Annotated in this window: 58 protein-coding genes and 1 pseudogene (1 of these 59 cut by a window edge); 31 read left to right on the top strand and 28 right to left on the bottom strand. The window is 69.5% G+C overall.

The annotated features are described in order from the left end of the window. Window positions 1-591: the 5' portion of a response regulator gene (locus tag SSP08S_RS41275; RefSeq protein WP_026179279.1), read on the bottom strand. Its footprint begins 72 nt before the window's first position; the window shows 591 of its 663 coding nt (coding positions 1-591); it begins with the start codon at window positions 589-591; the stop codon falls past the left edge of the window. Window positions 592-913: 322 nt separating this feature from the next. Here SSP08S_RS41275 and pdhA point away from each other — a divergent pair, with 322 nt between their 5' ends. Genes pdhA through SSP08S_RS41260 form a run of 3 tightly spaced genes read left to right on the top strand, consistent with a single transcriptional unit; the run spans window position 914 to window position 4,465 of the window. Then, complete coding sequence (gene pdhA / locus SSP08S_RS41270) at window positions 914-2,071, top strand: pyruvate dehydrogenase (acetyl-transferring) E1 component subunit alpha (protein WP_019073513.1); 1,158 nt, start codon at window positions 914-916, stop codon at window positions 2,069-2,071. Window position 2,072: 1 nt separating this feature from the next. Then, window positions 2,073-3,065, top strand: a complete 993-nt coding sequence (locus tag SSP08S_RS41265; protein ID WP_019073512.1) for an alpha-ketoacid dehydrogenase subunit beta — start codon at window positions 2,073-2,075, stop codon at window positions 3,063-3,065. Window positions 3,066-3,076: 11 nt separating this feature from the next. Then, window positions 3,077-4,465, top strand: a complete 1,389-nt coding sequence (locus SSP08S_RS41260) for a dihydrolipoamide acetyltransferase family protein (RefSeq protein WP_019073511.1) — start codon at window positions 3,077-3,079, stop codon at window positions 4,463-4,465. Between the two features lie 51 nt (window positions 4,466-4,516). Here the strand turns inward: SSP08S_RS41260 and SSP08S_RS58465 are convergent, their stop codons facing one another. From SSP08S_RS58465 to SSP08S_RS41220, 8 genes are all read right to left on the bottom strand, one after another. Beyond that, window positions 4,517-4,957, bottom strand: coding sequence for a hypothetical protein (locus SSP08S_RS58465; RefSeq protein WP_158697286.1), 441 nt, complete (start codon window positions 4,955-4,957; stop codon window positions 4,517-4,519). A gap of 46 nt (window positions 4,958-5,003) precedes the next feature. Continuing rightward, window positions 5,004-5,711 (bottom strand): contact-dependent growth inhibition system immunity protein, encoded by a 708-nt coding sequence (locus SSP08S_RS41250; protein WP_026179278.1) that lies wholly within the window; start codon window positions 5,709-5,711, stop codon window positions 5,004-5,006. 27 nt (window positions 5,712-5,738) lie between these two features. Continuing rightward, window positions 5,739-6,056, bottom strand: a complete 318-nt coding sequence (locus tag SSP08S_RS41245) for an RNase A-like domain-containing protein (protein ID WP_019073508.1) — start codon at window positions 6,054-6,056, stop codon at window positions 5,739-5,741. A gap of 5 nt (window positions 6,057-6,061) precedes the next feature. Further along, on the bottom strand, window positions 6,062-6,589 hold the full coding sequence (locus SSP08S_RS60050) for a Fic family protein (protein ID WP_078532695.1): 528 nt from the start codon (window positions 6,587-6,589) through the stop codon (window positions 6,062-6,064). Window positions 6,590-6,758: 169 nt separating this feature from the next. Continuing rightward, window positions 6,759-7,385, bottom strand: a complete 627-nt coding sequence (locus SSP08S_RS62125) for a hypothetical protein (RefSeq protein ID WP_158697285.1) — start codon at window positions 7,383-7,385, stop codon at window positions 6,759-6,761. Between the two features lie 54 nt (window positions 7,386-7,439). Next, window positions 7,440-9,329, bottom strand: coding sequence for an RNase A-like domain-containing protein (locus tag SSP08S_RS41230; protein WP_158697284.1), 1,890 nt, complete (start codon window positions 9,327-9,329; stop codon window positions 7,440-7,442). Further along, window positions 9,329-9,646, bottom strand: a complete 318-nt coding sequence (locus tag SSP08S_RS41225) for a WXG100 family type VII secretion target (RefSeq protein ID WP_019073506.1) — start codon at window positions 9,644-9,646, stop codon at window positions 9,329-9,331. Before SSP08S_RS41225 ends, SSP08S_RS41230 begins: the two co-directional genes overlap by 1 nt. A 64-nt stretch (window positions 9,647-9,710) precedes the next feature. Beyond that, a complete protein-coding gene (locus tag SSP08S_RS41220; protein ID WP_019073505.1) occupies window positions 9,711-10,142 on the bottom strand; it encodes a WXG100 family type VII secretion target in 432 nt (143 codons plus the stop codon). A gap of 90 nt (window positions 10,143-10,232) precedes the next feature. On the opposite strand from SSP08S_RS41220, the gene SSP08S_RS56890 reads away from it, so the two are divergent. Next, entirely contained in the window at window positions 10,233-10,577 is a 345-nt protein-coding gene (locus tag SSP08S_RS56890) for a hypothetical protein (protein ID WP_245608061.1), read from the top strand. A gap of 63 nt (window positions 10,578-10,640) precedes the next feature. On the opposite strand, the gene SSP08S_RS41210 is transcribed toward SSP08S_RS56890, so the two are convergent. Then, entirely contained in the window at window positions 10,641-11,549 is a 909-nt protein-coding gene (locus SSP08S_RS41210) for a D-alanyl-D-alanine carboxypeptidase family protein (protein ID WP_026179275.1), read from the bottom strand. Between the two features lie 269 nt (window positions 11,550-11,818). On the opposite strand from SSP08S_RS41210, the gene SSP08S_RS41205 reads away from it, so the two are divergent. Both SSP08S_RS41205 and SSP08S_RS41200 read left to right on the top strand, forming a co-directional pair. Then, complete coding sequence (locus SSP08S_RS41205) at window positions 11,819-12,514, top strand: GntR family transcriptional regulator (protein WP_019073502.1); 696 nt, start codon at window positions 11,819-11,821, stop codon at window positions 12,512-12,514. Beyond that, complete coding sequence (locus tag SSP08S_RS41200; RefSeq protein ID WP_026179274.1) at window positions 12,511-13,824, top strand: MFS transporter; 1,314 nt, start codon at window positions 12,511-12,513, stop codon at window positions 13,822-13,824. Before SSP08S_RS41205 ends, SSP08S_RS41200 begins: the two co-directional genes overlap by 4 nt. A gap of 62 nt (window positions 13,825-13,886) precedes the next feature. Here the strand turns inward: SSP08S_RS41200 and SSP08S_RS41195 are convergent, their stop codons facing one another. Continuing rightward, window positions 13,887-14,711 carry a maleylpyruvate isomerase family mycothiol-dependent enzyme gene (locus SSP08S_RS41195; protein ID WP_019073500.1) on the bottom strand — a complete coding sequence of 275 codons (825 nt, stop codon included), beginning with the start codon at window positions 14,709-14,711 and terminating at the stop codon, window positions 13,887-13,889. Window positions 14,712-14,890: 179 nt separating this feature from the next. Between SSP08S_RS41195 and SSP08S_RS41190 the strand changes: the two genes are divergently transcribed. Further along, window positions 14,891-15,691 (top strand): carbon-nitrogen family hydrolase, encoded by an 801-nt coding sequence (locus tag SSP08S_RS41190; RefSeq protein WP_026179273.1) that lies wholly within the window; start codon window positions 14,891-14,893, stop codon window positions 15,689-15,691. Beyond that, a complete protein-coding gene (locus SSP08S_RS41185; protein ID WP_019073498.1) occupies window positions 15,688-16,278 on the top strand; it encodes a hypothetical protein in 591 nt (196 codons plus the stop codon). Before SSP08S_RS41190 ends, SSP08S_RS41185 begins: the two co-directional genes overlap by 4 nt. Here SSP08S_RS41185 and SSP08S_RS41180 read toward each other — a convergent pair. Both SSP08S_RS41180 and SSP08S_RS41175 read right to left on the bottom strand, forming a co-directional pair. Further along, the gene (locus SSP08S_RS41180; protein ID WP_019073497.1) at window positions 16,275-16,766 is read right to left on the bottom strand and encodes an LURP-one-related/scramblase family protein; all 492 of its coding nucleotides are present in this window, start codon (window positions 16,764-16,766) and stop codon (window positions 16,275-16,277) included. The two genes, SSP08S_RS41185 and SSP08S_RS41180, sit on opposite strands and share 4 nt — an antisense overlap. Then, complete coding sequence (locus SSP08S_RS41175; RefSeq protein WP_019073496.1) at window positions 16,763-17,770, bottom strand: helix-turn-helix domain-containing protein; 1,008 nt, start codon at window positions 17,768-17,770, stop codon at window positions 16,763-16,765. Before SSP08S_RS41175 ends, SSP08S_RS41180 begins: the two co-directional genes overlap by 4 nt. A gap of 52 nt (window positions 17,771-17,822) precedes the next feature. On the opposite strand from SSP08S_RS41175, the gene SSP08S_RS41170 reads away from it, so the two are divergent. Both SSP08S_RS41170 and SSP08S_RS41165 read left to right on the top strand, forming a co-directional pair. After that, window positions 17,823-18,209 carry a cupin domain-containing protein gene (locus SSP08S_RS41170; RefSeq protein ID WP_019073495.1) on the top strand — a complete coding sequence of 129 codons (387 nt, stop codon included), beginning with the start codon at window positions 17,823-17,825 and terminating at the stop codon, window positions 18,207-18,209. A 90-nt stretch (window positions 18,210-18,299) separates the two neighbouring features. Then, the gene (locus tag SSP08S_RS41165; RefSeq protein ID WP_019073494.1) at window positions 18,300-19,088 is read left to right on the top strand and encodes a class I SAM-dependent methyltransferase; all 789 of its coding nucleotides are present in this window, start codon (window positions 18,300-18,302) and stop codon (window positions 19,086-19,088) included. On the opposite strand, the gene SSP08S_RS41160 is transcribed toward SSP08S_RS41165, so the two are convergent. Further along, on the bottom strand, window positions 19,078-19,269 hold the full coding sequence (locus SSP08S_RS41160) for a DUF397 domain-containing protein (protein ID WP_019073493.1): 192 nt from the start codon (window positions 19,267-19,269) through the stop codon (window positions 19,078-19,080). The genes SSP08S_RS41165 and SSP08S_RS41160 overlap by 11 nt on opposite strands. Before the next feature lie 9 nt (window positions 19,270-19,278). Further along, entirely contained in the window at window positions 19,279-20,124 is an 846-nt protein-coding gene (locus SSP08S_RS41155; protein WP_019073492.1) for a helix-turn-helix domain-containing protein, read from the bottom strand. Window positions 20,125-20,353: 229 nt separating this feature from the next. On the opposite strand from SSP08S_RS41155, the gene SSP08S_RS41150 reads away from it, so the two are divergent. The 6 genes from SSP08S_RS41150 (at window position 20,354) to SSP08S_RS41120 (ending at window position 26,230) form a co-directional block, all read left to right on the top strand. Beyond that, window positions 20,354-20,809 (top strand): ATP-binding protein, encoded by a 456-nt coding sequence (locus tag SSP08S_RS41150; RefSeq protein WP_019073491.1) that lies wholly within the window; start codon window positions 20,354-20,356, stop codon window positions 20,807-20,809. 75 nt (window positions 20,810-20,884) lie between these two features. Further along, complete coding sequence (locus tag SSP08S_RS64335) at window positions 20,885-21,007, top strand: DUF6879 family protein (RefSeq protein ID WP_019073490.1); 123 nt, start codon at window positions 20,885-20,887, stop codon at window positions 21,005-21,007. Between the two features lie 115 nt (window positions 21,008-21,122). Continuing rightward, window positions 21,123-22,361, top strand: a complete 1,239-nt coding sequence (locus SSP08S_RS56880) for an IS701 family transposase (RefSeq protein ID WP_019073489.1) — start codon at window positions 21,123-21,125, stop codon at window positions 22,359-22,361. A gap of 255 nt (window positions 22,362-22,616) precedes the next feature. After that, on the top strand, window positions 22,617-23,384 hold the full coding sequence (locus SSP08S_RS41135) for a hypothetical protein (protein ID WP_019073488.1): 768 nt from the start codon (window positions 22,617-22,619) through the stop codon (window positions 23,382-23,384). A 162-nt stretch (window positions 23,385-23,546) separates the two neighbouring features. Then, window positions 23,547-23,780, top strand: a complete 234-nt coding sequence (locus SSP08S_RS41130; RefSeq protein ID WP_158697283.1) for a hypothetical protein — start codon at window positions 23,547-23,549, stop codon at window positions 23,778-23,780. A 611-nt stretch (window positions 23,781-24,391) separates the two neighbouring features. Further along, on the top strand, window positions 24,392-26,230 hold the full coding sequence (locus tag SSP08S_RS41120) for an NHL domain-containing thioredoxin family protein (RefSeq protein WP_019073485.1): 1,839 nt from the start codon (window positions 24,392-24,394) through the stop codon (window positions 26,228-26,230). 126 nt (window positions 26,231-26,356) lie between these two features. On the opposite strand, the gene SSP08S_RS62695 is transcribed toward SSP08S_RS41120, so the two are convergent. From SSP08S_RS62695 to SSP08S_RS41095, 5 genes are all read right to left on the bottom strand, one after another. After that, on the bottom strand, window positions 26,357-26,521 hold the full coding sequence (locus SSP08S_RS62695) for a hypothetical protein (RefSeq protein ID WP_019055237.1): 165 nt from the start codon (window positions 26,519-26,521) through the stop codon (window positions 26,357-26,359). Window positions 26,522-26,572: 51 nt separating this feature from the next. Next, the gene (locus SSP08S_RS41110) at window positions 26,573-27,631 is read right to left on the bottom strand and encodes a glycosyltransferase family 2 protein (RefSeq protein ID WP_019073484.1); all 1,059 of its coding nucleotides are present in this window, start codon (window positions 27,629-27,631) and stop codon (window positions 26,573-26,575) included. A 174-nt stretch (window positions 27,632-27,805) separates the two neighbouring features. Then, the gene (locus SSP08S_RS41105; protein WP_019073483.1) at window positions 27,806-28,036 is read right to left on the bottom strand and encodes a DUF6458 family protein; all 231 of its coding nucleotides are present in this window, start codon (window positions 28,034-28,036) and stop codon (window positions 27,806-27,808) included. Between the two features lie 85 nt (window positions 28,037-28,121). After that, entirely contained in the window at window positions 28,122-29,417 is a 1,296-nt protein-coding gene (locus tag SSP08S_RS41100) for a M18 family aminopeptidase (protein ID WP_019073482.1), read from the bottom strand. A 119-nt stretch (window positions 29,418-29,536) separates the two neighbouring features. After that, window positions 29,537-31,363, bottom strand: coding sequence for an acyl-CoA dehydrogenase (locus SSP08S_RS41095; RefSeq protein ID WP_019073481.1), 1,827 nt, complete (start codon window positions 31,361-31,363; stop codon window positions 29,537-29,539). 125 nt (window positions 31,364-31,488) lie between these two features. On the opposite strand from SSP08S_RS41095, the gene SSP08S_RS41090 reads away from it, so the two are divergent. From SSP08S_RS41090 to SSP08S_RS41055, 8 genes are all read left to right on the top strand, one after another. After that, entirely contained in the window at window positions 31,489-31,962 is a 474-nt protein-coding gene (locus SSP08S_RS41090) for an SseB family protein (RefSeq protein ID WP_019073480.1), read from the top strand. Between the two features lie 142 nt (window positions 31,963-32,104). Further along, the gene (locus SSP08S_RS41085; protein WP_019073479.1) at window positions 32,105-32,917 is read left to right on the top strand and encodes an SDR family NAD(P)-dependent oxidoreductase; all 813 of its coding nucleotides are present in this window, start codon (window positions 32,105-32,107) and stop codon (window positions 32,915-32,917) included. A 422-nt stretch (window positions 32,918-33,339) separates the two neighbouring features. Next, complete coding sequence (locus SSP08S_RS41080) at window positions 33,340-34,620, top strand: aminotransferase class I/II-fold pyridoxal phosphate-dependent enzyme (protein WP_019073478.1); 1,281 nt, start codon at window positions 33,340-33,342, stop codon at window positions 34,618-34,620. Further along, the gene (locus SSP08S_RS41075; RefSeq protein WP_019073477.1) at window positions 34,574-35,587 is read left to right on the top strand and encodes a diiron oxygenase; all 1,014 of its coding nucleotides are present in this window, start codon (window positions 34,574-34,576) and stop codon (window positions 35,585-35,587) included. Before SSP08S_RS41080 ends, SSP08S_RS41075 begins: the two co-directional genes overlap by 47 nt. Continuing rightward, a complete protein-coding gene (locus SSP08S_RS41070; RefSeq protein WP_019073476.1) occupies window positions 35,584-36,309 on the top strand; it encodes a tryptophan 2,3-dioxygenase family protein in 726 nt (241 codons plus the stop codon). Before SSP08S_RS41075 ends, SSP08S_RS41070 begins: the two co-directional genes overlap by 4 nt. Window positions 36,310-36,439: 130 nt before the next feature. Then, window positions 36,440-37,411 (top strand): pirin family protein, encoded by a 972-nt coding sequence (locus tag SSP08S_RS41065; RefSeq protein ID WP_043260154.1) that lies wholly within the window; start codon window positions 36,440-36,442, stop codon window positions 37,409-37,411. Between the two features lie 201 nt (window positions 37,412-37,612). Next, window positions 37,613-38,011: a peptidase inhibitor family I36 protein gene (locus SSP08S_RS41060; protein WP_019073474.1), complete on the top strand. Its 399-nt coding sequence runs from the start codon at window positions 37,613-37,615 to the stop codon at window positions 38,009-38,011. A 63-nt stretch (window positions 38,012-38,074) separates the two neighbouring features. Next, on the top strand, window positions 38,075-39,139 hold the full coding sequence (locus SSP08S_RS41055) for an AI-2E family transporter (RefSeq protein WP_019073473.1): 1,065 nt from the start codon (window positions 38,075-38,077) through the stop codon (window positions 39,137-39,139). On the opposite strand, the gene SSP08S_RS41050 is transcribed toward SSP08S_RS41055, so the two are convergent. Further along, window positions 39,091-41,253: an ATP-binding SpoIIE family protein phosphatase gene (locus tag SSP08S_RS41050; protein WP_026179272.1), complete on the bottom strand. Its 2,163-nt coding sequence runs from the start codon at window positions 41,251-41,253 to the stop codon at window positions 39,091-39,093. The genes SSP08S_RS41055 and SSP08S_RS41050 overlap by 49 nt on opposite strands. A gap of 165 nt (window positions 41,254-41,418) precedes the next feature. Here SSP08S_RS41050 and aspS point away from each other — a divergent pair, with 165 nt between their 5' ends. The 3 genes from aspS (at window position 41,419) to SSP08S_RS41035 (ending at window position 44,784) form a co-directional block, all read left to right on the top strand. Continuing rightward, window positions 41,419-43,182, top strand: a complete 1,764-nt coding sequence (aspS, locus tag SSP08S_RS41045; RefSeq protein WP_019073471.1) for an aspartate--tRNA ligase — start codon at window positions 41,419-41,421, stop codon at window positions 43,180-43,182. A gap of 122 nt (window positions 43,183-43,304) precedes the next feature. Next, window positions 43,305-44,249 carry an intradiol ring-cleavage dioxygenase gene (locus tag SSP08S_RS41040; RefSeq protein ID WP_051106079.1) on the top strand — a complete coding sequence of 315 codons (945 nt, stop codon included), beginning with the start codon at window positions 43,305-43,307 and terminating at the stop codon, window positions 44,247-44,249. A 160-nt stretch (window positions 44,250-44,409) separates the two neighbouring features. Continuing rightward, window positions 44,410-44,784, top strand: a complete 375-nt coding sequence (locus SSP08S_RS41035) for a hypothetical protein (protein WP_019073469.1) — start codon at window positions 44,410-44,412, stop codon at window positions 44,782-44,784. A 13-nt stretch (window positions 44,785-44,797) separates the two neighbouring features. Here the strand turns inward: SSP08S_RS41035 and SSP08S_RS62415 are convergent, their stop codons facing one another. Beyond that, complete coding sequence (locus SSP08S_RS62415) at window positions 44,798-44,938, bottom strand: hypothetical protein (protein WP_162473543.1); 141 nt, start codon at window positions 44,936-44,938, stop codon at window positions 44,798-44,800. Window positions 44,939-44,968: 30 nt separating this feature from the next. Here SSP08S_RS62415 and SSP08S_RS63830 point away from each other — a divergent pair. From SSP08S_RS63830 to SSP08S_RS41020, 3 genes and pseudogenes are all read left to right on the top strand, one after another. Further along, window positions 44,969-45,325 (top strand): annotated as a pseudogene (locus SSP08S_RS63830) (Scr1 family TA system antitoxin-like transcriptional regulator); the annotation flags it as partial. 6 nt (window positions 45,326-45,331) lie between these two features. After that, the gene (locus SSP08S_RS63825) at window positions 45,332-45,523 is read left to right on the top strand and encodes a DUF397 domain-containing protein (protein WP_169400774.1); all 192 of its coding nucleotides are present in this window, start codon (window positions 45,332-45,334) and stop codon (window positions 45,521-45,523) included. Between the two features lie 146 nt (window positions 45,524-45,669). Further along, window positions 45,670-47,025, top strand: coding sequence for a pectate lyase family protein (locus SSP08S_RS41020; RefSeq protein ID WP_019073466.1), 1,356 nt, complete (start codon window positions 45,670-45,672; stop codon window positions 47,023-47,025). A gap of 22 nt (window positions 47,026-47,047) precedes the next feature. On the opposite strand, the gene SSP08S_RS41015 is transcribed toward SSP08S_RS41020, so the two are convergent. The 3 genes from SSP08S_RS41015 to SSP08S_RS41005 form a co-directional block, all read right to left on the bottom strand. Further along, window positions 47,048-48,484 carry an FG-GAP-like repeat-containing protein gene (locus SSP08S_RS41015; protein WP_019073465.1) on the bottom strand — a complete coding sequence of 479 codons (1,437 nt, stop codon included), beginning with the start codon at window positions 48,482-48,484 and terminating at the stop codon, window positions 47,048-47,050. A 94-nt stretch (window positions 48,485-48,578) separates the two neighbouring features. Beyond that, on the bottom strand, window positions 48,579-49,055 hold the full coding sequence (locus SSP08S_RS41010) for a hypothetical protein (protein WP_019073464.1): 477 nt from the start codon (window positions 49,053-49,055) through the stop codon (window positions 48,579-48,581). A gap of 46 nt (window positions 49,056-49,101) precedes the next feature. Further along, window positions 49,102-49,752 (bottom strand): TetR/AcrR family transcriptional regulator, encoded by a 651-nt coding sequence (locus tag SSP08S_RS41005; protein ID WP_019073463.1) that lies wholly within the window; start codon window positions 49,750-49,752, stop codon window positions 49,102-49,104. Window positions 49,753-49,877: 125 nt separating this feature from the next. Between SSP08S_RS41005 and SSP08S_RS41000 the strand changes: the two genes are divergently transcribed. Then, window positions 49,878-50,621, top strand: a complete 744-nt coding sequence (locus SSP08S_RS41000; protein ID WP_019073462.1) for an SDR family NAD(P)-dependent oxidoreductase — start codon at window positions 49,878-49,880, stop codon at window positions 50,619-50,621. Here SSP08S_RS41000 and metG (SSP08S_RS40995) read toward each other — a convergent pair. From metG (SSP08S_RS40995) to SSP08S_RS40985, 3 genes are all read right to left on the bottom strand, one after another. Continuing rightward, the gene (gene metG / locus SSP08S_RS40995) at window positions 50,618-52,195 is read right to left on the bottom strand and encodes a methionine--tRNA ligase (protein WP_019073461.1); all 1,578 of its coding nucleotides are present in this window, start codon (window positions 52,193-52,195) and stop codon (window positions 50,618-50,620) included. The genes SSP08S_RS41000 and metG (SSP08S_RS40995) overlap by 4 nt on opposite strands. Window positions 52,196-52,199: 4 nt before the next feature. After that, the gene (gene metG, locus SSP08S_RS40990) at window positions 52,200-53,921 is read right to left on the bottom strand and encodes a methionine--tRNA ligase (RefSeq protein WP_019073460.1); all 1,722 of its coding nucleotides are present in this window, start codon (window positions 53,919-53,921) and stop codon (window positions 52,200-52,202) included. 134 nt (window positions 53,922-54,055) lie between these two features. Then, window positions 54,056-55,015 (bottom strand): VWA domain-containing protein (locus tag SSP08S_RS40985; protein WP_019073459.1); only part of this gene is annotated, 960 nt, incomplete at its 5' end.

Here is a 55,015-nt window from a genome sequence, read left to right as displayed (position 1 = left end):
TTTGGAAAGCAAACTGGACACGTAGTTCTTGATGGTCTTCTCCGCGAGGTGCAGCCGCTCGCCGATCGCCCTGTTGGTGAGCCCCTCCCCGATCAGGTCGAGGATCCTGCGCTCCTGGTCGGTGAGCCCGTCGAACTTGTCGTCCGGCTCGGCGCCGCCGTTGCGCAGCCGCTCCATGACCCGGGCGGTCGCCACCGGGTCCAGCAGCGACTTCCCGGCCGCGACATCCCGTACGGCACTCAGCAGTTCGTTCCCCCGGATGGCCTTCAGGACGTACCCGGAGGCGCCCGCCATGATCGCGTCGAACAGGGCCTCGTCGTCCGCGAACGAGGTCAGCATCAGGCACCGCACCGACTCGTCCCGCGCGCGGATCTCCCGGCACACCTCGACCCCGCTGCCGTCCGGGAGCCGTACGTCGAGAATCGCGACGTCGGGGCGCACGGCCGGGATCCGCGCCAGGGCGTCCGCCGCGGTGCCGGCCTCGCCGACCACCTCGATGTCGTCCTCCACGGAGAGCAACTCGTGGACACCTCTGCGTACCACTTCATGGTCATCGAGGAGAAAAACACTGATTTTTCCGTCTTCGCGCACGCCGCAAGTCTCACACGCGGCCTCTTCCCGTGCCCGAGGTGACCGGGATAACGTGCCGTTGTTCCGGCCCCCTGCAAGGCTGTGACCAGGAGTTGTTCCCGACTTTGCCGATTTACTTGGAAATCCAAGCAAAATCGCAGGTCAGGAGGGGTTTCACAGAATTGTGGAGCACTGGGTAACGTGCCTTTTGCAGGGCGCTCGCCGGGGCACCTGTCACGCCTGCTCCCGACGAACCGCACCCACCCTGTGCGTCCGTGGGGCGCAGGTGAGCCGCACTGGCACCCGGCGAACCCGGGGAGCCGGACCGACGGAGGAGCACACGTTGACCGTGGAGAGCACTGCCACGCGCAAGCCGCGACGCAGCGCCGGAAGCAAGGCCAAGGGCGCCGACCCGGACCTCGTCCAGCTGCTGACGCCCGAGGGCAAGCGAGTCAAGAACGCGAAGACCGCCCCGTACGACAAGTACGTCGCCGGCATCACCCCCGATGAGCTCCGCGGCCTGTACCGCGACATGGTGCTCACCCGCCGCTTCGACGCCGAGGCCACCGCCCTGCAGCGCCAGGGCGAGCTGGGCCTGTGGGCCTCGCTGCTCGGCCAGGAGGCCGCCCAGATCGGCTCCGGGCGGGCCACCCGCGAGGACGACTACGTCTTCCCGACCTACCGCGAGCACGGCGTCGCCTGGTGCCGCGGGGTCGACCCGACCAACCTGCTGGGCATGTTCCGGGGCGTCAACCACGGCGGCTGGGACCCCAACACCAACAACTTCCACCTGTACACGATCGTCATCGGCTCGCAGACCCTGCACGCCACCGGCTACGCGATGGGCGTGACCATGGACGGCGCCGACAGCGCCGTCGTCGCGTACTTCGGGGACGGCGCCTCCAGCCAGGGCGACGTCGCCGAGTCGTTCACCTTCTCCGCGGTCTACAACGCCCCGGTCGTGTTCTTCTGCCAGAACAACCAGTGGGCCATCTCCGAGCCCACCGAGAAGCAGACCCGCGTTCCGCTCTACCAGCGCGCGCAGGGCTACGGCTTCCCGGGCGTCCGCGTCGACGGCAACGACGTGCTGGCCTGCCTCGCGGTCACCAAGTGGGCGCTGGAGCGGGCCCGCAGCGGCGAGGGCCCGACGCTCGTCGAGGCGTACACCTACCGCATGGGCGCCCACACCACCTCCGACGACCCGACGAAGTACCGGGCCGACGAGGAGCGCGAGTCGTGGGAGGCGAAGGACCCGATCCTGCGGCTGCGCCGGTATCTGGAGGCCTCAAACCACGCGGACGAGGGATTTTTCGCGGAACTCGAGACGGAGAGCGAGGCGTTGGGCAGGCGAGTGCGCGAAGCGGTCCGTGCCATGCCGGACCCGGACCGGTTCGCACTCTTCGAGCACGTGTACGCGGACGGGCACGCGCTCGTCGACGAGGAGAGGGCCCAGTTCGCCGCCTACCAGGCGTCGTTCGCGGACGAAGAAGGGGGTAAGTGACATGGCGGAGACCGCGACAACCAAGAACCTGCCGCTCGCCAAGGCGATCAACGAATCGCTGCGCGCCGCCCTGGAGTCCGACCCCAAGGTCCTCATCATGGGCGAGGACGTCGGCAAGCTCGGCGGCGTCTTCCGCGTCACGGACGGCCTCCAGAAGGACTTCGGCGAGAGCCGGGTCGTCGACACCCCACTCGCCGAGTCGGGCATCGTAGGCACCGCCATCGGACTGGCCCTCCGCGGCTACCGCCCGGTCGTGGAGATCCAGTTCGACGGCTTCGTCTTCCCGGCCTACGACCAGATCGTCACCCAGCTCGCCAAGATGCACGCCCGCTCCCTGGGCAAGGTCAAACTCCCGATCGTCGTCCGCATCCCCTACGGCGGCGGGATCGGCGCGGTCGAACACCACTCGGAGTCCCCCGAGGCCCTGTTCGCCCATGTGGCCGGCCTGAAGATCGTCAGCCCGTCGAACGCGTCGGACGCCTACTGGATGATGCAGCAGGCCATCCAGAGCGACGACCCGGTGATCTTCTTCGAACCGAAGCGGCGCTACTGGGACAAGGGCGAGGTCAACACCGAGGCCATCCCCGGCCCCCTGCACAAGGCCCGCGTGGTCCGCGAGGGCACCGCCCTGACCCTCGCCGCCTACGGCCCGATGGTGAAGCTCTGCCAGGAGGTCGCCGACGCGGCCGCCGAGGAGGGCAAGTCGCTGGAGATCCTGGACCTGCGCTCGGTGTCCCCGCTGGACTTCGACGCGATCCAGGCCTCGGTCGAGAAGACCCGCCGCCTGGTCGTGGTCCACGAGGCGCCGGTGTTCTTCGGCTCCGGCGCCGAGATCGCGGCCCGCATCACCGAGCGCTGCTTCTACCACCTGGAGGCGCCGGTCCTCAGGGTCGGCGGCTATCACGCCCCGTACCCGCCGGCCCGCCTGGAGGAGGAGTACCTGCCGAGCCTGGACCGGGTGCTCGACGCCGTCGACCGCGCTCTGGCGTACTGAGGAGAGGGGTCGTGACGACGATGACTGAAGTTGCAGCGTCCGTACGCGAGTTCAAGATGCCGGACGTGGGCGAGGGCCTCACCGAGGCCGAGATCCTCAAGTGGTACGTCCAGCCCGGCGACACCGTCACCGACGGCCAGGTCGTCTGCGAGGTGGAGACGGCGAAGGCGGCGGTGGAACTCCCCATCCCCTACGACGGCGTGGTCCACGAACTCCGCTTCCCCGAGGGGACGACGGTGGCGGTGGGCACGTCCATCATCGCGGTGGCGGTGGCGGGCGGCGGTGCCGCTCCCGAGGAGGCCCCGGCTGCTCCCGTGGCCGCTCCTGTACAGGAGGAGGCGAAGCCCGCGGCCCCGGCCCGCACACCGGTTCTGGTGGGCTACGGCGTCTCCACGTCCGCCACGAAGCGCCGCCCCCGCAAGGGCGCGGAGATCCCGGCCCAGGAGGCGTCGGCGGCCGTACAGGCGGAGTTGAACGGCCACGCGTCGGCGGTACAGTCCCGCCCCCTCGCGAAGCCGCCGGTGCGCAAGCTGGCGAAGGACCTGGGTGTCGACCTGGCGACGGTGACCCCGTCGGGCCCGGACGGCATCATCACCCGCGAGGACGTGCACGCGGCGGTGGCACCTGCACCGGCGCCGGAACCGGTACAGGTGCCCGAGCCGGCCCCCCTTTCGCCGGCTCCCGTGACGTACGACACGACCCGGGAGACCCGTATCCCGGTGAAGGGCGTCCGCAAGGCGACGGCCGCGGCGATGGTCGGCTCGGCGTTCACGGCACCGCATGTCACGGAGTTCGTGACGGTGGACGTGACGCGGACGATGAAGCTGGTCGAGGAACTCAAGCAGGACAAGGAGATGCAGGGCCGACGGGTGAACCCGTTGCTCCTGATCGCCAAGGCGTTGCTGGTCGCCATCAAGCGCAACCCGGACATCAACGCGTCCTGGGACGACGCCGCCCAGGAGATCGTTCTCAAGCACTACGTCAACCTCGGCATCGCGGCGGCGACCCCGCGCGGTCTGATCGTGCCGAACATCAAGGACGCCCACGCGAAGACACTGCCCCAACTGGCCGACTCACTCGGCGAGTTGGTGTCCACGGCACGCGACGGCAAGACGTCCCCCGCAGCGATGCAGGGCGGCACGGTGACCATCACCAACGTCGGCGTCTTCGGTATCGACACCGGCACCCCGATCCTCAACCCCGGCGAGTCGGCGATCCTCGCGATCGGCACGATCAGACTCCAACCGTGGGTCCACAAGGGCAAGGTGAAGCCCCGCCAGGTCACGACCCTCGCGCTGTCCTTCGACCACCGTTTGGTGGACGGGGAGTTGGGGTCGAAGGTGCTGGCGGACGTGGCGGCGATCCTTGAGCAGCCGAAGCGGTTGATCACCTGGGGGTAGGTGGCAGGGGCCGCGCATCTCCATGAGCCGGAGGTGCGCGGCTCGGTGTTCTCAGTCTTCGCCGACCTGGATGAGCACGGCGAAGCGTCGGCCGTCGGTGCCGGCGACCAAGCCGTCGAAGGTACAGGCGGACACGGCGCTCCAACTGTGTTCGTCGCCGTTGGACCACCACAGGGCGTCCGGCCCGAGGAGTTCCACCACCTGGCCCGCGACGGTGTCGGCCTCGGTGCGTTCCATGAACGTGAACTCCCGCCAGACGAGGGACTGCGAGGCGAGACGGCCCATCATGGCCGCGGCGTTCTCCGCGGAAAGAGGCTCCAACGCCTCCTCGACCTGTCCGACGGGTGCCGGACCGCCCGGGTCACTGGCGTGCTGCTGCCAGTCCTTCCGGTGCAACTGCCCCACGAGGATGTGCGTTTCAGCGGCGACGGCGGCCAGGACGCCGCGCGCACCGCCACTGGCCGGACGCAGCCGGCCCGAGCGGACGTACACGCGCTGAGGATGCGCCAGCCGCTTGAGTCGGACCGCCAACTCGTCCCTACTCCGATCCACTGGGCCGCCCTTCGCGCGTCGAGAGCCCGTACTCGGCACGCGGCGCGGTCAGCCGGTCGGCGGCCAGTGCGAGCCAGCCGCTGGGTGAGTACGGCGCCGGTGGGTCGACCTCCATGCCCAACTCGGCGACAGCGAGGGTGTAGTCGGACTCGTCGATGTCCAGGGCGAGCAGTTCGTGCAGCTCGCCGACGAGGTGGGCGACCAACTGCGGGTCGGTCGAGGTCCGGTAGTCGTCGATCGCCGCGTCGTGGTCGTCGAACTCGTCCGGCATGTCCTGGGAGAACCAGCCGCCGAGGAACTGACCGAGTTCCGGGAAGCGGGCGTGCCATTCCCAGTGGGTGGCGGGGGTGGCCGGGGGCGGGACCTCGCCCTCCTCGACGCTGTGCTTGATGTGGTCGGCGAGGCAGTACAGCCACTGTTGGAGGTCGGCTTCGGGCAGGCCGACGTCCGGGACGGCGTAGAACTCGCCGAGGCGCAGGCGGAGTCGGCCGGGAGGGTTGTCGGCGTACTCGCGGAGTTGGCGTTCGGCGACGGTAAGGGTCCAGGGGCGGGTGTGCCAGGTGTGGCGGAGGTAGGCGACCAGCGCGTCGCTCGCCTTGTCCGGGGTGTCGTCCGCCGGCTGCCCGGCGTAGGCGCGGATCACCTGGTCCAACTCGCCGTAGCGGCGGTCGTGTTCGAGGGGGCTCAAGGGCACGGTGGTCAGCCTCTACGGATCGGGTCGCTACAGGTAGACGGGGAACGTGGCGTGGACGGCGAACCCGTGCGGCCGGGACGCGTCCCGCTTCAGGATCACCCGGGCCGCGCGGACGTCCACCGGGTCCCGTCCGGCCAGCATCATCGCCTGGAGGAGGACTCGTCCGACCGGTTCGGGGCGAGAGGGCCAGGACGCCTCGATGGTCAGGCGGGGGCGCGTGGACCGGGCCAGCCAGCGGTGGATGACCTGCTCGTTGGCGGTGACGACCTGTTGGGTGGCCCATTGGGCGGTTTCGCGGTCGGGGTAGGTCGAACTTCTTGTACGTACTGTGGGTGCTTCCTGCACGGGCGTCACCTCGTCGAGGGGCTTGCGGATAGGTACGGACGGTGGGTTCCGCCATCGGATCCTCGCGCATCCGTCGACGTTTCCGTCCGGTCACGGCGCTCGGCGGCTGTGGCCAGGACGTGGATCAGGCGCGCCAACGCTCTCGCGCCCGACGCGTCCTCGGCGTATCGGCGTATCTGGATGGGACCGACCTCGTCGAGCACGACACCCTCGCGTGCCAGGACGAATGCCAGGGCCAGCAAAGCGGCACGGCCATTTCCGTCGTCGAAGGGATGAAAGAAACACACATCGAGATAGGCACGGGCCGCACGGGCCGGGAGCGGGAGGACGGTGTCGATGTCAGTGGCCTGCCGCAGGCATTCGTCGAATTGGGCCGGTGTTTCCGCGCACAGGCCGTACCGCTCCCGTCCGCCCTTGGCGAAGGCAGGCAGGACGCGAAATGCGACATCAGGCTGCCCGAGTACCAGCTTCTGCCACGTGCACAGGACGCCGAAGTCGAGGGGCCTGCCTGCCGTGGCGTCCGCTCGGGCCATCCGCCAAGCAGCCCGTACTCGGGCACCGCGAGCGGGATCGTTCGGCCTGCCGCCTGTCCCGATCACCTCGTCGACGGCGTCGCGGCGTCCATGGATCGGGCCTGTCAGAGTTTTTGACGCCTGTCTCCAGTCGACTTCGGCGCGCACCCGTAGCCAGTTCTGCAGGTCGTCACGCACCGTATCCTCCGACGGCCTCCCGCACGCGGTCCACCGCTTGTTCATCGGGCGCGACCCAGCTCTCGAACTCGGAGTCCACGACCTCGTCCGTCAGCTCCTCCGCCTCGGCCGGAGACAGACCGGTCGATTCCAAGTACCAGGCAAGTGCCTGTTCGAAGACGGACCGCCAGCTCTCACCGGCTCCGGTGCGTTCGACGACGAGTGTGACAAGGGGAGCGACAGCGTGCTCGCGTACTTGGCGGATCTGTTTCTCGTCCGCGTCCGGCCCGGGTGTGAACTGCTCGAAGACTGCGGCAAGTTCCTCCAGCCACGCTCGCCATTGAAGCAAGGCGCTCAGGCACCGCTGCGTCTGCTGCTCCAGTTCGCTCCCGCCCGGGCCGCTTGCCGGGACCTCCCTGACAACGAGTCCGGAGTCGGGCGATGAACCTGTCGCGTTGAACCAGCCGAATGCCCAAGATCCGTAGTGTTCGGCAAGACCACGGGCGATTGAACGGGTCGACCGCGGTACCCGCGCGCGACCGGACTGCGGGTCCGGCGAGGACGCGATCTCGTACACGACGTCTGCTGCCCGAGCGGGGTCGAACAGATGCGTAGCCGGGTCCATGTCCTGCCACGTCATCGAAGCGGGATACCAATCCGTACTGATGGCCACTCCTAGCGTCTGAAATGCGGCTTATTTGTTGGGCATTGACGTCAGGACGACGAACGGAGGATCCAGTTGAGGGTCGTACTTGAGGATGGTTCTCACCTTTTTGACTGGAATGGCCTCTGCCTCCAGCCCCTTGGTCTTGAACCCCTCGTTGTTCACATCGTTCGGCTGCTTGGTGACACTGCGCCCGCTCGTCTCACCGTTTGGTGCCGTGCAATCGATGGGCAGTTTGAGATCGTCGTTCTGAGCTGATGGTGGACGCCCGAGCCATGCTGTGATTTCGGCCGAGTTCTCGTCCACATTGTACTGAGTCAGTCTCTGTGCCTGTGCCGCCGTGGTGAACGTGGACGCCGCCCCGACCTGCGGCTTTCCGTGTGGCCAGGCGGCTGTCGGCGGATCTCCCTGATCGCGTAGACGTTGGGCGAGCTGTGCGTCCGACTTGCCTACGTGTTTGTCGAGAGTGTGGCCGCCGTCGAGCCATTCGTTGCTTGCGAGGTCGATCTTGTAGATGCCGTTCTTGGTGTCCTCCGGATTCGTCCAGGCGTGACTGTGCTTGAACTCGTCGAGCGACCGCGCACCGAAAGCCTCGGCGCGTGCTTCCTCGGCAGCGTATCTGGGGACACTGAGCCTTGCTTCCTCCAGAGCTTCCTTGAGTGTGCTCAATTCGGCACCGTAGGAATGAATTTCCCGGTTGTAGGCGTCAACCGCGTGATTCAGGCGCCCCGTGTCGATGTTGGATATGAACTCCGCGGCCAGCTCGGGGAGTTCGCTGAGCTTTTCCAGGGCGTCCAGGATGCCCTTCACGGCGAAGGTTTTCGTCGCCGCGTCCTTGTAGACGTCGATGATCGTGGACCTGATCTTCGTGACTTCGGCGCTGACTCCGTCACTGGCCGTGGCGATGTCTCGTGCGGAGTCCTGGAGGACGTCCAGCGCGGGCCGCCGGCCATCCTTGTGGTTCCACTTGTGGCCGAGCCGTTCCTGGCCCCAGGCCGTTGTGCCCCATATCGAGGAGCAGAAGTCCCTCATCGCGCTCTGCCACTCGTCGTTCCCCGACGCGGGGTTGGTGATGTAAGCGATTGCGTCGTCGAAGCTGTCCGCGGACTTCTTGGCGTCCGTGCCCGCCTGCCGCCAGGCCTGCGCGATCTTGGGAAGGCTGATGTCGTCGCCGCCCGGCGTGATGTCCGCGACCTTCCCGTGCTGCAGAGCGTGCTTGAGGACCGGGCGCAGTACGTGGTCGCCGACCCAGCTCAGCGCGCCGGAGACCTCGTCGATGATCGCGTTGCCCCAGCCGTCTTCGCCGGCCGCGTTGCCCCAGCCGAGCTCGGCGACGGGGCCGCCCGCCCCGGCCTTCTTGAGAACGGCCGGCGGACTCTTCTTCACCACCGACGGGGTCAGGATGTTGGTGGCGTGTTCCGCCTCCGCGTAGTTGTTGGCGGTCACGGTGAGGCCCACGGCCGCACCGCCGACGCCTTCGGTGGCCCGGTCCCAGACGTCGAGGAACAGGGCGGCGGTCTCGGCGTACGCCTTGGCGAAGGCCTCCGGCCCAGTCCCGCAGCCCACCGCGTGTTCGTATCCGTCGAGCGTGTCGACGAGGCTCTTGGCCCGGTCGGCGAAGTCGTACTGGGCGTTGCGCAGCATGAAGGACGCGTAGTACACGTGCGGCGGCTGGATGTCGAAACCGGTGACCAGGCTGCTGCCCGGAGCGGTGGGCTTCATCGCGGCCAGCTCGTCGGAGCGTTGCTGCCGGGCCGAGACCGTGTCCTGCTGCGAGAGGTCCTTGCCCTGAGGGTCCTGGAGCGAGCCGGGAGAAGGGGCGGGGGTCGCGCCGCCCGAGCCGGACGACGGGGCGGGCAGCGAACCGCTGCCGGTGGTGGCGGGGGGCGTCGTCGACGGTGAGGGAGAGGGCGTCGCCATCAGGCCGCCCCCCAACCCCGCAGCACCGCCCGGTGCGCCGCCGCGTAATTCGCGTGCCCGGTAGTGACGTACGCGTGCAGCCACTTCTGCGCGGCCTGCAGGTCCTGTGCCGAGCGGTCCCACTCGTCGAGCTTTTCGACGAAGACTTCGCGGGCCTCGCCCTTCCAGGACAGGACGACGGGTTCGGCGCGGTCGTAGAGGTCGTCGAGCTTGCCGTTGAGCTGCTTGAGGATGTCCTCCAGCTCGGTGGTGAGGTCGTGGAGCGTGGCGAAGGAGACGGTTATGTGGTCGTCGTCGGCGGAAGCCCCGGTCGACATGATCCCCCTGGATATCGGTCGGCAACTACGGTTGGACAGTGGGCACTTGACGGCTCGGCTCAGTTCAGAAGGAGTCGAGGCTGCTGCGGGGTGGAGTCGGTGTGTCGCCGCCCGGCGCCTCCACGGTGGGCGTGGACAGCTTGGCGACCTCGCCGGCGACGTTCACCTGGATCTTCCGCATCTGCTCCAGCACCTCGATGTCGTTCGCGGAGAAACCGTCCCGGCTCATCCGCACCGCCTGCTCCAGCAGCTTCATCACTTCGCGGATGCGTACGGCGTCCTCGGTCGCCGCGCGGTGGAAGTCGCGGTAGGCCGTCGCCGCGGGGCCGCGCCAGCCGGCTTCGATGCGGTCGACGATCGCGTCCATGCGTCTGACCTGCTTGTCGAGGTGGTCCTGCATGTCGTCGAGGTCACCGGCGAGCCTGGTGAGGTCGGCGGACGTCACCCGCAGGTCGGGGCCGCCGCCCTGGCCCGTACCGGTTCCAGGCACTGCCATGCCGTATCCCCGCCCCCGTCGCGTCGGCCTCACACGTCACTTGCTGTTGCAATAATCCTACGATTCGCCCCCGCCCCCTAGGGTGACTCGATGAGATTCCGCGGTGTGTTGGTCGTGCTGTTCGTGCTGCCGCTGCTGTGGGGAGCCCTGTCGCTGTTGAGAGCCGGCGCGGCCGACGGCGCTCCTGACTGCCCGGGGCTCCAGCTGGACGCGGAGGGCGAGAGCTCTCCGGGGCACATGCGCAAGGGCGACCGCTGCGCGCTCTCCTACGACACTGCCACGGGCCGCTCGACCGGCACGAGCACGTACGACCAGCTGAAGTTCGCCCAGGAAGTGAAGCGCCGGAGCCTGGGGCGCGAGGGCGCGCTGTTCGTCCTGTACGGGGCGGCGGGGGTCGGCATCACGTTCGCCGCGACTCGGAAACGCGGGTCCTAGCCACGACGAAGGGGCCCGCCGCTGGCATGCGGCAGGCCCCCATGAACGTGTCGGCTACGTCAGTCAGATCGTCGCGAAGCCGTAGTTCAGGAGCTTCTTCGCGTCCGCCGCGCGCTGCGTGATCGAGGACGACGCGAGGACCGTGCCGATGACCGTCTTGCCGTTGCGGGTGGCGGCGAAGACGAGGCAGTACTTGGCCTCGGGGCCGGAGCCGGTCTTCACGCCGATGGTGCCGCTGTAGCTGCTGAGCAGGGTGTTCGTGTTGGTCCAGGCAGCCATCGTGCGGGTGCTGCCGGTCTTGGTGACCGTCTTGGCGGTGTACGACTTGGTCTTGACGACCGTCTTGAACGTGGAGTTCTTCATCACGTTGCTGGCGAGCTTCGTCAGGTCGCGCGGCGTCGAGTAGTTGTTGCCGTTGCCGATGCCGTCGAACGAGTCGAACTTCGTGTTCGTCAGGCCGAGCGACTTCGCCGTGGAGTTCATCTTGGCGATGAACGACTTCACGCGCGCGGCCCGGGTGGAGCCCGTGCCGAACTTGTCGGCCAGCGCGTACGCCGCGTCGCAGCCCGACGGCAGCATCAGGCCGTAGAGCAGCTGGCGGACGGTGACCTTGTCGCCGACGATCAGGTGGGCGGAGGAGGCGGTGTTGGCGACGATGTAGTCGCTGTACGCCTTCTGGATGGTGACCTTGGCGTCGAGGTTGAGGTTCGACTGGGAGAGAACGACCTTCGCGGTCATGATCTTCGTCGTGGAGCCCGTCGACCGCTTGGTGTCCGCGGCCTTCGTGTAGAGCGTCTTGCCGGTGGCGTTGTTCATCACATAGCCGCCCGCGGCCACGATCGACGGCTTGGTGACAGCCTGCGCGGGTGCCGCGGTCAGGGCGCCGGTCGCGAGCACGGCGCCTGCGGTCACGGTGACCGCGGCGGCTCTGCGGAAGCGGCTGCCCTTGATGCCGTTAATGGCAGTAATCAACTGAGGTACCCCGAATACGTTGAATGCCCCTGAGGAACGGCCCAGTTGGAGGGGGGAAAGAGAAGGGCCGCACGTGTGTGACACGTAAGTAGCACAGAAGGTTGTGCGGTTGCTGGGGCGGGTTCCCCGAAGGTGTGAAACGCCCCCGGGAACCGGCCGCCGAAACGCACATCCGTAGACGCACCCCTGGCCCTCCTTGGTTCCGGCCGCTTCCGTCCGAATCCTGGACGCCCGTCCTCATGCGTACGTGTTGTATCTATGCTGTCCTCATGTCGTCCCCGTCCCTCGTCGCCACCGGTTCCGCCTCCTCCGCTCCGTCGTCCGCCGTCAAGCAACCCCCCGCCGCCGACCGCGTCTACACCCACGTCAAACAGGGTGTCCTGGACCGGCGTTACGAGGGCGGCACCCTCCTCACCGAGGGCGAGCTCGCCGAGGCCGTCGGAGTGTCACGGACCCCCGTGCGCGAGGCGCTGCTGCGGCTCGAGGTCGAAGGGCTGATCAAGCTCTACCCGAAGAAGGGCGCCCTCGTCCTGCCCGTCTCCTCGCAGGAGATCGCGGACGTGGTGGAGACCCGGATGCTGGTCGAGCAGCACGCGGTCCGCAAGGTCGTACCGGCGTCACCGACCCTCATCGCCCGGCTCGAGGAACTCCTCGCCAAGCAGAAGGAACAGGCCGCCGCGGGCGACCTCGCCGGCGCCGCCGTCACCGACCGCTGCTTCCACGCCGAGATCGTCCGCAGCGGCGGCAACGAGATTCTCTCCCGCCTCTACGACCAACTCCGCGACCGCCAGCTGCGGATGGGCGTCGCCATCATGCACTCGCACCCCGACCGCATCGCCAAGACGCTCACCGAGCACGAGGCGATCCTCGACGCGCTGCGCACCGGGGACGCCGAGGCGGCCGTGGACATCGTCCATCAGCACGTCGACTGGTTCTCCCACCTGGCTCGGGGCGACGTCCGATGAGCAGCAGCAGTTCCAGTTCAGCGTTGTCCCTGCCCGGCGATCCGCCCGGTGGCCGGCGCGCCATGGCCGTGTGGGGCATCGGCGTCTCCGTCTACTTCGTCGCCGTCATCTTCCGTACGTCCCTGGGTGTGGCCGGCCTCGATGCGGCCGAGCGCTTCCACGTCAACGCCTCGGCGCTGTCGACGTTCTCGATCCTCCAACTGCTGGTCTACGCGGGCATGCAGATACCCGTCGGGCTGCTCGTCGACAGCCTCGGCACCAAGAAGGTGCTGACCATCGGGGTGGTGCTCTTCACCGCCGGCCAGCTCGGCTTCGCCTTCTCCCCCTCCTACGGCACCGCCCTCGCCTCCCGCGCGCTGCTCGGCTGCGGCGACGCGATGACGTTCATCAGCGTGCTGCGGCTCGGCACCCGCTGGTTCCCGGCCCGGCGCGGACCGATGGTCGCCCAGCTCGCGGGTCTGGCCGGGATGGCCGGAAACCTCGTCTCCACCCTGGTGATCGCCCGGCTGCTGCACGACATCGGCTGGACGGCGGCCTTCGCGGGCAGCGCGCTCGCCGGGGTCGTAGTCCTCGTTCTGCTGCTGCTGTTCCTGAAGGACCACCCGGAGGGGCACGAGCCGGAGCCGTTCCCGCACCGGGGCGCGGCCTACGTCCGCCGGCAGATCGCCGCCTCCTGGCGCGAACCCGGCACCCGCCTCGGCCTGTGGGTGCACTTCACCACGCAGTTCCCGGCGATGGTGTTCCTGCTCCTGTGGGGCCTGCCGTTCCTGGTCCAGGCGCAGGGCCTGTCCCGCGCCACGGCCGGCGAACTCCTCACCCTCGTCGTGCTGTCCAACATGGTGGTGGGGCTGATCTACGGTCAGATCGTCGCCCGGCACCACGCGGCGCGGCTGCCGCTGGCGCTCGGCACGGTGGGAGCGACGGCCGTCGTATGGGCGGTCACGCTGGTCTACCCCGGCGAGCACGCGCCGATGTGGCTGCTGATCGTGCTGTGCGTCGTGCTCGGTTCCTGCGGGCCCGCCTCGATGCTCGGCTTCGACTTCGCCCGCCCGGCCAACCCGCCGGAGCGTCAGGGCACCGCCTCCGGAATCACCAACATGGGTGGTTTCACGGCCTCGATGACGACGCTGTTCGCGATCGGTGTGCTGCTCGACGCGACCGGCGACAACTACTCGATCGCGTTCTCGGTGGTCTTCGTGCTCCAGGCGCTCGGCGTCAGCCAGATCCTGCGGCTACGGCGCAGGGCGGCCCGTCGCGAGCGCGAGCGGCTGGTGGCGAGCCGGGTGGAGACGGTGCACGTGCCCGCGTGACGCCGGCCCGCTCACGTATCCACCAACTCGGCCTCCACGAACACCCAGTTCACACCGTCTGCTTACTTCGTGACCGTGAAGTTCCGCAGTATCGACGCCGCGAGTTCCGGATCGCCGTCCGCCTTGACGCGGTCCGTCACCGACTCGAGGGGGACCCGTCCGCAGGCGAGGCGGACGTACGTCTCCCAGTCGAGGATCAGGGTCGCGGCGGGGCCGAGCGCGGGGGCCGTCTCCAGGGTGCCGCGGCCCTGGATGTCGACGCGGATCGTACGGAGGAACTCGATCGGGCCGTGCACGTCGAAGACGACCGCCGAACTGCGCGGTGCGCCCGAGTCGTCGGCGACGACGCGGGGGAGCTCGGAGAGCAGCACGTCACGAGCGATGTGCGCGCCCGGCGAGTCGAGGTTCCCGGGGCGGCCGAGGGCGGTGCGCAGATCCTGCTCGTGCACCCACACGTTGAACGCGTGGTTGCGCATGGACTGCTCGAGCGTGACCTCGGTGCTGACATGGCCGCGCACCTTGGCGCCGGGGTCCCGCGACTCGTTCCGCAGCTGCCGGTTGCGCCGGATGATCGTGTACTCCAGCTCCGACGTCATCTCCGGCGCCGTGTGGTGGCGGCGCACGTCGACCTGCATCTCCATGTACCGCTGGTGCTCGTTGGTGACGTGGTAGAGGTCGCGCGGGAGGGTGTGGATGGGGCGCGGGTCGCCGAGCATCTCGTTGTCCAGCCCGATGACGTGCGAGACCACGTCGCGCACCGACCAGCCGGGGCACGGCGTTCGCCGGTTCCACTCTCCCTCCACAAGCGGGTTCACCAGCTCGGATATCGCTTCGATGGAGTGGGTCCAGGCGTCGGCGTAGGGCTGGAGAGTGGGATGCAGACTCACGGAACGGGACCCCTCGGCGGTCGGTACAGGTCGGGTGGCGGGCGGCGTTGCCAGCGGGAGGTGGCTGTCGGCGGGTGTCTTGGAACGCTAAGTTACGCTGCTGTGAGGCACCCCGGCAGTGCTTTCGTGTGACGATCGTAGGCCCGTGTGAACGGCTCGAATGCCAGGACGGTGGTAGTGTGCGCGCCTCTCTCATCCAGATCGCCGTAGAAGAGGGCGAATCGGTCGAAAATCGTCGGGTTCGGGTGGGTGCTCTCGTCCGCGAACAGGCGGGCGCCGATCTGGTCGTCCTGCCGGAGCTGTGGACCACGGGCGCGTTCGCCTACGAGCAGTTCGGCACCGAGGCCGAGCCGCTGGAGGGGCCAACCTACGAGGCGATGGCCAAGGCGGCGAGCGACGCGGGCGTCTGGCTGCACGCGGGCTCGATCCCCGAACGAGACCCCGAAGGCCCCCTCTACAACACGTCCCTCGTCTTCTCCCCCTCCGGTGAACTGGCCGCCGCCTACCGCAAGATCCACCGCTTCGGCTTCGACAAGGGCGAGGCCGTGCTGATGGGCGCGGGCAGCGAACTGGTGACGGTCCGCCTTCCCGAGACGACCCTCGGTCTTGCCACCTGCTACGACCTCCGTTTCCCCGAACTCTTCCGCGGCCTCGTCGACGCCGGCGCCGAGACCCTCGTCCTCCCCGCGGGCTGGCCCGAGCGCCGCCGCTCCCACTGGACGCTCCTGGCGCAGGCCCGCGCCGTGGAGAACCAGTCGTTCGTCCTCGCATGCGGAACGGCCGGTACGCACGCCGGAGTTCCCCAGGCCGGTCACTCGATCGTGGTCGATCCCTGGGGCGAGGTCCTCGCGGAGGCGGGCGCGGGCGAGGAGGTCCTCACGGTGGAATTCGATCCGGCGCGGGTGGCCGTGACGCGGGAACAGTTCCCGGCGCTGAAGGACCGGGTGCTGGGGCTGGAGCGTCCGCGGCGGGCCGGGTGAGCGGCGGGTCTGAGACGGACGGCAGTTCCGAGGCGGGCGGCAGATCCAGGCGGCTTCTGGCCGCTCTCCGGCGCGCCTTCTGGGCCGTCGACCGCAGCTTCGACGGCGCGGACCCGCCGCCCCGCCCGCTGGTGTTCGCCGCGCGGAACGCGGCGGGCTGCGCGACGGTCGCGGCGCTCCTCGTCGCGGCCCCCGTCGGCCTGGCCCTCTCGGTCTTCACCGACCCGGCCTGGGGCCACCTCCTGCAGACCGTCCTCACCGGCACGTGCGCGTGGCTGCTGTTCTGGGCGTTCCTGCGCTTCGAACGCCGCCGTCAGGCGCACTACGAGCGCACCGGCTACGACCTCGCGCCGCGCGACTCCGGGACGCCCGCCGGTCCCCGGGCCGTACTCACCGGCCTGCTCGTCTCGTGGATCCCCATGACGGTGTGCGTCTGGCTCATCGGCAGGCTGGACGACGCCCCTCCCAGCTGGCCGGACAGCGCGGTCCTCGCCGCGCTGTTCGCCGTCTGCATGCGCTTCGCCGATCACCTGAGAGAGCGCCGCCGGACCCGCGCCCGCAAGGCAGCCGACCGCGAAGCGCGTTAGTCCTCCCGCTCCTTCTCCGCGAGGTGGATCACGCACACCGCCACCGCGATCAGCAGCGCCGCGTCCGCGTCCTCCCGGACGATGTCGACGCCGTACGTCTCCCGGATGTGCAGCCAGCGCCGGGAGATCTGCGCGAGCAGCTCACCGTCGTAGTCGACGCCGAACTCGCGGTCCAGGATCTTGCCGCTGACGTCGAGTTCGGTGCCGTCCACCAGGGACACCCGATAGTGGTTGCGCAGCAGGGAGAAGCGCTTCCGCCTGATGGTCGCCAGGGGCTCGCCGTCCCGTTCGATGACCATCGTGTCGCGCAGGGCGAGCATCTTCTTGTGGATGTCGATGAGCACGCGCCCGTGCGTGTCCTTCAACTCGAAGGTGTCCCTGAGGCGCATGGCCTTGCCGTCGACCAGGAACACCTTGTTGCCGTGCTGGTCCTCGATCCAGTAATCCTCACCGAAGCCGAGGATCCGATCGCGTACGAGGAATCTCATGCCGTTACGGCTTCCCCGGACGCGGGTCCGAAACGCCGCCGGTAGGCCGACGGGCTCAATCCGGTCTCCCGGCGGAGCCGCGCCCGCAGGTTCGCCCCGGTCCCGAGACCGCTCCGCGCGGCCACCACGTCGAGCCGCTCCTCCCCGCGCTCGATCAGCCGGCACGCCAGCGCCACCCGCTCCCCGGTCAGCCACGCCAGCGGAGTCGTCCCCAGCTGCGCCCTGAACCGCCGGTGCAGGGTCGCGGGGGAGACGGCCGCGCGGTCGGCCAACCCGGTCACCGTCAACGGCTCCCCCAGCCGCTCCCGCGCCCACGCGAGCAGCGGCCCCAGCGACTCGTCCGGCACGTCCGGCAACGGCCGCTCCACGAACTGCCGCTGCCCGCCGTCCCGATGGGCCGCGAAGACGAGCCTCCTGGAGACGGCGTTCGCGATCTCGGCGCCGTGGTCCCGCCGTACGACATGCAGCCCGAGATCGAGCGCGGCGGCGCTGCCCGCGGCGGTGAGGATGTCGCCGTCGTCCACGAAGAGGACGTCCGGTTCGAGGCGCACGCGCGGGTGCAGGGCGCGGAAGGCGTCCGTCCACATCCAGTGCGTGGTGGCCCGGCGCCCGTCCAGCAGCCCCGCCTCGGCGAGCGCGAAACTGCCCGTGCACAGGCTCATGACCCGCGCCCCGCGCGCGTGGGCACGCCGGATCGCGTCGAGGACGTCATCACCGCGCGGTACGACGTTGTCGGGCCGCCCCGGCACGACGAGGGTGTCCGCCGAGTCCACCGCGTCCAGCCCGTACGCACCGGTGACGGTGAAGAAGCCATGGTTCAGCCGCACCTCACGCGCGGGCGTGCACACCAGGACCTCGTACAGCGGCCCGGGGAGCCCGAGTTCGGGCCGGGGCAGCCCGAACAGCTCGGTGGCGACGCCCACTTCGAAGGGGTTGGTGCCCTCGTCGACGATGACGGCGACGCGATGCGGACGCTTCGGGAGCTGAGAGGATTCTTGCGTCATGTGCGATTCCTAGCACTCGCACGCCGGGTACGACACCCCGCAGGCTGACCTCATGGAACCCATTGCCCTCGCTGCCGCGCTCGCGTCCTTCACGGACCGTTGGAGCCCCCGCATCGTCACCACCGTCAACGACTACGACGTACGCGTCGCCAAGGTCGAGGGCGAACACCTCTGGCACACCCACGACCACACCGACGAGTTCTTCCTGGTCCTCTCCGGCGAACTGCACATCGCGCTCCGCGAGCCGGCGGGGGAGCGCACGGTCGTCCTCCCCAAGGGCTCCGTCTTCACGGTCCCGCGCGGCACGGAACACAAGCCCTACGCCCCGGTCCCCGCCGAGATCCTGCTCCTCGAACCGACGGGCACGTCGACGGTCGGCGACCAGCACGAGGAGATCCCGGCCCACGTGGACGCGACGACGGGTCACGCCCTGAACTGACCCTCCCCCCCCCGCCAATTCCGTTGAGCCCCCACTCCGAGATCGTGTTGGCTGGCGGCACCGGACCGTCAGTACCGCAGGGAGTTGAACGTGCAGGACAGTGGTGTCGACCCCGTTGCCCACAATCGGGCGGCCTGGGACAAGTACGTCCAAGAGGGCAACGAGTGGTCGAGGCCGGTGAGTGCCGAGGCTGTCGAGCGCGCCCGCGCGGGCGACTGGTCGATCGTTCTCGTCGGGCACGAGCCGGTCGACCGCTCCTGGCTGCCGGCGGACCTGACCGGCAGGGACGTGCTGTGCCTGGCCTCCGGCGGCGGCCAGCAGGGTCCGATCCTCGCCGCGGCGGGGGCGCGGGTCACCGTGTTCGACAACTCACCCGGCCAGCTCGGCCAGGACCGGATGGTGGCGGCGCGCGACGGACTCGAACTGCACACAGTCCTGGGCGACATGCGCGACCTCGGCGCCTTCGGCGACGCGACGTTCGACGTCGTGTTCCATCCGGTCTCCAACCTGTTCGTACCGGACCTGGCACCGGTGTGGCGCGAGTGCTTCCGCGTCCTGCGACCGGGCGGAACCCTGCTCGCGGGCTTCCTCAACCCTGATACGTACCTGTTCGACCACGAGGCGCTCGACGAGCGCGGCGAGCTGATCGTCGTGCACAAGCTGCCCTACAGCGATGTCACGCAGTACTCCGCCGAGGAACGCGCCACGAGGTTCGGCGCGGATGCCGCGCTCGAATACAGCCACACCCTCACCGCCCAGATCGGCGGGCAGCTCGCCGCGGGCTTCGTCCTCACCGGCTTCGCGGAAGCACCGCACCAGTCCGACGCGTCCGCCCAGTACCTGTCGCACTACTTCGCGACGCGAGCGGTCAAGCCCTGAACTGACCCTTCAGTGCGGTGAGTAGGGCGTTCAGGGCGGTGGGGGTGGGGGTGAGGAGTGTGGCGGGCTTGTCGCTCTCGCGGAGGTGGAGGGTGGTGGAAGTAGCAGCTATTTCCAGGCAGTTGGTGTCGGCGTCTCCTCCGGAGTACGACGACTTCTGCCAACGGAGGGCTTCAGACACGGGGCTCCTTCACAGTTCCTGGGCGATACGGCGGATGAGGTCGAGGGAAGCTTCCTGCGGGAGGGCTGCCTTGTCGATGATCTCGCTCCGGGTTCGGTAGCGGTTCAGCCGCGCTGTGGCGTCGATGAACTCGGCACCGTGGGGCGTGTCGATCTGCACGGTGTCCAGTTGAGGTACGGCGCCGCCAACGTACTGCATGGGAAATCCCGCCCCTGCGAATCCCTCGGCCGCGAACGGGATGACGCGAAGGGTGACCGACTCCCTCCCGGATACCTGGAGGAGATGTTCGAGCTGGGCCTGGGCGATCTTGGAGCCCCCCACACGCATCCGTAGTGCGGCTTCATGGACGATCACGTCGTACGGGGTCCCCGACGTGATGACCTCTTGGCGGCGCATCCGGAACGTGACACGGGCCTCGCGGTCTTCCTCCGGGAGGTTCGGCTCGACGAACAGCGAGGCTGCGCGTACATGGTCCTCGGTCTGGAGGACTCCCGGGATGTGCACCATCTCGAATACGCGGGCGTACGTCGCGTGATGCTCCAACTCGGCGAGGTCGAACGCCGTAGGCGGCATCATGCCGCGATACTCCTCCCACCAGCCCTTGAACCGGGACACCGCCATCTCCACCAATGCGTCGACGAGTTGGCTGTCGTCGCACTCGTAGAACCCGGCCAGTCCGCGCAGCCGCTGCTCGCTGATTCCGAACCGGCCGGATTCGATGTGGCTGATCTGGGTCTGGTTCACGCCGAGGAAGGCTGCGGCGTCCCGTGACTCGATGCCCGTCGCCTCGCGCAGCTTGCGCAGTTCGGCGCCGAGTCGCCCTTGGCGTGCGGTGGGGTTGGCCCTCGGCGGCATGGCGTTCTCCTCATTTGTCGTACTTTTCCTGAACGGTTGCTGCGTATCAGGCTGAGTCGCTATGGTCGCAACGTACCTCACGGAGGGTGCCTGCACGGTCACCCATCCGCAACTCCCGCACGCCCACCCCCCGTTGGAAGTGCCACCCCGGCCATCGACACCGGGGCGCCGGACAGCAACGAGCCCGGGCTCGCACAAACCCCCCTCACCCCACCGGAGTTGATACCCCATGCCCTCGTACACCCTCATCTGCCCACCCCTCGACACCTCCCCCCACATCGCCCGCGACTTCGTCGCCACCGTCCTCCGCACACTGGAACTGGACCGCACCCTGGTCGACGACGCGATCCTCTGCACCTCGGAACTCGTCACCAACGCCTGCGTCCACGCGAAGGGCGGTGACGGCACGGTGCTGTGGCTGGCCGTGGAAGAGGGGCGGCTGAGGGTCGTGGTGTACGACGGCGACGAGAACCCGCCGGTGATAAGGGAGTTGACCGCCGAACCGGGTGAACGAGGCGGTGGCCGGGGCCTGTACCTGGTGGACGCCCTCACCGAAGGCCGCTGGGGCCATGCCCCGGACATCCCGTATGGCGGCCAGCCGCACCCGGAGGGCAAGGGCGTGTGGTTCGACCTGCCCGCAGAACTGACCGTAGATCCGCCCGTACGACGCCCGGCATCACCCTGACCGGACACCCCCTTGCGTTGGCTCACGCGAGGAGATGGGGCTCGTGCACACCCCGCCCGGACAGTGAGGCCAACGGTGGCAACAGCGGTACGTGAAGCACTCGCCAAGGCGCGGCACTCCGCGATGCACCTTGAGATGCGGGACAACTACATGCGTGACGATCCGGAGTTCATCCGCTGGCAGGAGGGCCATCGGTAAGACCCGGCCGGCCGCGAGTCCTGGTGGCGCTCCTGGCTGGACGTGGTGGCCGTGACGATCGGCCGGGGCGTGTTCGTGACTCACCCGATCGGGGTGCGTTGAACCGGTTGTGGATATGGAGAGCGATACCGAAGTCGGTTCGTGGGATGCCGAGTTGGAGTCGTTGCTGCTGCGAGTGGGCGAGCGGTTCGGCCGCGTCGAGCCGCGGCGGCGGATGCGGGACTACGTGCGTGGCCTGCTGGGCCCGGTGGGCCGGAAGAACAGCTGGCAGATTGCCGAGCATGCAGGCAATGACACCCCGTATGGGCTGCAACGGCTGCTGTCGTGGTGCCAGTGGGACCCGGACGAGATCCGCGACGATCTGCGGGACTACGTGGCCGACCGGCTCGGGCAGCCGGACGGTGTCCTGATCGTGGACGACACCGGCTTCCTCAAGAAGGGCACCGTCTCCGCCGGGGTGCAAAGGCAGTATTCCGGCACCGTCGGCCGCACGGAGAACTGCCAGATCGGAGTGTTCGCGGCCTACGTCTCCGCGAAGGGCCGGGCCCTGGTGGACCGCGAGCTCTACCTGCCCAAGTCCTGGACGGAGAATCCCGACCGGTGCCGCGCCGCCCGGATTCCGGAGAGCCGGTTCTTCGCGACCAAGCCGGAACTTGCCCGTGTCATGGTCCAGCGGGCACTGGACTCCACGCTGCCGATCGCCTGGGTGACTGCCGATGCGGCCTACGGACAGGAGTGGCACTTCCGGCGGATGCTGGAGGAGGCCGGCATGGGCTACGTCCTGGCGGTGCCCAAGTCGCAGCAGATCAAGTCTCCGGCGGGAAGCTGGCGCATCGACCATGTCCTGGCCGGCGCTCCGGCCGAGGCGTGGGAGCGGATGTCCTGCGGTGACGATGCGAAGGGGCCGCGGGTCTACGACTGGGCCGCGGCCAAGCTGCCCACCGTGGATGGCTCGGATCCCGCCCACTGCCGCTGGGTGCTGGCCCGCCGCGGCCTGGCGAGTCCCGAGGGGATCGCGTATTACCTGGCCTTCGCGCCGACGGACGCCACTGTCTGCGAACTGGTTCGGGTGGCCGGCGCCCGGTGGGCCATCGAGGAATGTTTCCAGGCGGCGAGGAACGAGTGCGGCCTGGACCAGTACGAAGTCCGCAGCTACGTCGGCTGGTACCGCCACATCACCCTGGCCATGCTCGCGCATGCCTTCCTTGCGGCGATGACAGCCCAGGCCCTCGAAAAGGGGGCCGCAGAAACGGCCCGAGCAGCCTCGTTCCCCTCACCGTGGCAGAAGTCCGACGGCTCCTGGACCTTGTCCGCCGCTGCCACTACCAACGCCGTCCGTGCCTCGATCGAGTGAGTCACGAACCACCACCTACCTGATGCAGCGTCAGCCGGCTTGCCCCCGAAAGAGCCCCGCGACCAGGGCGTATGGAGAAGTGCGACTGGAGTAAAGCGAATCAGCGGATGATTACGTTCGGGTAAAGATGGCCGCCTTGTTGCATCATTCATTATGAATAGAGGCTTGGATTCTTCATCTGTGGCATGCCCGGCGGGGAGACTTCTGCACTTCCTTTCGACGGTTTGCCACGTGGGGAGATTGCGGGGGAGAGTTATGCAAGCAGGAGAGCTGGCGGCCGAGGCCGTCCGCGTTCTCGTATCACACCTCGCTTCGGCGGCGGATGGCGGAGCGCAGCTCGTTCAAGGCGCGGCAACCAGGTTGTTGTCGAATCTGGTCGAGGAACGTCTTCGCGAGACCGGCCACACCCAGGAGTGGGGCGACTTCACCCATAATCCGGCGAACAATTCCCTGGTCGAGTACCTGTTGCGACAGGAGGCCACTCGGGACGCTGACTTCCGGCTCGCCCTCGGAAACACGGTGCAGGCCGCCAGGTCCGAGGTGGTCAACGGCACCCAGGTTCGGTCCATCAATATCGGCGGAGACGGTGATGCGCAGATCGGAGACCGCCGGGACTCCTTCGGGGAAAACAGCCGGGTGGTCACCGGAAGCGGCTCCTATCACGAGGGAGACGTCACCAACAATCATGATGGCGACATCTACGAGACCCACGAAGGCCGTCCGGTGGGTCGGTACGCGATGATCGCTGTGCTTGTTCTGGGGCTGATGGTTTTCGCCTTCAAGGTGGTTCCGGACATGAATGGAGGAGGGGCAGGCGGCGGCCTTTCCTCATCCTCTACCTGCAAGGAATTCTTGACCGCCGACGAAACAACCGAGCAGCAGGCGATAGTGGAAATCGCGACGGACAAGGGGCTCGGCGGGTTCGGTAGTCCGCTGGCTCTGCCGGCCATCCGGTACGAGTGCAGCTCTCACCCAACCGAGACCCTCGGTGCCGTGATCGAACAGTACAAGGGGAAGTTCTGACCGCACGGAGAGGATCAGGGGCAGCACAGCCAGGGCAGCCGGAATGCCCCAGCCCGGCTGGTACCCCAGTCCCCAAAACCCCGGTGCGGTTGACGGCTGTCCAACCGAAGAACTGACCGAATCCTGGTCTGCAGTCCGGGTCGTCAGCTCACAGCAAGAAACATGAGGAAAGCAATGATTGGTCGCCACATCAACGCCGCCTGCTATGCGATCAGCGGATTCGTAATCCTGTTCCTCGAAGCCTCAAATAGCTGGGATGCCAAAGTGACGCTCGTCGCGCTCGCAGCTATTGCCTACGGGGGATACATCGGGCTGACTACACGGTCCTATTGGGTCAGTCCGTACACCTATGTCATTCCGGTCCTGGCAATCTGCTATGCGATCTTCGCCAACTAGATGGTCAACTCCAAGGGTTTGTCGATCATTTCAAGCGAAGCTACTTTCCGGCGAAATTCTAGAGTTCGTAATAGGATCATGAGCGTGTCTTCTTGAGACGTCTCCCTGGCAGACGACTGCACAGCTCGCCCAGCGTCTGGAGAACCACTCCACGCTTCCGAGGGAACAGCGAGTCCTCCTGTAACTACTCAAGATCCAGGAGGAGGCGGGCGAAGTCGTCGAATCCGTGATCGGAGCCATGGGGCGGAACTCCCGCAAAGCCCACTCTTACACCTGGGAGGACGTCGAGTCCGAGGTCTGCGATGTCATCGTCACGGGCATGGTCGCACTGGCCCGCACGAACCCCGAGGCTCCGTCGTCTTCGCCCGGCACAATCCGGCAAGTCACCGTCGAACTGGGTATCTGGAACGGCCTGAGGACGAGTTGGTCCTCGACGAAGGCCAGGCACTCCACCTCCGGTACACACACTTCCTTGAGGAGTTCGCTCCTGGAGAGGAGAACGACTGCCGCACACACGCCTTCTCGCGACCACGATCAGCGGGGACGTAGGGGCGCTGACGCATCGGGCACGCGCTGTCGTGACTGTCAGTGGCCGGTGGCACTCTTGATTCATGACCGACGCATCCTCGCCCCGCACCCCCCGACGCGCCCGTGTCCGCGCTCCCCAGCTCACCGGCAAGGGCGGCTGGCTGAACACGGGTGGCAAGCAGTACACCCTCGCCGACCTGCGGGGACGCATCGTCATTCTGGACTTCTGGACCTTCTGCTGCATCAACTGCCTGCATGTCCTCGATGAGCTGCGGGAGTTGGAGGAGAAGCACCGGGACACCGTCGTGATCATCGGTGTGCACTCGCCGAAGTTCGTGCACGAGGCCGAGCACCAGGCGGTCGTGGACGCGGTCGAGCGGTACGGCGTCGAGCATCCGGTGCTCGACGACCCGGAGTTGGCGACCTGGAAGCAGTACGCGGTGCGCGCGTGGCCGACGCTGGTCGTCATCGACCCGGAGGGGTACGTCGTAGCGCAGCACGCGGGCGAGGGCCACGCGCACGCCATCGAGCGGCTGGTGGCGGAGCTGGAGACCGAGCACGCGGCGAAGGGGACGCTGCGGCGCGGGGACGGGCCGTATGTGCCGCCGGAGCCCGAGCCCACCGTGCTGCGTTTCCCCGGCAAGGCGATCGCCCTGCCCGGCGGGACCTTCCTGGTCAGTGACACCACCCGGCATCAGCTGGTCGAGCTGGCGGCGGACGGGGAGAGCGTCGTACGTCGGATCGGTTCCGGGGCGCGTGGCTTCGGTGACGGCACGGCCGACTCCGCCGCCTTCAACGAACCGCAGGGGCTCGTCCTCCTCGACGACGGCTCGGTCGTCGTCGCCGACACCGTGAACCACGCGCTACGACGGGTCGACCTCGGCACCGGTGCCGTCACGACCCTCGCCGGCACCGGCCGGCAGTGGATGCAGGGCGAGCCCACCTCCGGCCCCGCCCGCGAGGTCAGCCTCTCCTCCCCCTGGGACGTGGCCTGGTGGCAGGGCAAGCTGTGGATCGCCATGGCCGGCGTGCATCAGCTCTGGGCCTACGACCCGGACACCGAAACCGTCGCCGTCACCGCCGGCACCACCAACGAGGGGCTCGTCGACGGGCCCGGCCCCGAGGCCTGGTTCGCGCAGCCCTCGGGACTCGCCGCGACCGCCGACCGGCTGTGGTTGGCCGACTCCGAGACGTCCGCCCTGCGCTGGGTGGACCTCGACGGGGCGGTGCACACCGCGGTCGGCACCGGTCTCTTCGACTTCGGGCATCGCGACGGAGCGGCCGAACAGGCCCTGCTCCAGCACCCGTTGGGCGTCACCGCGCTCCCGGACGGCTCGGTCGCGATCAGCGACACGTACAACCACGCGCTGCGCCGCTACGACCCCGCGACCGGCGAAGTCACCACGCTGGCCACGGACTTGAGGGAGCCGAGCGACGCCGTCCTGGACGGTGACGAGATCCTGGTCGTCGAGTCGGCCCGGCACCGGCTGACCCGGCTGCGCCTCCCGGAGGAAGCGGTGCGGGTCGAGTCCGTAGCGCATCGCACCCAGCGCGCGGCCACCGAAGTAGCCCCGGGCGAGCTGAAGTTGGACGTCATCTTCCAGGCCCCGGCCGGCCAGAAGCTCGACACCCGGTACGGCCCCTCGACCCGCCTGCTCGTCTCGGCGACCCCGCCCGAACTCCTGATCACCGGCGAGGGCGTGGGCACGGACCTGAACCGCACCCTGACCCTCAACCAGGCCGTCGCGGAAGGCGTGTTGCACGTCTCCGCGATGGCCGCCTCGTGCGACGACGATCCGTCCAACGAATACCCCGCCTGCCACGTCCACCAGCAGGACTGGGGCGTCCCGGTCCGCCTCACCGTCGGTGCGACGGACCGCCTCCCCCTCGTCCTGGCCGGCATGGACGACCGGGACGCCTGAAACGGGGGATCAGCGGACCGAGGAATCAAGCAGGCACCAGCTCCGACGCGCCCCAAAGGGGCGCGGGGAACTGCGCGACCAGCCCCCACCGGCCCGCAGGTTCATCACCGGCCTTCCAGCGAGCGCTCAGCGCCTCCGTGCCCGCGGCGCCAGCTTGTACAGCGCCATCCCCGCCGCCACCAGCGTGGTCGCCGCGACCATCATCGCCATGCTGTTCAGCCACAGGCCGGTCGCGGCCAGCGTGGCTCCACCGGCGCCGGTCGTGCCGGCACCGACAACTCGTCCGTACATGAGTATTTCTCCTTGAGGGTTGTGCAGTTGTGCAGTTGCGTGAGGGGTGGGCTAGGTGGCCACCCACTTCTCCTCGCTGCGGCGGACCAGCCCCCAGAGCGAGGTGAAGTAGACGGCGTGCTGGAAGAGGTCGTAGAGCATCTCCGGGATCATCAGCGCCGCGACCAGGACCGCGAGGGGGCCGGCGCGGCGGACGGAGACGGTCTTCTCGACCACGAAGATCAGGCCGATCGCGGTCCAGAACGGGGAGATGCCGGGGAAGCCGTAGAGCGTGGTGTAGGTCGCCATGAAGGTCAGGTAGACCAGGAACGACAGCGCGCCGAAGCCCATCAGGAACTGCTGGAGGAAGTAGCGGGCGGTGACCTTGGTCCAGCCGTAGTCGCGGAGGTTCTCCAGGGCGCCGCGCTGCCAGCGCAGGCGCTGGTGCCAGAGTTTGGGGAGGCTGGTCATGACCTCGGTGGTGACCGCGCAGCCCGCCGGGGACATCGCGCGGTAGCCGAGGGTCTTGACCGCCTTGGTCATCTCGTCGTCCTCGGTGAGCGAGGCGAGGCTGTAGTAGCCGTCGCCGCCGCCGATCCGCCCCGAGTGGCGGGCCTCGCGGACCTCGCGCAGGACGCGGGCGCGGAACATCGTGCCGGTCCCGGTGAGGACCTGGGCCTTGCCGCCGGTGCGGTCCAGCTCCCAGGCGTAGCGCTGGAACTCCATGCGCTGGAGCAGTCCGAGGAGTCCGCCGCCCTGCTCGCCGTAGAAGACTCCGCCGACGGCGCCGACCTTGCGGTTGAAGGTGGCCATGGCGGTCTCGCTGAACCAGGGGTTGAGGACGGTGTCCGCGTCCTGGACGAGGAGCAGGTCGCGTTCGTCGAGGTGGGGCAGGACCCAGTCGATGGCCTGGTTGAGGGCGCCGGCCTTCTTGTGGGTGTTGCCCCGGGTGGCGAAGATGTCCGCGCCGTGCGAGGCGGCGACCTCGGCCGTGTCGTCGGTGCAGTTGTCGGTGACGACGACGATCAGGTCGGGTTTACGGGTTTGCCGCCACAAGCCCTCGATCGCGGCGCCGATGCGGTCCGCCTCGTTGTGGGCCGGTATGAGGACCACCAGCCGTGGTTCGGGCACGGCAGCGGCCTCCCCCGTGGTGCATCGCGCGACGAGCCCGGGGCTGCCTTTCCCGGACTCTCAACTGCACAGAGTCTTCACGAGGCTCACACAACCGCACAATACGACTGGCGTCACGAATTGCTCACGGTTGTCTTTGGATGTCCTGTGCGGGTGATTCGGTCCGTGTGAGGGTTACGCCCGGTATCCGTCGCCGTTCCGGTCCTCTTCGACCACGGTCGTCGAGCCCGGCAGCAGCACCCGGCGGCGCCGCGCGATGCTGCTGAACGTCACGACGCCGATCAGTCCGACGGCCATGAGGATCACGCCGACCAGCGTGAGATTGACCCCTTGCATGTGCCAGTCGGTCGCGAACGCGAGAATCGCGCCGACGGCGATGAGGATGATGCAGCCGCCCAGGCCCATGGGTGTCGCCTCCCTGCAGGTCGCTCGTTCCGGTCCGCGACCGGGTACCCGGGAAGGCAACACCCATGCGCCGAGCGCGAGTTGGCTACCCCTCCAGGAACGCCACCAGCGCGTTGGCCAGCAGGAACGGGTCGCGGTCGCCGCAGAGTTCGCGGGCGCTGTGCATCGAGAGGATCGCCACGCCGATGTCGACGGTCTTGATGCCGTGCCGGGCCGCGGTGATCGGGCCGATCGTCGTGCCGCAGGGCATGGAGTTGTTGGAGACGAAGGTCTGGAACGGCACACCGGCCTTCTCGCAGGCGGCGGCGAACACCGCGCGGCCCGAACCGTCCGTGGCGTAGCGGTTGTTGACGTTGACCTTGAGGATCGGCCCGCCGTTGACCCGCGGGTGGTGCGTCGGGTCGTGCCGCTCCGCGTAGTTGGGGTGCACGGCGTGACCCGTGTCGGAGGACAGGCAGACGGTTCCGGCGAAGGCGCGTGCCCGGTCCTCGTACGATCCGCCGCGCGCGAACACCGAACGCTCCAGCACCCCGCCGAGCAGCGGCCCGTCCGCGCCCGTGTCGGACTGCGAGCCGTTCTCCTCGTGGTCGAAGCCGGCGAGCACGGGGATGTACGGCAGGTTCTCGCGGGCGGCGGCGGAGGCGAGCGCGCCGGCTCCGGCGTGCAGGGACAGCAGGTTGTCCATGCGCGGGCCGACGACGAACTCCTGGTCGCGGCCCAGATAGGAGGGCGCCTCGACGGAGTGCGTCATCAGGTCCCAGCCGGTGACCTCGCCCGGCGCGAGCCCCGACTCCTCCTCCAGGAAGGCGATCAGGTCGCCGTCGCGGACGTCGTCGCCCAGGCCCCAGATCGGCTGGAGGTGGCGCTGCTTGTCCAGCTTGAGCCCCTCCGACGACACGGACCGGTCCAGGTGGATGGCGAGCTGGGGCACTCTGAGCAGCGGTCGGTCCACGTTCACCAGGCGGGTCGAGCCGTCCCGCAGGCTCAGCCGGCCGGCCAGGCCGAGGTCGCGGTCGAGCCAGGAGTTGAGCAGCGGTCCGCCGTAGATCTCGACGGCGACCTGGCGGAAGCCGTGCGCACCGGTGTCGGGGCGCGGCTTGACCCGCAGGTTCGGGGAGTCGGTGTGCGCGCCGATGATGCGGAAGGGGGTGTGGGGTGCCGCACCTTCGGGGACGAACCAGGCCACGATCGCGCCACCGCGCAGCACGTACTTGCCGCCGGTCGTCCCCTCCCAGGCGTCCGTCTCGGCGACCTGCCTGAATCCGGCCTTCTCCAGCCGCTCGGCGGTGTTCGCCACGGCGTGGTACGGCGTGGGGGACGCCGCGAGGAAGGACATGAGGTCGTCGGTGTGGCCGCGGTCGAAGCGGGGGGGTTCGCTCATGGGGTTCACCTTAACGACGTACGAGGGCCCACTCCTGGTGATGGGAGCGGGCCCTCGCAAGGGCGATGTGGGGTTTCGCGAAGCTGTTCCGGTCTGTCCCGGAACGGGTTTGCCGCTGGCTAGAAGGCGGCTTCGTCCAGTTCCATCAGGTCCAGTCCGACACCCTCGGCGACCTTGCGGGCCAGGGTGAGACCGGGCAGCACATTGGCCGCGAAGAACTTCGCAGCCGCGATCTTGCCGGTGTAGAAGGGCTTGTCCTTGGCGGAGGCCGTCTCCAGTTTCTCCACGGCGACGGCGGCACCCTTGAGGAGCAGGTAGCCGACGACGACGTCACCGGAGGCGAGCAGCAGGCGGGTGGTGTTGAGGCCCACCTTGTAGATGTTCTTGACGTCCTGCTCGGTCGCCGCGAGGTCGGTCAGCATCAGGCCGACGATGGCCTCCAGCTCGACGGCCGCCTTGGCGAGGTGCTCGCGCGCACCGGCCAGCTCCTCGCCGCCCGTGCCCAGCGCGAGGAACTTCTTGATGTCCTCGGCGAGGGAGTTGAGGGCCGCGCCCTGGTTGCGGACGATCTTCCGGAAGAAGAAGTCCTGGCCCTGGATCGCGGTGGTGCCCTCGTACAGGGTGTCGATCTTGGCGTCCCGGATGTACTGCTCGATCGGGTACTCCTGGAGGAACCCGGAGCCGCCGAAGGTCTGCAGCGACTGGGCGAGCTGCTCGTAGCCCTTCTCGGAGCCGTAGCCCTTGACGATCGGCAGGAGCAGGTCGTTGAGCGCGTGCTCGGTGGACGCGTCCTCGCCCTCGGCCTCCTTGACGGCGATCGCGTCCTGGATCGAGGCGGTGTACAGCACCAGGGCGCGCATGCCCTCGGCGTACGCCTTCTGCGTGATCAGCGAGCGGCGCACGTCCGGGTGGTGCGTGATGGTGACCTTGGGCGCGGTCTTGTCGCCGAAGGCCGCGAGGTCGGGACCCTGGACGCGCTCCTTGGCGTACTCGAGGGCGTTGAGGTAGCCGGTCGACAGCGTCGAGATGGCCTTCGTGCCGACCATCATGCGGGCGAACTCGATGATCCGGAACATCTGGCGGATGCCGTCGTGCTTGTCGCCGATCAGCCAGCCCTTGGCCGGGTGGCGGTCGCCGAAGGTCATCTCGCAGGTGTTGGAGGCCTTGAGGCCCATCTTGTGCTCGACGTTCGTGGCGTAGACGCCGTTGCGCTCGCCCAGCTCGCCGGTCTCGACGTCGAAGAGGAACTTCGGCACGAGGAAGAGGGAGAGCCCCTTGGTACCCGGGCCGTGGCCCTCGGGACGGGCGAGGACGTAGTGGAGGATGTTCTCCTCCATGTCGTGCTCACCGGACGTGATGAACCGCTTGACGCCCTCGATGTGCCAGGAGCCGTCCTCCTGCTGAATGGCCTTCGTCCGACCCGCGCCGACATCCGAACCCGCGTCGGGCTCGGTCAGCACCATGGTCGAACCCCAGGTCCGCTCCACCGCGAGCTGCGCGATCTTCTTCTGTACGTCGTTGCCCTCGTCGTAGAGGATCCCGGCGAAGGCCGGACCGGAGGAGTACATCCACACGGCCGGGTTCGCGCCCAGGATCAGCTCCGCGTACGACCAGATCAGGGAGGGCGGAGCCGTCGTACCGCCGATGGCCTCGGGCAGGCCCAGCCGCCAGTACTCGGACTCCATGAAGGCCTTGTAGCTCTTCTTGAAGGAGGCCGGCACGGGCGCGGTGTTCGTCTCGGGGTCGAAGACCGGCGGGTTGCGGTCGGCGTCGGCGAAGGACTCCGCGAGCTCGTTCTCCGCGAGCCGGGTCAGCTCCTCCAGGACGCTCTTCGCGGTGTCCGTGTCCATCTCCGCGAACGGACCGGTGCCGTACAGCTTGTCGCGCCCGAGGACCTCGAAGAGGTTGAACTCGATGTCGCGGAGATTCGACTTGTAGTGCCCCATGGCGACGACTCCGTAAGAGATATGTACAACGAGACTTGTACTAAGCAGTAGCTACGATGATGCTACCCGTCGGTAATAAGACGCAACCCCAAGCCGTCCATCTGTGACTCAGTACTCTTGCGGGCATGTACGGCTACGACCAGAACGTGGGCGCTCAGCAGGGGTACGTCCCGCCCCAGCAGCAGATGGCCGGTGGCGTGGGCGGCTACGGCCAGCAGCCACCGCTCTACCCCGAGCCGTCCCCGCCCTCGCTCGCGGACGCGGTACGCGCCTTCACCACCGGGCAGATGGCCGCCGAGGACTTCCAGCAGGTCTTCGCGACCTCCAAGGTCTACTGTCCGCGCGGCGACAACCCGGGCTTCCTCGCGCTGCACAACACCCAGCAGCCGGTGATCCCGATGTTCACCTCGCTGAAGGAACTGCGCCGCTACGCCGGCAAGGAGTCCAAGTACTTCGTGATCACCGGCGCCGAGGTCATCGACCTGCTGCCGACGGGCTACGGCTTCGTCGTCGACATGGAGGGCGAGCACCGCATGGTGTTCGACGCGAAGGCGGTCGAGCAGATGGTGGAGTTCGCGATGCGCAGGATGTACGGCTGAGCACCTGCCCCAGTTGCTGAAGTCCGGGTCCCGATCCGACGAGATGTCGGCGGGGTACCCGGTGCCTTGACCGTGTGTCCCGGTTGGCTGGAAGTGTGCGGTTCCGTCAGACGGCGGACGCGGCACACCGACGGGGGCCCGCATGGCGGCGGCACGGAACGTACTCATCACAGGCGGCTCGGCGGGGATCGGGCGGGCCTGCGCGCGCCGGTTCGCGCGGGGCGGCGACCACGTCTGGTTCACGTACCACTCGGGGCGGGAGCGCGCGGCCCGGCTGGTCGCCGAACTGGCCGGCACCTGCCGGCACCCGGCGCGGGCCTTCGAGTTCCGCCAGGGCGAGTGGCCCGACCACGAACGCCTGGTCGCGGAACTGCCCGGACCGGTCGACGTGCTCGTCAACAACGCGGCGGTCGGTTCGAAGACCGTCGAGCACTACGTCCCGGGGCCCGGCCACGCCCAGGACGCGGCGTTCCTGCAGATCAACGCGGTGGGGCCGCTCTGGCTCACCGAGCAGCTGCTGCCGGGAATGCGGGCGCGCGGGCGCGGCACGATCGTCAACGTGGCCAGTGTCGGCGGGGGCGTCGCGCAGTTCCCCGGCTTCCGGGTCGCCGACGGCATGAGCAAGGCCGCCCTCGCCTACCTCACCCGCCACCTGGCCGCCGAGCTGGCCCACGACCCCGTCGACGTCGTCGCCGTCTGCCCCGGCGCGGTGGACACGCCCATGTTCGAGGCCAGCACCCTCTCGGGCCTCACCCCGCAGGAACGCGCCGCCCTGGAATCCACCCTGCCCCGAGGCCGCCTGATCGCCCCCACGGAAATAGCCGACCTGATCTGGCACCTGGCCGGCCCCCTCGCCGCCCTCCTCCACGGAGCGGTGCTCGACGCGTCGATGGGGCTGGGGGTACGCCCGGGGTTGCTCGGTGGGGTGGCGGAGGGGGCGGGGGTGGAGCGGTGACGGCGAGTTCGGTCGCTGGTGCTCGCGCGTCGGCCTCGGCTTCCTGCCGGGGCGCGCGTCGCGTGGTTGGTCTTCGTAGGGGCAGGGCCGTCCGGTCGGTTCCGGTCGCGGGTTCTCGGGCGTTGGTTACGACGCCCTGTCGGCTCGCGCGTCTTGTGGTTGGTCCGCGTGCGGGCCGGGTCATGTGGTTGGTTCCCGCTTACCGTCGGGGGGTTGGGCCGGTCGCCGGTTCTCGGGGGGTTGGCCTCGGTTTCCCGTCGGGCCGGGCGTCGCGTGGCTGTTACTCCGGCGGGCGGAGCCGCCCGGTCGGTCCCGGCCTTCTGCGCGGGCACGGGCCCAGTCGCCGTTCCTCGCGCGTCGGCCCCGGCTTCCCGCCGGCCCGCGCATCGCGTCGCCGCCCCGCCCACGATCGGAGTCGGCCCGTGACCCCGGTCTCCCGCCAGGCCGCCCGACTGGTCGCCGGTTCGCCCGCCATCGCGGAGGCGCACTTCCGGGCGGAGGCGTTGCCGTACCACCCACGGCTGCGGCCCGACGGCTGGCTGAATCTCGGTACCGCGGAGAATCGGCTCGTCCAGGATCTGCACACCGAGCCGCCCCGCCCGCTCACCGCCCGCGACACCCGTTACGCACCCCTGTACGGCACCCCGGAGCTGCGCGCGCATCTCGCGCGGCACCTCACCGTCCCGGGGGAGCGGCCGGTCGACCCCGAGGACCTGGTGGTGGTGGCCGGGGCGACCGCGGCCCTCGACGTCGTCGCCACGGCGCTGTGCGACCCGGGTGAGGCGATCGTCGTGCCCACGCCCTGCTACGGCGCCTTCGACACGGACCTCGGGGGCCGCTCGGGCGCCCGGCTGCTCCTCGCCCCGCCGGACGACGTGGACGGCCACGGCCTCTCCGTACGCGCCGTCGACCGGACGCTCGCCGAGGCCCGCCGCGACGGCGTGGACGTACGGGCGGTGGCGCTGGCGTCCCCGGCCAACCCGACCGGAGAGGTCCATCCACCCGCGCGATTAAGGGAGTTGGCCGAGGTCGCGGCCCACCATGGCGTGGACGTCGTAGCGGACGAGATCTACGCGGGATCCGTGTTCGGGCCTCGCCCCTTCACCAGCCTGCGCACGGTCGCAGCCGACCCCGCCCGCGTGCACACCGTGTGGGGGTTCGCGAAGGACTTCGGGCTGCCCGGCTTCAAGGCGGGCGTCCTGCACACCACCGACCCGGAGATCCGTGCCGCCGCCCGCGCCCTCGCCTACTTCGCCCCCGTCTCCACCCACACCCAGGCCCACCTCACCTCGCTCCTCGCCGACCCCGCCCGGGTGCACGCGTTCCTCACCGAGAACCGCCGCCGCCTCGGCGCCTCGTACGACCGCGCCGCGGCGCTGCTCGACGCCTTCGGCATCCCGTACGCCCCCGCGCAGGCGGGCTGTTCGATCTGGGCCGACCTGGGCGCCTGGCTGCCCGGCCCCGGCTTCGCCGGCGAACGCGCGCTGTGGCGGGAGATCCTCGACCGCACCCACGTCAGCGTCCTGCCCGGCGAGGCCTTCCACGCCCCACGCCCCGGCTGGTTCCGCGTCTGCCACTCGCTCGACGCGGCCCTCGTGGAGGAGGCCCTGACCCGCCTCGGCCGCCTGCTCACCCGGAACCGGAAGGGGGCACCCCATGAAGACCCACGACACCACACCCGGCCCGCTCGACCGCTGGTATGAGCAGGCCGGCGTCCGCACCGGTGTGCGCCGCATGTTCCACGAGGAGACCGAGCGCGGCCGCGTCTTCTTCCCGGCGGCCCTGGTGCCGTACGCCCGCCACGAGGCCGTACGGGCACTGCCGCCCGAGCGCTTGCGCGAACTGACCGTGCGGCACCTCTACCAGTTCCTGCTGTCGACGACCCACCTGGAGACCCGGGTCGTCAACCCGGCCGCCGAGGCCGTGGCCAACGCCCGTACCGGACTCGACCTCCCCGCCGCACTGCGCCCGGACGCCTTCAAGGTCTACTGCGACGAGGGCTACCACGCCCTCTACAGCCTCGACCTGGCCGACCAGATCGCCGCCGTCACCGGCATCGCGATACCGGACCAGGACTACGGCGGCTTCGTCGAGCGGCTGCGGGCGTCCGCGCACCGCGCGCTGCCCGGCGCGCCCGCGCTCGCCGGACTCCTCCAGGCGGTGGTGTTCGAGACACTGATCACGGCCGTGCTGAACGAGGTGCCGGGCGACCCGTCCGTGGTCGGCGTGGTCCGCGACCTGCTGCGCGACCACGCCCGGGACGAGGGCCGCCACCACCGTTTCTTCTCCGCCCTCTTCCGGGAGCTGTGGACCCACCTGTCCACCGCCGACCGCACCGCCGCCGCCCGTGCCCTGCCCGAACTGATCCGGGCCGCCCTGACCTGGGACCTCGCCCCCGTCCGCGCCTCCCTGCGGCAGGCCGGCCTCGACCCCGCCACCGCCCGCCGCGTCGCCGAGGACTGCTGCGCGCCCGGCCCGGACCCCCGCCGCCTGAACGAGACCGCCCGCTCGACGCTACGGCTCTGCGCGGCCGTCGGCGTCTTCGAACTCCCGGGCGCCCGCGAGCACTTCGCGGCCCACGGCCTCGGCGACGGCCACGGCGACGGCCACGGCGACGGCGACGGCCACGGCTTCGGTTTCGGCGAAGACGGCCCCGAGGAGACCCCGTGAACCCGACCACCACCACGACCCTCACCTACGGCACCTACCTACGCCTCCCGCAGCTCCTCGACCAGCAGCTCCCCCAGGCCGCCGCCGCGCACGACGAGCATCTGTTCATCACCGTGCACCAGGTGCACGAACTCTGGTTCAAGCAGCTCCTCGTCGAGCTCACCGACGCCCGCGACCGGATGCTCGCGGGCGAGAACGCCGTAGCGGTACGACGGCTGCGCCGCTGCCGGGAGATCGAGCGGGCGCTGCTCGACGCGCTGACGCTGCTGGACACCATGGCGCCGGGCGACTTCGAGGCGTTCCGCGGTGCGCTCGGCACGGCGAGCGGCGGGCAGTCCGCGCAGTTCCACGAGATAGAGGCGCTCTCGGCGCGGCGGGACCACCGCACCCGCCCGATGCGGTGGCTGACGGCGGCCGAGCGGGCCCGGCTGGACCGGCGGCTGCTGGAGCCGACGCTGTGGGACGGGTTCCTCGCGGGTCTTCCGCAGGCGGGCCGGGCCGCGGCCTTCCGTGGCGAGGGGCCGCTCGGGGAACTCGCGGACGCGCTGCTCGGCCACGACGAGGGCTGGGCGCTGTGGCGGGCCCGGCATGTCCGGGTCGTGGAGCGGCAGATCGGCAAGGGCCGGGGTACGGCGGGCAGTTCGGGAGTCGCATATCTGCGGGAGCGCACCGGGGAACGGTTCTTCCCGCAGCTGTGGGAGGCTCGGGGCGCCGTGCTGTGAGCCCCTGATGTGCCCGCTGTACGGGCGGGTCGGGCGGAAGCCCGGAGGGAATGTCCTCCGGGCTTCTTCTGTTGTGGGGTAGCAGAAAGTTCAACGCTCAACTAAACTCGACGCACAAGGAGGTCCCGACATGCCTGCAGTGACCGTAGAGAACCCGCTGACCCTGCCCCGCGTGGCCGCGCCGGCCGACGCCGTGGCACGTCCCGTGCTCACCGTCACGACCGCACCCGGCGGTTTCGAGGGTGAGGGCTTCCCGGTGCGCCGCGCGTTCGCCGGGATCAACTACCGTCACCTCGACCCGTTCATCATGATGGACCAGATGGGCGAGGTGGAGTACGCGCCGGGCGAGCCCAAGGGCACCCCCTGGCACCCGCACCGCGGCTTCGAGACCGTCACCTACATCATCGACGGCGTCTTCGACCACCAGGACTCCAACGGTGGCGGCGGCACCATCACCAACGGCGACACCCAGTGGATGACGGCGGGCGCGGGCCTGCTGCACATCGAGGCGCCGCCGGAGTCGCTGGTCGTGTCCGGCGGGCTGTTCCACGGTCTCCAGCTGTGGGTGAACCTCCCGGCCAAGGACAAGATGATGGCCCCGCGCTACCAGGACATCCGCGGTGGACAGGTGCAGCTCCTCACCACCCCCGACGGCGGCGCGCTCCTGCGCGTCATCGCCGGTGAGCTGGACGGCCACCAGGGCCCCGGCATCACGCACACCCCGATCACGATGGTGCACGCCACCGTGGCCCCGGGCGCGGAGCTGACCCTGCCCTGGCGCGAGGACTTCAACGGCCTCGTCTACGTCATGGCGGGCAAGGGCTCGGTCGGCGCGGACCGCCGCCCGATCCACCTGGGCCAGACCGCCGTCTTCGGCGCCGGCTCCTCACTGACCGTCCGCGCGGACGAGCAGCAGGACTCGCACACCCCGGACCTGGAGGTCGTCATCCTCGGCGGCCAGCCGATCCGGGAGCCTATGGCGCACTACGGCCCGTTCGTCATGAACACCCGCGAGGAACTCCAGCAGGCATTCGAGGACTTCCAGAAGGGCCGGCTGGGCACCATCCCCGCCGTGCACGGCATGGGCGAGGGCGGTCTGTAAGCCTTCGCAGGGCTTTCGTAGAGCCTTCGTAGAGCGGAACTTCCCGAAGCCCCGTCCCTGTCCGGACGGGGCTTTTGGCATGCGGGTCGGCGGCCGGTCCGGGTCCTCCGTCCGGGTGAGCCGGACCCGGCCGGGGCATGAAGGACCAGCTCATGGAAAGAGACGGGCTGAAAGTGGACGTCGAATGCAAGGAAGTCACCCGTGCGTATCCGCATGAGCCTGGCCGTCGCCCTGGCAGCCACCTGTCTCGCCCTGACCGGCGCGGCGAGCCCCACCCAGGCCCGTACCCCCTCCACCTCCACCGGACAGGCGGCGAGCGCCGCGCTGCACCGCGCCGACGAGAACTGCGGGGCGGGGGAGATCTGCTTCTGGCACGACAGGAACTACTCGGGCACCCCCTGGCGGTGGAGCCCCGCCTCCGGGTACCGCGACATGCCGTCCAACCTGCACGACCACGTCTACTCCTTCAAGGCCAACGCCAACGCGTGCTTCATCGACTGGAGCCCCCAGGAGAAGCGACCGGTCCTCTCCGGCGACTACGCCCAGGCCTACGACACCAACTTCGGCACGAGGATCGACGCGGTGGGCCCCACCTGCTGAGTCCGTCACCCGGGCGGGCCGTTCCCACGGGACGGCCCGCCTTCAGCGTGTTCGGCTGGGACCGTGCAGCTGCTCCCGGACCCCGTACGGCGCCTCGCCGCTTGGTGCGCCGTCGTCCTGCTCGTCTCGGGGGTCGGCTATGTCGGGATCCGGCTCTGCTCCGAGCTGCGGACCGCCGTCACGCCCGTGCTGCTCGCGCTGCTCGGCACCGCACTGCTCGGACCGCTGTACCGGCGGCTGGTGAAGGCCGGGGTCAACCGGTCCGTGGCCGCCGCCGTCACCTGTGTCGCCGTCGTCGCCGCGGTCGGCGGGGCCGTCTACATCGTGGTGGCCGCGCTGATCGACACCGGGGACCAGATCGTGTCCTCGCTCAAGGACGCGGCGAACTCCGTCTCCGACCACTTCGGGGCCGCCGGGACCTCACTGGACGACCTCGCCTCCAACGCCAAGGAACTGCTCACCAAGTTCGGCGGGACGGCCGCCTCCAACGTGATCAGCGGGGTCAGCGTCGTCGGCGAGGCGATCGCCATGGCCGTACTGGCGCTGCTGCTCGTCTTCTTCTTCCTGCGCGACTCCCACCTCGCCACCGGACTGCTGCGCTCGCTCGCCCCGCACGGCACCGCCGACCTCGTCGAGGCCATGGCCCGCCGGGCCTTCGAGGGCGTCGAGGGCTTCATGCGCGGGACCACCGTGATCGCCCTCATCGACGCCACCTGCATCGGCATCGGCCTGCTCGTGCTGGACGTGCCCGGGGCGGTGGGCCTGGCCGCGCTGGTCTTCCTCGGCGCCTACGTCCCCTACCTCGGCGCGTTCCTCTCCGGCGCGGTCGCCGTGCTGGTCGCGCTCGCCGACCGGGGCGCCGTCATCGCGCTGTGGGTACTCGGGATCGTCGTCGCCGTGCAGGTCCTGGAGGGACACGTCCTCCAGCCGATGATCCAGAGCCGGACCGTGCAGATGCACCCGGCGGTCGTGATGATCGCGATCACCGCCGGAGCCTCCGTGGCCGGCATCCTCGGCATGCTGCTCGCGGTCCCGCTGACCGCCGCCGTCTTCGGCGTCGTCCACGAACTGCGGGCCCGCTACGGCACGGCGGACCCCGTCGCGGAACCGTCGCCGTCGGACTCGTAGAGCTCGAACCAGATGCTCTTGCCCTCGCCCCTCGGGTCCACGCCCCAGGTCTCGGCGAGCAGCTCGATCAGCAGCAACCCGCGCCCGGAGGACGCCAGTTCACCGGGGTGCCTTTTGTGCGGGAGGTCGTCGCCGGCGTCCGTGACCTCGACCCGCATCCGCCGCTCACCGGGCTCGCCGGCCACTTCGGCGGTCAGCAGGGCGTCGGCGTCGGTGTGCACGAGGACGTTGGTGAGCATCTCGGAGACGAGCAGCACGGCGGAGTCGACCTGGTCGTCGCCGGTCCAGTCGTGGAGGAGTTCGCGCAGCTGCTGCCGGGCCACCGCGATCCGCTCGGGCTCGGCCTGCGCGACCGTGAGGACCGTACGGCGGATCTTCGGCGCCTCGGTCACGGTGTCGCCACAGCCGCAGCTCTCGCCCTCCCGGGACAGCAGGAGTACGGCGATGTCGTCCTCGCGGCGGTCGGCGAGGGGGCCGGTGGTGTGGTGCGAGGAGGGGCCGTGCACGGCCTGGACGAGCGCGTCGGCCAGTTCCTCCAGGTCGCCCTTGTGCTCCTCCAGGATGGTCCGGATGCGCTTCCAGCCCGTCTCCAGGTCGTGGCCGCCAGTCTCGATCAGCCCGTCGGTGCAGATCAGCATGGTCTCGCCGGGTTCCAGGGCGAGCGTGGTCGTCGGATAGTCGGCGTCCGGGTCGATGCCGAGCGGCAGTCCGCCGGCCGTGGGCCGCATCAGCACCGTCCCGTCCGCCATGCGTATCGCGGGGTCGGGATGGCCGGCCCGGGCGATCTCCAGGACGCCGGTCTCCGGGTCGGCCTCGACGTACAGGCAGGTCGCGAAGCGCGGGTCGGCCGTCTTGGGGTCGCCGTTGGTGATGCCGTGCAGGAAGCGGGAGGCGCGCGAGAGCACGGCGTCCGGGCGGTGCCCCTCGGAGGCGTAGGCGCGCAGGGCGATGCGGAGCTGGCCCATCAGCCCGGCGGCGCGCACGTCGTGCCCCTGTACGTCGCCGATGACGAGCGCGATCCTGCCTCCCCCAGAGGGGGGACCCCCAGGCAGCGGGATCATGTCGTACCAGTCGCCGCCGACCTGGAGGCCGCCGCCGGTCGGTATGTAGCGGGCGGCGACGCTCATGCCCGGGATCTCCGGGCCCAGCGTGGGCAGCATCGAGCGCTGGAGTCCGTCGGTCAGCTCCCGCTCGGACTCGGCGACACCGGCCCGGGACAGGGCCTGGGCGAGCATCCGGGCGACCGTGGTGAGGACGGACCGCTCGTCCGGGGTGAAGGCGACCGGGTAGGTGAAGGCGGCCATCCAGGCGCCCATCGTGCGCCCGGCGACGGTCAGCGGCAGGAACGCCCAGGACTGCCGGTGGAAGTGCTGCGCGAGGGGCCAGGTGACCGGGTAGCGGGACTTGTACTGCTCGGGTGTGGACAGATAGACGGCACGGCCGGTCCGTACGACCTCGGCGGCCGGATAGTCCGTCACCAGGGACATGTGCGAGAACGGGTCCTCGTCGCCGGGCTGGTGCCCGTGGTGCCCGATGATCGTGAGCCGGTCGCCCGACACCCCGAACACGGCGAGGCCGTCCGGCGAGAAGCCCGGCATCGACAGGCCCGCCGCGACCCGCAGCACCTCTGCCGTGGACCGCGCCTCCGCGAGCGCCCGGCCCGCGTCCAGCAGGAACGCCTCGCGGGAGCGCCGCCAGTCACCGGTGACGGCCGTCCGCCCGGCGGGTGTGCCCGGCGTGGGCTCGGTGACCTCCTGGAGGGTGCCGATGAGCTCGAAGGACCGGGTCTCGGGGTCGTAGGACGGCTTGGAACGGCTGCGGACGGTACGGATCACCCGGCCCCGGACGTCCATGATCCGGATCCGGACCTCGGCGAGGGTGCCCTCGGCGACGGCCAGGCCGACGACCCCGGCGATCTCGTTCCAGTCGACGGGGTGGAGTCGGGCCCGGGTCTGGGCCTCCGTGAGGGTGGTCGGCTCGGCGGGCAGCCCGAGCAGCCGTGCGGCCTCGGCGTCCACCGTGACCAGCTCCGTGGCGGTGTCCCAATGCCACAGACCGGTCGCGAGGGCGGCGAGTACCTCCCCCACGGCGGGCAGGGGCTCACCAGTGCGCATTGCCCCACTCTAAGAAGAGGAGATCGATAAGTGCCACCGATGGGGTCCCGGGTTAATGGTGGGGAGGCGATCTATGGGTGGCCGGTACCCTTGGGACGTCCGGGCTCCGGCCCTGGACGTTTCACGTGAAACACTCCCCGATCCGCGAAGGCTGGATGAACGACGATGCATCGGTACAGGTCCCACACCTGCGGCGAGCTCCGCTCCTCTGACGTCGGTACCGACGTCCGGCTGAGTGGCTGGCTGCACAATCGGCGCGACCTGGGCGGCATCCTCTTCATCGATCTGCGCGATCACTACGGCATCACGCAGCTCGTCGCCCGCCCCGGCACGCCCGCGTACGAGGCCCTCGACAAGGTCACCAAGGAGTCGACCGTCCGCGTCGACGGCAAGGTCGTCTCCCGGGGCACGGACAACGTGAACCCGGATCTGCCGACCGGTGAGATCGAGGTCGAGGTCGGCGAGGTCGAGCTGCTCGGTGCCGCCGCCCCGCTCCCCTTCACGATCAACACCGAGGACGGGGTCAACGAGGAGCGGCGCCTGGAGTACCGCTTCCTGGACCTGCGCCGCGAGCGCATGCACCGCAACATCATGCTGCGGTCCTCGGTGATCGCCTCGATCCGCTCGAAGATGGTCGCCCTCGGCTTCAACGAGATGGCCACCCCGATCCTGTCGGCGACCTCCCCCGAGGGCGCGCGCGACTTCGTGGTCCCCTCCCGCCTGAACCCGGGCAAGTTCTACGCCCTCCCGCAGGCGCCGCAGCAGTTCAAGCAGCTGCTGATGATCTCCGGCTTCGACCGCTACTTCCAGATCGCGCCCTGCTTCCGCGACGAGGACGCCCGAGCGGACCGCTCGCCGGGCGAGTTCTACCAGCTCGACGTCGAGATGAGCTTCGTCGAGCAGGAAGACGTCTTCCAGCCGATCGAGAAGCTGATGACGGAGCTGTTCACGGAGTTCGGCGGCGGCCAGGAGGTCACCTCGCCCTTCCCGCGCATCCCGTTCCGCGAGTCGATGCTGAAGTACGGCTCCGACAAGCCGGACCTGCGCGCGAAGCTCGAACTCACCGACATCACGGACGTGTTCGAGGGTTCGGAGTTCAAGGCGTTCGCGGGCAAGCACGTCCGCGCGCTGGCCGTGCCGGACGTCTCGGCGCAGCCCCGTAAGTTCTTCGACCAGCTCGGCGACTTCGCGGTGACGCTCGGCGCGAAGGGCCTGGCCTGGGTCCGCGTGACCGAGGACGGCTCGCTGACGGGCCCGATCGCGAAGTTCCTGACGGAGGAGAACGTCGCCGAGCTGACCAAGCGCCTGTCGCTGGCCGCCGGCCACGCGGTGTTCTTCGGCGCGGGCGAGTTCGACGAGGTCTCGAAGATCATGGGCGCGGTCCGCGTCGAGGCGGCCAAGCGGGCCGGCCACTTCGAGGAGGGTGTCTTCCGCTTCTGCTGGATCGTCGACTTCCCGATGTACGAGAAGGACGAGGAGACCGGGAAGATCGACTTCTCGCACAACCCGTTCTCGATGCCGCAGGGCGGTCTGGAGGCCCTGGAGACCCAGGACCCGCTGGACATCCTGGGCTGGCAGTACGACATCGTCTGCAACGGCGTCGAGCTCTCCTCCGGCGCGATCCGGAACCACGAGCCCGACATCATGCTCAAGGCCTTCGAGATCGCGGGCTACGACCGCGAGACCGTCGAGGAGCAGTTCGCGGGCATGCTGCGCGCGTTCCGCTTCGGCGCCCCGCCGCACGGCGGGATCGCCCCCGGCGTCGACCGCATCGTCATGCTGCTCGCGGAGGAGCCGAACATCCGCGAGACGATCTCCTTCCCGCTCAACGGCAACGCCCAGGACCTAATGATGGGCGCGCCGACGGAGCTGGACGAGACGCGACTGCGGGAGCTGCACCTTTCGGTGCGGAAGCCGCAGCCGAAGTAGCAGGCGTTCGGCGGAAGTCAGGGCTCGGAACCGGGATCGGTTTCGAGCCCTTTCGCCTGCGCACAGGATTCACAGCGCATTCTCATGTTCATGTCAGGTTCCTCACCCCTACCTTCCGGGCCATGACGGATTCCCAAGTACCCGAAGACAGTGGACGGTTGGCGCGTCGTACGGTCCTGGTGGCGGGTGGCGTGGCGGTGACGGCGGTCGGCGTCGGCGGCACCCTCGCGGCGAACGCCTCGGCGGCGCCGGAAGACGTGCCCCAGGACGCCTGCTACACGCTCACCTCGGAGCTGGTCGAGGGCCCGTACTACATCGACGCCGACAAGATCCGCCGTGATGTGACGGAGGACCAGGAGGGCATCCCGCTCACCCTCGCCCTGAAGGTGATCGACGCCGACACGTGCAGACCGCTGCGCGACGCGGCCGTGGACATCTGGCACTGCAACGCGACGGGCGTCTACTCCGGCTACGAGGCAGGCGGGGGCGGCGGCCCGGCCCCCACGGGCGCACCGCCGTCGGGCACTCCGACCGACACTCCGACCGGCACCCCGACGGGTGGCCCGCCGCCCGGTGGCGGTGGAGGCCACCAGGAACCGACCGACGACGACCGCTTCCTGCGCGGCACCTGGCACACCGACCGGCACGGCCAGGTCACCTTCAAGACGGTGTTCCCCGGCTGGTACCAGGGCCGGTGCGTCCACATCCACGTCAAGGTCCACGTCGACGGCGAGTGGACGGACGCGGGCTACGAGGGCGGCCACACCTGCCACACGGGCCAGCTCTTCTTCGACGAGAAGTCGGTCCTGGCGACGGCGGTCCTGGAGCCCTACGTCTCCAACACGGCGACCCGCACGACGCTCACCGAGGACGGCATCTACCCGCAGAACGGCCACGAGGGCGGCCTGCTCTACCTCAGGTACGACCGACGGCACATCGCCCGGGGCGTGCACGCGCGTCTGACGCTGGCGGTGGACCCGGACGAGACGAACGACGGGGAGGGCGGCGGAGGGGGCCCGGCCCCGTCGGCTTCGGCGTCCGCGTCTCCGTCGGCCACGACAGGCTGACGACCACACCGGCCTCGTACGTCCCACCGGCCCCGCCGCCATGGAAACCTCGCAGCGGACGCACAGGAATATCGATGCGCCTGCACAGAGGCAGGGCGTGTCATGGACGTACGAGGCCGGAACCGCCCGGCCCGTGGACCATGAAGGCCGGGAGGAAGCGATGGGATACGTCGTACTCGCACTGCTGTTGACAGCCGGAGCGGCGTTCGCCGTCGTCGCGCAGCGCCGCTCGCACCGGCCGCGGGCCCTGTCCGACCTGGACGCGGAGGTCGAGGCCAGCGGCTGGGTACTGCGGCTCGGCGCGAGCCTGTCCGTCCCCGAGGCGAGGCTCTGGGCGGGCGCGGGCGAAACGGCGACGCGCGCGCTGACGGCCGCCGCGGAATGCCACCGCGCGGCCGGCGCCCAACTGTCCGCGGCCCACACGGCCGACGAATACGCCCAGGCGACCCACCTCGCCCAGGAGGGCCTCGCCCACATCGCCACGGCACGTGCCGCTCTGGGGAGCGGGCCGGTACTGGCGGACTCGGCGGCGTAGAAGATCGGGCCGGTCAGCGGCGCCGCTGCCACCAGCGGCGTCTGCGGGGCGGGGCGTCGGCTCCGAGCGCGCGCAGGGCTCGTCGTACGGCGTCGAACGTGGCCACGGGATGGTGGCCGAAGCCGTGGTCGTCGCGCGGGAGGGCGACCCCCACGCAGACCAGTTTGAAAGGGAAGTCCTCGGGGCCGTTCCCTACCTGGCGGTACTCCACGAACCCGTGCTGCGTACGAGGGTGGCCGACAGGAGGGTTGCGCGGGCACAGCTCGACGTCGTGCTTGAACTGTCGGACAGGCCGGGAGTCACCGTGCGGGTGATCCCCTTTGATGTGGACGGCTTCGCAGGCGCGAGCGCGGAGTTGCTGTACATGGGTGGTCGCGTGCCGGCGCTGGACACGGGTCGGAGGGATACCGCCCATGACACTGCATTCGTGGATGCGCCTGCGCAGTTGCCGGCCATGCGAACGCTCTTTCGTAAGGTGGAAGCAGTCTCCCTGGACCCGTCCCGGTCCCGGGCCTGCATACACCGCTTGGCCAAGGAGCTGCGACACATGATCCAGTGGCAGAAATCCAGCTTCTCCAACGGGAACGACGGAGCCAACTGCGTGGAAGTGGCCGCCTCCGAAGGTGAGTTGCTGCTCCGCGAGAGCGACGACCCCGCCTGCGTGCTCCCTGTCACTGCCGACGGGCTCGCCGCCTTCCTCCGTCGTCTGCACGGGCACCACCCCCTTCAGAAAGCATGACACTCTCCCGTAAAGCGACACACTTTTTTCAGGTGACCCCGGTACGGGCACCCCCCGTCCCGAAATTCTTCACAACCGCGGCAACCTTCCTGATCTCCACGGCCACTGAGGAGTCGTAACCCCTCGCCGCACCAAAGGACTCCCCCGTGGCCACGCCCTCTCCCGCTCACCGTCGCTCCCTCCGCAAGCGCCGTACCGTCGTCGTCACCGCTGCCGCGGCCGCCGCAGGCATCGGTGCCGGGTTCCTCGTGCTGAACGCGAACGCCGCCAGTACCGGCGTCGACCTGTATCACCAGACCCTCGCAGCCAAGGACGGGTGGGCCTCGTCCGGGACCGGGACGACCGGCGGCGCGAAGGCCGACGCCGCTCACACCTTCACCGTGAGCACCCGCGCGCAGCTCGTGAAGGCGCTCGGGTCCGCCAGTGACACCACGCCCCGGATCGTGAAGATCAAGGGCACGATCGACGCGAACACCGACGACTCGGGGAAGAAGCTGAGCTGCGCCGACTACGCGGCCGGGACCGGGTATTCGCTGGCCGCGTACCTCAAGGCCTTCGACCCCTCCACCTACGGCCGCTCGAAGCTCCCCTCCGGTACGCAGGAGAAGGCGCGGGCCGCCGCCCAGGCCAAGCAGGCGAAGAGCGTCATCTTCCGGGTGCCCGCCAACACGAGCGTCGTGGGCGTGCCCGGCACCAACGCCGGGATCACCGGCGGGATGTTGCAGATTCAGGGCGTGGACAACGTCATCGTGCGGAACCTGACCTTCGCCGCCACCCAGGACTGCTTCCCGCAGTGGGACCCGACGGACGGTGACAGCGGGAACTGGAACTCGCAGTACGACGCCGTGACGCTGCGCGGTGCCACGCATGTGTGGGCGGACCACAACACGTTCACCGACGCGCCGGGGCTCGACACCTCCGACCCGACGTACTACGGGCGCCAGTACCAGATCCACGACGGCGACCTGGACATCACCAAGGGCTCGGACCTGGTGACCGTCGAGCGCAACCAGTTCACCAACCACGACAAGACGATGCTGATCGGCAGCAGCGACACCGACAGCGTCGGCAAGCTGCGCGTCTCCATCCACCACAACGTGTGGAAGGGCATCGTGCAGCGCGCGCCGCTGGCCCGGATCGGGCAGATCCACATCTACAACAACTACTTCGACACCACGACCCTCAACGGGTACGTCCTCCAGTACAGCGTCAACTCGCGGGCCAAGGCGCAGGTCGTCGCCGAGGACAACTACTGGAAGACGTCCGCCAGTCAGAAGGTCGGCAAGCTGTTCAGCGGTGACGGCACCGGGTCCATCGCCGGTGGCGGCAACCTCGTCAACGGCACCGCCACCGACCTCGTCGCCGCCTACAACGCCGCCAACTCCAAGAAGCTGAAGACCACCGTGAACTGGACCCCGACCCTCACGGCCGGCCTGGAGACCTCCGCGAAGAACCTGCCGACGGAGCTCGCCACCACGACCGGGGCCGGCGTCCTCAAGTAGCCGATGGAGAAAGGCCGTTGCCTCAGATCAGCCAGAGCAGCCCGTTCCCTCCCAGGGTCGTGCCGCTCTGCTGGGTGAGGCCGACCGAGGGCGCCGTGAAGAGACGGCTGCCCTTGGCCACGGCGCCCGAGGCGCCGCCGGGGAAGACCCAGACGGCACCGGTGTCGTTGTTCTCGTACGCCGCGCTCACGAACAGTTCCGGCTTGCCGTCCTTGTCGACGTCCCCGACCGAGACCGTCGTACCGAAGAAGTCGTCGGTCTCGGAGGCGCCGGGGACGCCCGCGGTGTCCTGGGTGAAGGAATAGGAGCCGGTGCCGAGCGCGCCCGTGCGGCGGCCGGGGATCACGGTCACCGCTCCGGCCCGGCTCTTGCCGGCGACGCCTTCGGACGGGGCGCCGACGACGATGTCGGCGAGCCCGTCCCGGTTGAGGTCGGCCACGGCCAGGGCGCCGCCGAACTCGTCCTCCTTCTCGCTCGCACCGGGCACTCCGGCGGTGTCCTGGGTCAGCTGGATCGGCTTGGCGCCGGCCGCGATGCCGTTCGCCGTGCCGTAGTAGACCAGCACCCGGCCGCCCAACGCCCCGTCCACGCCCGCGACTTCGGGCTCCCAGGGGTCACCGACCACGAGGTCGGCGTACCCGTCGCCGTTGATGTCGCCCGCTGCGTCGATGAGTCCGTTGCCCTGCTTCGGCTGCATGACGGTGGTGGCCGGGTCGACGTAGACCTCGCCGCCGCTCAGGTCGCTGAGACCCACGGTGGTGAGGGCCAGGTCGAGCACCGCGTTGCCGTCGAAGTCGCCGAGCGCGACGCTCGCCGGGGAGGCGGTGTTCTGATCGGGCGCGGTCGAACCGTAGGTGCCGGTGCGGCTGAACGGTCCCTTGAAGACCAGGGTGCCCTCCGATCCGGCGACCGCGACCTGTGTCCTGCTGCCCGCACCGATGCTCAGCGCGGCCAGATCGATGCCGTACCGCACCCGGATGTCCGACGGCGCCGGCAGGTCGGTGGCCGTCGTCAGCCCGTTCTTGCCGCCCCACAACACGGTGACCAGACCGGCGTCCGTGCCGCGGGCGGTGTCCTCGTACGGGGTGGAGACCACGAGGTCCGCGTAGCCGTCCCGGTTGAGGTCGGCCGTCGCGGTGACGGAGCCGAACCTGTCGTACGCCTCCGCCGTGCCCGGTACCCCGGCGGTGTTCTGGGTGATCGTCTTGCGGTGGGTCGCCGAGAGGCCCGACGAGGACCCGTACAGGACGACGACCGCGCCCGCCGCCTCCTCGCCCGCCACGTTCGCGCCCGGCGCGGACAGGACGGCGTCGCGGTATCCGTCGCCGTTGAAGTCGCCGGGGACCGCTCCGTGCACGGCGAGCGCGGGCGCGGCGGGCAGCAGTGTCCCGCCGACCAGGGCCGCGGCGACGACTGCCGCGGCTCTCCATCTTCCGCCGTACGCCTTCGAGTTGCTCATGCGAGTCCCCTCCCACCCCAGGCGCACCCCCTGCGCGCCGACACCAGGCGTGCAGTGTAAAGCCCCTGGCTGCAAGGGAGTTGGGGATGGGGACTCAGCTGTCGTACGTCCCGTCCCACGGCGGCCCGAAGGCGTGCCGGTCCGGGTACAGCTCGGCCCAGCTGCCGTCCTCGTCCTCCTCGATCAGGAGGCCGAACAGGACGCCGTCGACGGTGCGTTGGAAGGGGCGGACCGCGATGTCGGTGTAGCTGCGGCGGGGGAGGGCGCGGAGCAGTTTCGCCAGGTGGATGCGGGCCTGGGAGAGGACAGAGTCGTCGCCGTGCGGGGCGCGCTGCTGCTCGGCCCAGGTGCCGGCGCACCAGATCTCCGAATCGCGGTAACGGCCCGCGGCGTCGAAGGTGTGGAGCACCGTGTAGAGACGTTTCTGCTCTTCCCAGCCGTCGCCGGGACGGAAACCCTGGGGGAACGCGTAGGTGACCGACGCCAGGAACTGACCGTCCGCGTAGCGGCCGACGGCCCCGCTGCGCTGATTCGGGTCGTAGGCGATCGGGATGACCTCGGGGACTGCCATGGCGGCACCTTACGGGTTGGCGCGAACACGTCTACGTCGGGGTCCGTCACCGAGCCCGCATGACCTCGCTGAGTTGACCCGGGGTCAATGGTGGCACCGCGACGGGATGCGCCGCACCAGCCCTGAGGCCGTCGAGGAAGAACGCCAGGCAGCGGCGCCAGGTGTCGGGCGCGGTCGCCATCGACTCACGGATCACCTGGGACATCGCCCAGATCAGCGTGACCAGGTCCTCCGGCTCGAAATCGGGGCGCAACTGCCCGCTGTCCCGGGCCCGTTGGATGATCCGCTCCGCGCGCCGGAAGCCGCGGTGACAGGCCTGCTCGACCTCCCCCGCCGCCCGGAACCGCTGCGCCAGCGCGTCGTTGAGGCCGTGGTCCTCGGCCTGCAGCGCGAACAGCCCCTCGAGGTACCCGACGAACCCGTCCCAGGGGTCCGGGGCCGCCAGCGCCGACTCCATGACCCGCTCCAGCGCGGCCAGCCGCTCCGGGAAGATCGCGTCCCAGAACGCCTCCCGGGTCGGGAAGTGGTTGTACAGCGTGCCGATGCTGACCCCGGCCCGCCGGGCGATCTCCTCCAGCGACGCGTCCAGACCGCGCTCGCCGAACACCTCGGTGGCGGCCACGAGGAGCTTGTCGCGGTTGCGCGCGGCGTCGGCCCGCAGGGGTTTGGGGGTGGGGGCGGGATCGGGCTGGTGCATGACGCCATCATACGGAACTTGAGAGGGGCCTCAGGTTTCGTGCTACGGTCGGAAACGCAAGTTGAGGAATACCTCAAGTTAGCCAGGTTGGCCGTGTCCGTGAACCCGCCCCGGAAGGCTCCGCCATGCCCGAATCCGCATCGCAACAGCCCAAAGTCGCCGTCGTCCTCGGGGTCGGCCCCGGCCTCGGCATGTCCGTCGCCCACCGCTTCGGTCGCGAGGGGTACACCGTGGTGCTCGTCTCCCGCAGCGACACCCGGCACGCCGGCTATGTCGCGCAGCTGACGACGGCGGGGGTCGAAGCGCGGTCCTACGTCGCCGACGTGCGCGACGCCAAACAGCTCGGCTCCGTCCTCGACACCGTCGTCGAGCGCTACGGCCGTATCGACCTCGTCTACTACGGTCCGGGCGCCCTCGACCTCGACGAGAGCCGCCCCAGGTCGATCACCGAGACCGACTCCGCCGGCGTCCAGGAGGCGATGAGCTGGATGTATCCGGCCGTCGACGTGGTGGGCAAGGTGCTGCCCGGCATGGTCGAACGGGGCACCGGTGCGCTCGTGTTCGCGGGCGGGCTCAGTGCCGTGGTGCCGATGCCCACGCTCGGCGCGCTCGCCGTCTCGGCCGCCGCCCTGCGCAACTACGCCCTGACCCTCAACGCGGCACTCGCCGACACCGGGGTCTACGCCGGGAACCTGGTCATCGGCGGACTCATCGAGCGCGGTGACATCCACCAGCTGGTCACGTCGAACCCCGAGCAGTTCGGGAACGTCGGCGACCGCACCCTCGACCCGGACGAAATCGCCGACGGCGCCTGGGAGTTGGTGGCGCGGCGGGACCGGGCGGAGGACACGTTCAGTGTGCTCGGTTAGGTGTCCGTACGGTCCTCAAGGCGCGGGAAGAGAACCGCGCCCTTCCTCACCGGGGAGCCGGGCGGAAGCGCGCCCCATGCGGACGCGTCCCGGACTCGCTGGTCACTCAGTGGGCCCAGAGATGTCGACGCGCCCAGGGAGTCCCACAGCCGCTCCGACGACTCCGGCATGACCGGTTCGAGGAGGATCGCGATCGCGCGCAGGGAGTCGGCCGCCGTGTAGAGGATCGTCGCGAGGCGGTCGCGGGCCCCGGGGGAGTCGGACTTGGCGACCTTCCAGGGTTCCTGGTCGGTCAGATAGCCGTTGACCTGCTTGACGAAGTCGAGGACGGCCAGGATGCCGCCCTGGAAGTCGAGTTGGTCGCCGATACGGCGGTCCGCCTCCGAAGTCGCCGTCAGCAGCGCCGACTTGAGTGAGCGCTCGGCCTCGGTCTCCTCCCCCGGCGCGGGCAGCGTCCCGTCGAAGTACCGGGCCGTCATCGCGGTCACCCGGGACGCCAAGTTGCCGTAGCCGTTGGCGAGTTCGCTGGTGTAGCGGGCGGTGAAGTCCTCCCAGGAGAAGGAGCCGTCCTGGCCGAAGGCGATCGCGCGCAGGAAGTACCAGCGGTAGGCGTCCACACCGAAGTGCGCGGTCAGGGACTGCGGGCTGATGCCGGTCAGGTTCGACTTGGACATCTTCTCGCCGCCGACCATCAGCCAGCCGTGCCCGAAAACCCGCCCGGGAAGAGGCAGGTCATTGGCCATGAGCATCGCCGGCCAGATCACGGCGTGGAAGCGGAGGATGTCCTTGCCGACCAGATGGACGTCGGCCGGGAAGGTGGCCCCGAACTCCGCCGGGTTCTCGTTGTAGCCCACGGCCGTCGCGTAGTTGAGGAGCGCGTCCACCCAGACGTAGATCACGTGCGAGGGGTCCCAGGGGACCTTGACGCCCCAGTCGAAGGTCGAGCGGGAGATCGACAGGTCCTGGAGGCCCTGCCGGACGAAGTTCACCACCTCGTTGCGGGCCGAGGCGGGCTGGATGAAGTCCGGGTGGGCCTCGTAGTGGGCGAGGAGCCGGTCGCCGTACTCGCTCAGCTTGAAGAAGTAGTTCTCCTCCTTGAGGAGTTCCACCGGCCGGCGGTGGATGGCGCACAACAGCGTGCCGTCCTCCGCCTCGATCAGCTCGCCCGGGAGCTTGTACTCCTCGCAGTACACGCAGTACGGGCCTTCGTAACCGCCCTTGTAGATCTCGCCCTTGTCGTGCAGGTCCTGCACGAACTCCTGGACGCGGTCGGTGTGCCGGCGCTCCGTGGTGCGGATGAAGTCGTCGTTCGAGATGGCGAGATGGTCCCAGAGCGGTTTCCAGGACTCCTCGACCAGACGGTCCGCCCACTCCTGCGGGGAGACGCCGTTGGCCTCCGCCGTGCGCAGGATCTTCTGGCCGTGCTCGTCCGTGCCGGTGAGGAACCAGACGTCCTCACCGCGCCGGCGGTGCCAGCGGGCGAGGACGTCGGCGGCGACCGTGGTGTAGGCGTGGCCGAGGTGCGGGGCGTCGTTGACGTAGTAGATGGGGGTGGTGACGTAGTAGTACGTCATCGGGTCACCCCTGGTCTCCGCCGAACCGCTCCTTGTACATCTCCAGGTCCTCTTCCGTGAGCTTCGCGAAGAGCACCGGGGGGACGGTGAAGGGGGTGCCTGCGGGGACGGCGGAGAGGGCGCGGGCCTCTTCGGCCGAGACCCAGGTCGCGGTGTCGTCCTTCAGGTCGAAGGCCGCTCGCATGGCCGCCGAGGAGGACGGGATGAAGGGTTCCGAGACCACCGCGTAGAGGTGGATCAGGTTCATCGCCGTGCGCAGGGTGAGGGCCGCGGCCTCCGGGTCGGTCTTGATCTCCAGCCAGGGGGCCTTCTCCTCCAGGTAGGAGTTGCCCGCCGACCACAGGGCGCGCAGCGCCGCCGCGGCCTTGCGGAACTGGAGGGCCTCCATCTGGGTCTCGTACTCGGCCAGCAGGCCCGCGATCTCCTCGCCGAGCTTCGCCTCCGCCGGGCCCGCGTCGGCGCCTGCCGGAACCTCCTCGCCGAAGCGCTTCTTCGAGAAGGACAGGACGCGGTTGACGAAGTTGCCGAGGGTGTCCGCCAGGTCCTTGTTCACCGTGGCGGTGAAGTGCTCCCAGGTGAAGGAGGAGTCGTCGGACTCGGGGGCGTTGGCGATCAGGAAGTAGCGCCAGTAGTCGGCCGGGAGGATGCTCAGCGCCTGGTCGGTGAAGACGCCCCGCTTCTGGGACGTGGAGAACTTCCCGCCGTAGTACGTCAGCCAGTTGAAGGCCTTGACGTAGTCGACCTTCTTCCACGGCTCGCGGATGCCGAGCTCGGTGGCCGGGAACATCACCGTGTGGAACGGGACGTTGTCCTTGGCCATGAACTCGGTGTAGCGGACGGTCGCGTCCGACTCGTACCACCAGGACTTCCAGTCGCGGGTCTCCCCGGCCGGGGCCGCGTCCGCCCACTCCTTCGTCGCGCCGATGTACTCGATCGGGGCGTCGAACCAGACGTAGAAGACCTTGCCCTCGGCCGCCAGCTCCGGCCAGGTGTCGGCGGGGACCGGGACGCCCCAGTCCAGGTCGCGGGTGATCGCACGGTCGTGCAGGCCCTCGGTGAGCCACTTGCGGGCGATGGAGGAGGCGAGCTGCGGCCACTCCTCCTCGTGGGCGGCGACCCACTCCTCGACCTCGTGCTGGAGCTTCGACTGGAGGAGGAAGAGGTGCTTGGTCTCGCGCACCTCGAGGTCGGTCGAGCCGGAGATGGCGCTTCGCGGGTTGATCAGGTCCGTCGGGTCCAGGACGCGGGTGCAGTTCTCGCACTGGTCGCCGCGGGCCTTGTCGTAGCCGCAGTGGGGGCAGGTGCCCTCGACATAGCGGTCCGGGAGGAAGCGGCCGTCGGTGGGCGAGTAGACCTGGCGGATCGCGCGCTCTTCGATGAAGCCGTTCTCGTTCAGTCGGCGGGCGAAGTGCTGGGTGATCTCGCGGTTCTGCGGGGAGGAGCTGCGGCCGAAGTAGTCGAAGGCCAGCGCGAAGCCGTCGTAGACCGCCTTCTGCGCGTCGTGCGCCTGCGCGCAGAACTCCGCCACGGGGAGGCCCTGCTCCTTCGCGGCCAGTTCGGCCGGGGTGCCGTGTTCGTCCGTCGCGCAGATGTACAGCACGTCGTGGCCGCGCTGGCGGAGGTAACGGGAGTAGACGTCCGCCGGGAGCATGGACCCCACCATGTTGCCCAGGTGCTTGATCCCGTTGATGTACGGAAGGGCGCTGGTGATGAGGTGTCGAGCCATCGGGGGGCTGCTCCCAGGTCGGTGTGTTGCTGTTGTTGCGAACCTTGAAATCGTAGCCGACATGGGTGTGCCGCCCGCCTCCCGTTTTACGGGGTGGGAAGCGGGCGGCACGGGGTCCGGTGTACCGGGTGGGGCTACGGGCGCCAGTCGATCAGTACGCCGTCGTAGAGCTCCGCGTCCGTGAGCTCCAGGGGGGTCGGGCCCGCGTGGAAGAAGGCCGTGTTGTCGGTCTTCAGCTTGCGGAGGTAGTCGAAGGCCTTGTTGTCGTGGTCGCCGAACGCGACGAACGAGAAGAAGACGGAGGCGTGCGACTTCGCGGCGTCCGTGAGGGACTGGGTCGCCGGGGTCTTCGCGTCCGGGGCGCCGTCCGTCTGGAAGACGACCAGGGCCGGGGTGCCGGGGGTGGCGTTCGCGTCGTAGTGCGCGAGTACGGCTTCTACGGCGGCGTGGTAGCTGGTACGGCCCATGCGGCCGAGGCCGGCGTGGGCCTCGTCGATGGCGTTCTCGGGGGAGGTGGGGGTCAGGTCCGTGGTGCCGTCCACTTCGGTGGAGAAGAAGACGACGTGGACGGTGGGGGTGGGGTCCGGGTCCAGGTGGGTCGCGAGGGCGAGGGTCTGGTCGGCGAGGGCCTGGGCGGAACCGTCCTTGTAGTACGCGCGCATGCTCGCGGAGCGGTCGAGGACGAGGTAGGTCTTGGCTCGGGTACCGGTGAGTGTCGCCTTGGCGAGTGCGGTGGCGGCGGAGTCGCTGCCCACGGCCTCGGCTACGCCTTCGGCCTCGACAGTTTCCCCACCCGCACCGCCCGTGACGGATCCGTTGTCGGGTGCGGGTGGCCCCTGTGGGGCGGATTCGCCGTCGGCGGCCGCGGCGAGCGCGAGCGCGGGGACGGGTTCGGCTGCGGGCTCGGGGGTGGCCTCCGCGGCGGGCTCCGGCTCGGGCTCCGCCTCCGGTGCGACCTCCTCGGCGACCGGCTCAGCCGCGGGCGCGGCTACCGCCTCCGCCGCCTCCGGCTCGGTTTCCGCTTCCGCGACCGGCTCGGGCTCCGGTTCCGGGGTGACCTCGGCGGTCGGCTCGGCCTCGGGCTCGGCGACCGG

Source organism: Streptomyces hokutonensis (assembly GCF_000376565.1).
GTDB classification, from domain to species: domain Bacteria; phylum Actinomycetota; class Actinomycetes; order Streptomycetales; family Streptomycetaceae; genus Streptomyces; species Streptomyces hokutonensis.
This window is presented reverse-complemented; position numbering and strand designations above follow the sequence as displayed.

What these genes read in the sequence shown, in the direction of transcription:
- SSP08S_RS41265 (WP_019073512.1), top strand. Translation starts at nt 2,073, where the DNA reads ATGGCGGAGACCGCGACAACCAAGAACCTGCCGCTCGCCAAGGCGATC.
- SSP08S_RS60050 (WP_078532695.1), bottom strand. Translation starts at nt 6,589, where the DNA reads ATGGCCCGAGCGGACGCCACGGCAGGCAGGCCCCTCGACTTCGGCGTC.
- SSP08S_RS62125 (WP_158697285.1), bottom strand. Translation starts at nt 7,385, where the DNA reads ATGACGTGGCAGGACATGGACCCGGCTACGCATCTGTTCGACCCCGCT.
- SSP08S_RS41230 (WP_158697284.1), bottom strand. Translation starts at nt 9,329, where the DNA reads ATGGCGACGCCCTCTCCCTCACCGTCGACGACGCCCCCCGCCACCACC.
- SSP08S_RS41225 (WP_019073506.1), bottom strand. Translation starts at nt 9,646, where the DNA reads ATGTCGACCGGGGCTTCCGCCGACGACGACCACATAACCGTCTCCTTC.
- SSP08S_RS41220 (WP_019073505.1), bottom strand. Translation starts at nt 10,142, where the DNA reads ATGGCAGTGCCTGGAACCGGTACGGGCCAGGGCGGCGGCCCCGACCTG.
- SSP08S_RS56890 (WP_245608061.1), top strand. Translation starts at nt 10,233, where the DNA reads ATGAGATTCCGCGGTGTGTTGGTCGTGCTGTTCGTGCTGCCGCTGCTG.
- SSP08S_RS41205 (WP_019073502.1), top strand. Translation starts at nt 11,819, where the DNA reads ATGTCGTCCCCGTCCCTCGTCGCCACCGGTTCCGCCTCCTCCGCTCCG.
- SSP08S_RS41200 (WP_026179274.1), top strand. Translation starts at nt 12,511, where the DNA reads ATGAGCAGCAGCAGTTCCAGTTCAGCGTTGTCCCTGCCCGGCGATCCG.
- SSP08S_RS41180 (WP_019073497.1), bottom strand. Translation starts at nt 16,766, where the DNA reads ATGAGATTCCTCGTACGCGATCGGATCCTCGGCTTCGGTGAGGATTAC.
- SSP08S_RS41175 (WP_019073496.1), bottom strand. Translation starts at nt 17,770, where the DNA reads ATGACGCAAGAATCCTCTCAGCTCCCGAAGCGTCCGCATCGCGTCGCC.
- SSP08S_RS41170 (WP_019073495.1), top strand. Translation starts at nt 17,823, where the DNA reads ATGGAACCCATTGCCCTCGCTGCCGCGCTCGCGTCCTTCACGGACCGT.
- SSP08S_RS41155 (WP_019073492.1), bottom strand. Translation starts at nt 20,124, where the DNA reads ATGCCGCCGAGGGCCAACCCCACCGCACGCCAAGGGCGACTCGGCGCC.
- SSP08S_RS41150 (WP_019073491.1), top strand. Translation starts at nt 20,354, where the DNA reads ATGCCCTCGTACACCCTCATCTGCCCACCCCTCGACACCTCCCCCCAC.
- SSP08S_RS56880 (WP_019073489.1), top strand. Translation starts at nt 21,123, where the DNA reads ATGGAGAGCGATACCGAAGTCGGTTCGTGGGATGCCGAGTTGGAGTCG.
- SSP08S_RS41135 (WP_019073488.1), top strand. Translation starts at nt 22,617, where the DNA reads ATGCAAGCAGGAGAGCTGGCGGCCGAGGCCGTCCGCGTTCTCGTATCA.
- SSP08S_RS41130 (WP_158697283.1), top strand. Translation starts at nt 23,547, where the DNA reads ATGAGGAAAGCAATGATTGGTCGCCACATCAACGCCGCCTGCTATGCG.
- SSP08S_RS41120 (WP_019073485.1), top strand. Translation starts at nt 24,392, where the DNA reads ATGACCGACGCATCCTCGCCCCGCACCCCCCGACGCGCCCGTGTCCGC.
- SSP08S_RS62695 (WP_019055237.1), bottom strand. Translation starts at nt 26,521, where the DNA reads ATGTACGGACGAGTTGTCGGTGCCGGCACGACCGGCGCCGGTGGAGCC.
- SSP08S_RS41105 (WP_019073483.1), bottom strand. Translation starts at nt 28,036, where the DNA reads ATGGGCCTGGGCGGCTGCATCATCCTCATCGCCGTCGGCGCGATTCTC.
- SSP08S_RS41100 (WP_019073482.1), bottom strand. Translation starts at nt 29,417, where the DNA reads ATGAGCGAACCCCCCCGCTTCGACCGCGGCCACACCGACGACCTCATG.
- SSP08S_RS41095 (WP_019073481.1), bottom strand. Translation starts at nt 31,363, where the DNA reads ATGGGGCACTACAAGTCGAATCTCCGCGACATCGAGTTCAACCTCTTC.
- SSP08S_RS41090 (WP_019073480.1), top strand. Translation starts at nt 31,489, where the DNA reads ATGTACGGCTACGACCAGAACGTGGGCGCTCAGCAGGGGTACGTCCCG.
- SSP08S_RS41085 (WP_019073479.1), top strand. Translation starts at nt 32,105, where the DNA reads ATGGCGGCGGCACGGAACGTACTCATCACAGGCGGCTCGGCGGGGATC.
- SSP08S_RS41075 (WP_019073477.1), top strand. Translation starts at nt 34,574, where the DNA reads ATGAAGACCCACGACACCACACCCGGCCCGCTCGACCGCTGGTATGAG.
- SSP08S_RS41065 (WP_043260154.1), top strand. Translation starts at nt 36,440, where the DNA reads ATGCCTGCAGTGACCGTAGAGAACCCGCTGACCCTGCCCCGCGTGGCC.
- SSP08S_RS41050 (WP_026179272.1), bottom strand. Translation starts at nt 41,253, where the DNA reads ATGCGCACTGGTGAGCCCCTGCCCGCCGTGGGGGAGGTACTCGCCGCC.
- aspS (WP_019073471.1), top strand. Translation starts at nt 41,419, where the DNA reads ATGCATCGGTACAGGTCCCACACCTGCGGCGAGCTCCGCTCCTCTGAC.
- SSP08S_RS41040 (WP_051106079.1), top strand. Translation starts at nt 43,305, where the DNA reads ATGACGGATTCCCAAGTACCCGAAGACAGTGGACGGTTGGCGCGTCGT.
- SSP08S_RS41035 (WP_019073469.1), top strand. Translation starts at nt 44,410, where the DNA reads ATGGGATACGTCGTACTCGCACTGCTGTTGACAGCCGGAGCGGCGTTC.
- SSP08S_RS63825 (WP_169400774.1), top strand. Translation starts at nt 45,332, where the DNA reads ATGATCCAGTGGCAGAAATCCAGCTTCTCCAACGGGAACGACGGAGCC.
- SSP08S_RS41015 (WP_019073465.1), bottom strand. Translation starts at nt 48,484, where the DNA reads ATGAGCAACTCGAAGGCGTACGGCGGAAGATGGAGAGCCGCGGCAGTC.
- SSP08S_RS41010 (WP_019073464.1), bottom strand. Translation starts at nt 49,055, where the DNA reads ATGGCAGTCCCCGAGGTCATCCCGATCGCCTACGACCCGAATCAGCGC.
- SSP08S_RS41005 (WP_019073463.1), bottom strand. Translation starts at nt 49,752, where the DNA reads ATGCACCAGCCCGATCCCGCCCCCACCCCCAAACCCCTGCGGGCCGAC.
- SSP08S_RS41000 (WP_019073462.1), top strand. Translation starts at nt 49,878, where the DNA reads ATGCCCGAATCCGCATCGCAACAGCCCAAAGTCGCCGTCGTCCTCGGG.
- metG (WP_019073461.1), bottom strand. Translation starts at nt 52,195, where the DNA reads ATGACGTACTACTACGTCACCACCCCCATCTACTACGTCAACGACGCC.
- metG (WP_019073460.1), bottom strand. Translation starts at nt 53,921, where the DNA reads ATGGCTCGACACCTCATCACCAGCGCCCTTCCGTACATCAACGGGATC.